55 protein-coding genes (2 of these 55 only partly in view) are annotated in these 57,671 nt (G+C 38.3%); 17 read left to right on the top strand and 38 right to left on the bottom strand.

What is annotated here, in order from left to right; genetic code table 11:
* Together ACFSFW_RS12440 and ACFSFW_RS12435 are read left to right on the top strand one after the other, a co-directional pair.
* Positions 1-643, top strand: the 3' portion of a protein-coding gene (locus ACFSFW_RS12440; RefSeq protein ID WP_388038698.1) for a LytR/AlgR family response regulator transcription factor. It extends 56 nt beyond the left edge of the window; the window shows 643 of its 699 coding nt (coding positions 57-699); the start codon falls outside the window, past its left edge; its stop codon occupies positions 641-643.
* A 173-nt stretch (positions 644-816) separates the two neighbouring features.
* On the top strand, positions 817-1,569 hold the full coding sequence (locus ACFSFW_RS12435; RefSeq protein ID WP_388038891.1) for a sensor histidine kinase: 753 nt from the start codon (positions 817-819) through the stop codon (positions 1,567-1,569).
* 40 nt (positions 1,570-1,609) lie between these two features.
* On the opposite strand, the gene ACFSFW_RS12430 is transcribed toward ACFSFW_RS12435, so the two are convergent.
* The 22 genes from ACFSFW_RS12430 to ACFSFW_RS12330 all read right to left on the bottom strand — a co-directional run bounded on the left by ACFSFW_RS12430 (position 1,610) and on the right by ACFSFW_RS12330 (position 22,634).
* Entirely contained in the window at positions 1,610-3,112 is a 1,503-nt protein-coding gene (locus ACFSFW_RS12430; RefSeq protein WP_388038695.1) for a DHA2 family efflux MFS transporter permease subunit, read from the bottom strand.
* 122 nt (positions 3,113-3,234) lie between these two features.
* Positions 3,235-4,164, bottom strand: a complete 930-nt coding sequence (gene glsA / locus ACFSFW_RS12425) for a glutaminase A (RefSeq protein WP_388038692.1) — start codon at positions 4,162-4,164, stop codon at positions 3,235-3,237.
* Between the two features lie 95 nt (positions 4,165-4,259).
* A complete protein-coding gene (locus ACFSFW_RS12420; RefSeq protein WP_099364063.1) occupies positions 4,260-4,958 on the bottom strand; it encodes an ABC transporter ATP-binding protein in 699 nt (232 codons plus the stop codon).
* A complete protein-coding gene (locus ACFSFW_RS12415; protein WP_388038688.1) occupies positions 4,951-5,715 on the bottom strand; it encodes an ABC transporter ATP-binding protein in 765 nt (254 codons plus the stop codon). Before ACFSFW_RS12415 ends, ACFSFW_RS12420 begins: the two co-directional genes overlap by 8 nt.
* An 11-nt stretch (positions 5,716-5,726) precedes the next feature.
* Positions 5,727-6,740, bottom strand: a complete 1,014-nt coding sequence (locus ACFSFW_RS12410; RefSeq protein WP_304218019.1) for a branched-chain amino acid ABC transporter permease — start codon at positions 6,738-6,740, stop codon at positions 5,727-5,729.
* The gene (locus ACFSFW_RS12405) at positions 6,741-7,604 is read right to left on the bottom strand and encodes a branched-chain amino acid ABC transporter permease (RefSeq protein ID WP_304218021.1); all 864 of its coding nucleotides are present in this window, start codon (positions 7,602-7,604) and stop codon (positions 6,741-6,743) included.
* A 231-nt stretch (positions 7,605-7,835) separates the two neighbouring features.
* Positions 7,836-9,074 (bottom strand): ABC transporter substrate-binding protein, encoded by a 1,239-nt coding sequence (locus tag ACFSFW_RS12400; protein ID WP_304218024.1) that lies wholly within the window; start codon positions 9,072-9,074, stop codon positions 7,836-7,838.
* A gap of 401 nt (positions 9,075-9,475) precedes the next feature.
* Entirely contained in the window at positions 9,476-11,050 is a 1,575-nt protein-coding gene (locus ACFSFW_RS12395; RefSeq protein WP_388038683.1) for a benzoate-CoA ligase family protein, read from the bottom strand.
* Between the two features lie 158 nt (positions 11,051-11,208).
* Positions 11,209-12,003, bottom strand: a complete 795-nt coding sequence (locus tag ACFSFW_RS12390; protein WP_099364058.1) for an enoyl-CoA hydratase/isomerase family protein — start codon at positions 12,001-12,003, stop codon at positions 11,209-11,211.
* Between the two features lie 45 nt (positions 12,004-12,048).
* Positions 12,049-13,533 carry an aldehyde dehydrogenase family protein gene (locus ACFSFW_RS12385; protein ID WP_388038680.1) on the bottom strand — a complete coding sequence of 495 codons (1,485 nt, stop codon included), beginning with the start codon at positions 13,531-13,533 and terminating at the stop codon, positions 12,049-12,051.
* Positions 13,534-13,550: 17 nt separating this feature from the next.
* Positions 13,551-14,750: a thiolase family protein gene (locus tag ACFSFW_RS12380; RefSeq protein ID WP_388038677.1), complete on the bottom strand. Its 1,200-nt coding sequence runs from the start codon at positions 14,748-14,750 to the stop codon at positions 13,551-13,553.
* Positions 14,747-15,496, bottom strand: a complete 750-nt coding sequence (locus ACFSFW_RS12375; RefSeq protein ID WP_388038674.1) for a 3-hydroxyacyl-CoA dehydrogenase family protein — start codon at positions 15,494-15,496, stop codon at positions 14,747-14,749. The genes ACFSFW_RS12380 and ACFSFW_RS12375 overlap by 4 nt, the downstream gene beginning before the upstream one ends.
* A complete protein-coding gene (locus ACFSFW_RS12370) occupies positions 15,486-16,346 on the bottom strand; it encodes a 3-hydroxyacyl-CoA dehydrogenase NAD-binding domain-containing protein (protein ID WP_388038671.1) in 861 nt (286 codons plus the stop codon). The genes ACFSFW_RS12375 and ACFSFW_RS12370 overlap by 11 nt, the downstream gene beginning before the upstream one ends.
* 15 nt (positions 16,347-16,361) lie before the next feature.
* Positions 16,362-16,526 (bottom strand): PaaD-like zinc ribbon domain-containing protein, encoded by a 165-nt coding sequence (locus tag ACFSFW_RS24255; protein ID WP_309101515.1) that lies wholly within the window; start codon positions 16,524-16,526, stop codon positions 16,362-16,364.
* A complete protein-coding gene (locus ACFSFW_RS12365; RefSeq protein ID WP_388038668.1) occupies positions 16,516-17,145 on the bottom strand; it encodes a Phenylacetic acid catabolic protein in 630 nt (209 codons plus the stop codon). Before ACFSFW_RS12365 ends, ACFSFW_RS24255 begins: the two co-directional genes overlap by 11 nt.
* Positions 17,146-17,150: 5 nt before the next feature.
* Complete coding sequence (locus ACFSFW_RS12360; protein ID WP_099352876.1) at positions 17,151-17,375, bottom strand: hypothetical protein; 225 nt, start codon at positions 17,373-17,375, stop codon at positions 17,151-17,153.
* On the bottom strand, positions 17,372-17,704 hold the full coding sequence (locus ACFSFW_RS12355; RefSeq protein WP_304218048.1) for a metal-sulfur cluster assembly factor: 333 nt from the start codon (positions 17,702-17,704) through the stop codon (positions 17,372-17,374). Before ACFSFW_RS12355 ends, ACFSFW_RS12360 begins: the two co-directional genes overlap by 4 nt.
* Positions 17,705-17,706: 2 nt before the next feature.
* Complete coding sequence (locus ACFSFW_RS12350) at positions 17,707-18,648, bottom strand: Phenylacetic acid catabolic protein (protein ID WP_388038663.1); 942 nt, start codon at positions 18,646-18,648, stop codon at positions 17,707-17,709.
* Between the two features lie 697 nt (positions 18,649-19,345).
* Positions 19,346-20,305 (bottom strand): MBL fold metallo-hydrolase, encoded by a 960-nt coding sequence (locus ACFSFW_RS12345; RefSeq protein WP_388038660.1) that lies wholly within the window; start codon positions 20,303-20,305, stop codon positions 19,346-19,348.
* A 12-nt stretch (positions 20,306-20,317) separates the two neighbouring features.
* Positions 20,318-21,190 carry a PaaX family transcriptional regulator gene (locus ACFSFW_RS12340; protein ID WP_099364051.1) on the bottom strand — a complete coding sequence of 291 codons (873 nt, stop codon included), beginning with the start codon at positions 21,188-21,190 and terminating at the stop codon, positions 20,318-20,320.
* A 65-nt stretch (positions 21,191-21,255) separates the two neighbouring features.
* Positions 21,256-21,705: an acyl-CoA thioesterase gene (locus ACFSFW_RS12335; protein ID WP_388038657.1), complete on the bottom strand. Its 450-nt coding sequence runs from the start codon at positions 21,703-21,705 to the stop codon at positions 21,256-21,258.
* Between the two features lie 131 nt (positions 21,706-21,836).
* The gene (locus ACFSFW_RS12330; RefSeq protein WP_099364049.1) at positions 21,837-22,634 is read right to left on the bottom strand and encodes an enoyl-CoA hydratase/isomerase family protein; all 798 of its coding nucleotides are present in this window, start codon (positions 22,632-22,634) and stop codon (positions 21,837-21,839) included.
* Positions 22,635-22,910: 276 nt separating this feature from the next.
* Between ACFSFW_RS12330 and ACFSFW_RS12325 the strand changes: the two genes are divergently transcribed.
* Together ACFSFW_RS12325 and ACFSFW_RS12320 are read left to right on the top strand one after the other, a co-directional pair.
* Complete coding sequence (locus ACFSFW_RS12325) at positions 22,911-24,140, top strand: benzoate/H(+) symporter BenE family transporter (RefSeq protein ID WP_388038654.1); 1,230 nt, start codon at positions 22,911-22,913, stop codon at positions 24,138-24,140.
* A gap of 74 nt (positions 24,141-24,214) precedes the next feature.
* Positions 24,215-24,508: a hypothetical protein gene (locus tag ACFSFW_RS12320; protein WP_304218063.1), complete on the top strand. Its 294-nt coding sequence runs from the start codon at positions 24,215-24,217 to the stop codon at positions 24,506-24,508.
* A gap of 39 nt (positions 24,509-24,547) precedes the next feature.
* On the opposite strand, the gene ACFSFW_RS12315 is transcribed toward ACFSFW_RS12320, so the two are convergent.
* Complete coding sequence (locus tag ACFSFW_RS12315; RefSeq protein ID WP_388038650.1) at positions 24,548-27,166, bottom strand: putative bifunctional diguanylate cyclase/phosphodiesterase; 2,619 nt, start codon at positions 27,164-27,166, stop codon at positions 24,548-24,550.
* Between the two features lie 272 nt (positions 27,167-27,438).
* Between ACFSFW_RS12315 and ACFSFW_RS12310 the strand changes: the two genes are divergently transcribed.
* On the top strand, positions 27,439-28,971 hold the full coding sequence (locus ACFSFW_RS12310) for a glycine betaine uptake BCCT transporter (protein WP_388038647.1): 1,533 nt from the start codon (positions 27,439-27,441) through the stop codon (positions 28,969-28,971).
* Between the two features lie 54 nt (positions 28,972-29,025).
* Here ACFSFW_RS12310 and ACFSFW_RS12305 read toward each other — a convergent pair whose 3' ends face one another.
* The 4 genes from ACFSFW_RS12305 to ACFSFW_RS12290 all read right to left on the bottom strand — a co-directional run bounded on the left by ACFSFW_RS12305 (position 29,026) and on the right by ACFSFW_RS12290 (position 33,032).
* On the bottom strand, positions 29,026-29,994 hold the full coding sequence (locus tag ACFSFW_RS12305; protein WP_388038644.1) for a cation diffusion facilitator family transporter: 969 nt from the start codon (positions 29,992-29,994) through the stop codon (positions 29,026-29,028).
* Between the two features lie 218 nt (positions 29,995-30,212).
* Entirely contained in the window at positions 30,213-31,577 is a 1,365-nt protein-coding gene (rlmD, locus tag ACFSFW_RS12300) for a 23S rRNA (uracil(1939)-C(5))-methyltransferase RlmD (RefSeq protein WP_388038888.1), read from the bottom strand.
* A gap of 326 nt (positions 31,578-31,903) precedes the next feature.
* On the bottom strand, positions 31,904-32,371 hold the full coding sequence (locus ACFSFW_RS12295; RefSeq protein WP_388038641.1) for a hypothetical protein: 468 nt from the start codon (positions 32,369-32,371) through the stop codon (positions 31,904-31,906).
* Positions 32,372-32,378: 7 nt separating this feature from the next.
* Positions 32,379-33,032, bottom strand: a complete 654-nt coding sequence (locus ACFSFW_RS12290) for a hypothetical protein (protein WP_388038638.1) — start codon at positions 33,030-33,032, stop codon at positions 32,379-32,381.
* A gap of 342 nt (positions 33,033-33,374) precedes the next feature.
* Between ACFSFW_RS12290 and ACFSFW_RS12285 the strand changes: the two genes are divergently transcribed.
* From ACFSFW_RS12285 to ACFSFW_RS12270, 4 genes are all read left to right on the top strand, one after another.
* The gene (locus ACFSFW_RS12285) at positions 33,375-34,898 is read left to right on the top strand and encodes a spore germination protein (protein ID WP_388038635.1); all 1,524 of its coding nucleotides are present in this window, start codon (positions 33,375-33,377) and stop codon (positions 34,896-34,898) included.
* A 29-nt stretch (positions 34,899-34,927) separates the two neighbouring features.
* Complete coding sequence (locus ACFSFW_RS12280) at positions 34,928-36,016, top strand: Ger(x)C family spore germination protein (protein WP_388038633.1); 1,089 nt, start codon at positions 34,928-34,930, stop codon at positions 36,014-36,016.
* Between the two features lie 21 nt (positions 36,017-36,037).
* A complete protein-coding gene (locus ACFSFW_RS12275; RefSeq protein ID WP_388038631.1) occupies positions 36,038-37,141 on the top strand; it encodes a GerAB/ArcD/ProY family transporter in 1,104 nt (367 codons plus the stop codon).
* A gap of 254 nt (positions 37,142-37,395) precedes the next feature.
* Positions 37,396-38,010, top strand: coding sequence for a PH domain-containing protein (locus ACFSFW_RS12270; protein ID WP_388038628.1), 615 nt, complete (start codon positions 37,396-37,398; stop codon positions 38,008-38,010).
* A gap of 1,189 nt (positions 38,011-39,199) precedes the next feature.
* Here the strand turns inward: ACFSFW_RS12270 and ACFSFW_RS12265 are convergent.
* A complete protein-coding gene (locus ACFSFW_RS12265) occupies positions 39,200-39,736 on the bottom strand; it encodes a ribonuclease H-like YkuK family protein (RefSeq protein ID WP_388038626.1) in 537 nt (178 codons plus the stop codon).
* A 221-nt stretch (positions 39,737-39,957) separates the two neighbouring features.
* On the opposite strand from ACFSFW_RS12265, the gene ACFSFW_RS12260 reads away from it, so the two are divergent.
* Genes ACFSFW_RS12260 through ACFSFW_RS12250 form a run of 3 tightly spaced genes read left to right on the top strand, consistent with a single transcriptional unit; the run spans position 39,958 to position 42,170 of the window.
* Complete coding sequence (locus ACFSFW_RS12260; protein ID WP_388038624.1) at positions 39,958-40,728, top strand: enhanced serine sensitivity protein SseB C-terminal domain-containing protein; 771 nt, start codon at positions 39,958-39,960, stop codon at positions 40,726-40,728.
* A gap of 23 nt (positions 40,729-40,751) precedes the next feature.
* Positions 40,752-41,948: a hypothetical protein gene (locus tag ACFSFW_RS12255; protein ID WP_388038622.1), complete on the top strand. Its 1,197-nt coding sequence runs from the start codon at positions 40,752-40,754 to the stop codon at positions 41,946-41,948.
* Positions 41,949-41,963: 15 nt separating this feature from the next.
* Positions 41,964-42,170, top strand: coding sequence for a hypothetical protein (locus ACFSFW_RS12250; protein WP_341332767.1), 207 nt, complete (start codon positions 41,964-41,966; stop codon positions 42,168-42,170).
* 81 nt (positions 42,171-42,251) lie between these two features.
* Here ACFSFW_RS12250 and mnhG read toward each other — a convergent pair whose 3' ends face one another.
* From mnhG to ACFSFW_RS12215, 7 genes are all read right to left on the bottom strand, one after another.
* Complete coding sequence (gene mnhG / locus ACFSFW_RS12245) at positions 42,252-42,629, bottom strand: monovalent cation/H(+) antiporter subunit G (RefSeq protein WP_304218098.1); 378 nt, start codon at positions 42,627-42,629, stop codon at positions 42,252-42,254.
* Positions 42,604-42,891, bottom strand: coding sequence for a Na(+)/H(+) antiporter subunit F1 (locus ACFSFW_RS12240; RefSeq protein ID WP_304218101.1), 288 nt, complete (start codon positions 42,889-42,891; stop codon positions 42,604-42,606). Before ACFSFW_RS12240 ends, mnhG begins: the two co-directional genes overlap by 26 nt.
* Entirely contained in the window at positions 42,891-43,367 is a 477-nt protein-coding gene (locus ACFSFW_RS12235) for a Na+/H+ antiporter subunit E (protein ID WP_099364025.1), read from the bottom strand. The genes ACFSFW_RS12240 and ACFSFW_RS12235 overlap by 1 nt, the downstream gene beginning before the upstream one ends.
* Before the next feature lie 74 nt (positions 43,368-43,441).
* On the bottom strand, positions 43,442-44,932 hold the full coding sequence (locus ACFSFW_RS12230; RefSeq protein ID WP_304218106.1) for a Na+/H+ antiporter subunit D: 1,491 nt from the start codon (positions 44,930-44,932) through the stop codon (positions 43,442-43,444).
* Positions 44,925-45,263, bottom strand: coding sequence for a Na(+)/H(+) antiporter subunit C (locus ACFSFW_RS12225; RefSeq protein ID WP_304218109.1), 339 nt, complete (start codon positions 45,261-45,263; stop codon positions 44,925-44,927). Before ACFSFW_RS12225 ends, ACFSFW_RS12230 begins: the two co-directional genes overlap by 8 nt.
* Positions 45,263-45,688, bottom strand: a complete 426-nt coding sequence (locus ACFSFW_RS12220; protein ID WP_099354326.1) for a Na(+)/H(+) antiporter subunit B — start codon at positions 45,686-45,688, stop codon at positions 45,263-45,265. Before ACFSFW_RS12220 ends, ACFSFW_RS12225 begins: the two co-directional genes overlap by 1 nt.
* Complete coding sequence (locus ACFSFW_RS12215) at positions 45,672-48,086, bottom strand: Na+/H+ antiporter subunit A (RefSeq protein ID WP_388038615.1); 2,415 nt, start codon at positions 48,084-48,086, stop codon at positions 45,672-45,674. The genes ACFSFW_RS12220 and ACFSFW_RS12215 overlap by 17 nt, the downstream gene beginning before the upstream one ends.
* A gap of 344 nt (positions 48,087-48,430) precedes the next feature.
* On the opposite strand from ACFSFW_RS12215, the gene ACFSFW_RS12210 reads away from it, so the two are divergent.
* Positions 48,431-49,123: a universal stress protein gene (locus ACFSFW_RS12210; protein WP_304218115.1), complete on the top strand. Its 693-nt coding sequence runs from the start codon at positions 48,431-48,433 to the stop codon at positions 49,121-49,123.
* Between the two features lie 41 nt (positions 49,124-49,164).
* Here the strand turns inward: ACFSFW_RS12210 and ACFSFW_RS12205 are convergent, their stop codons facing one another.
* The gene (locus ACFSFW_RS12205) at positions 49,165-49,728 is read right to left on the bottom strand and encodes a tyrosine-type recombinase/integrase (protein ID WP_304218118.1); all 564 of its coding nucleotides are present in this window, start codon (positions 49,726-49,728) and stop codon (positions 49,165-49,167) included.
* A 239-nt stretch (positions 49,729-49,967) separates the two neighbouring features.
* Here ACFSFW_RS12205 and ACFSFW_RS12200 point away from each other — a divergent pair, with 239 nt between their 5' ends.
* The 4 genes from ACFSFW_RS12200 (at position 49,968) to ACFSFW_RS12185 (ending at position 55,630) form a co-directional block, all read left to right on the top strand.
* Positions 49,968-52,184, top strand: a complete 2,217-nt coding sequence (locus tag ACFSFW_RS12200) for an outer membrane protein assembly factor BamB family protein (protein ID WP_388038611.1) — start codon at positions 49,968-49,970, stop codon at positions 52,182-52,184.
* 596 nt (positions 52,185-52,780) lie between these two features.
* Entirely contained in the window at positions 52,781-53,818 is a 1,038-nt protein-coding gene (locus ACFSFW_RS12195) for a TRAP transporter substrate-binding protein (RefSeq protein ID WP_304218123.1), read from the top strand.
* Positions 53,819-53,885: 67 nt separating this feature from the next.
* Entirely contained in the window at positions 53,886-54,362 is a 477-nt protein-coding gene (locus ACFSFW_RS12190; RefSeq protein ID WP_245864199.1) for a TRAP transporter small permease, read from the top strand.
* Positions 54,362-55,630, top strand: coding sequence for a TRAP transporter large permease (locus tag ACFSFW_RS12185; protein WP_304218195.1), 1,269 nt, complete (start codon positions 54,362-54,364; stop codon positions 55,628-55,630). Before ACFSFW_RS12190 ends, ACFSFW_RS12185 begins: the two co-directional genes overlap by 1 nt.
* Before the next feature lie 91 nt (positions 55,631-55,721).
* Here the strand turns inward: ACFSFW_RS12185 and ACFSFW_RS12180 are convergent, their stop codons facing one another.
* On the bottom strand, positions 55,722-57,059 hold the full coding sequence (locus tag ACFSFW_RS12180; protein ID WP_099354333.1) for a Na+/H+ antiporter family protein: 1,338 nt from the start codon (positions 57,057-57,059) through the stop codon (positions 55,722-55,724).
* A gap of 111 nt (positions 57,060-57,170) precedes the next feature.
* Positions 57,171-57,671 carry the end of a histidine ammonia-lyase gene (gene hutH / locus ACFSFW_RS12175; RefSeq protein WP_388038605.1) on the bottom strand. The gene runs 1,005 nt beyond the window's last position, so 501 of the gene's 1,506 nt are visible here — the last part of the coding sequence; the start codon falls outside the window, past its right edge; its stop codon occupies positions 57,171-57,173.

Here is a 57,671-nt window from a genome sequence, read left to right as displayed (position 1 = left end):
TGTAAGTGGCATTTCAGATATTGAGGTTATCTTCTCTACATTATCCGCCGAGGAAGCCTATGAACAAATCAAAAAAGAGGAAATCGATTTGTTGATTGCTGACATTGAGATGCCAAATTTATCTGGCTATGAACTTGCCGATATTATTCACACGCATGCACTGAATATTTCGGTGATTTTTGTAACAGGAAATAGTGGCTATGCTGTTCATGCATTTGAACTAAATGTTCATGATTATATAATGAAGCCCTACCCGAAGGAACGGTTAGTGAAATCAATTGAACGTTTACTCGAAAAAACAAAATCGGCTGAAATTCATGGAAGACTTTATTTAAAACAAAAAAATGAAATACATATTCTCCAAAAAAAGGATATTATTTTTATTGAACGTTCAGGGCGTTCGACAACCATTTATACAAAATCAGGGCCGATAAAAACCTATCAAACTCTGGGTGAGTTAGAGGGAGAATTACGAGAAAGAGACTTCATTCGGTCACACCGGTCGTTTATCATCAATATTCACTATGTAAAAAACTTTTCGCTTTATGCAAAGAACTCCTATATTGTCACTTTCGAAGGTATCGAAGAACAGGCAATGATCACAAAAGAAAAAGTAGACTTTTTACAACAAAATTATTTTTAGTGATGTTAAAAAGGAGGGTGAAAAGGACCGAGAAGTTCGAGGCGGAGCAGCTTTGAGTACCGGAGCGTATGCAATTAATACGTGAGGAACGGAAAAGCAAGCCAACGAAGAAATTCGATGTGTCATTTTTACCAGACTTATTAACTTCCTTTAAGGTGGCGTAATGTTTGATCATGCTTTATTGGGGACTCATCGTGGTATTGTCGATTTTATGCATTTATGTATGTTTATCACGACTTTCAATTTCAAGAAAAATGAATACTTTATTAGAAGAGGCCAAACATTTTGATGAACAACGCGCTCAATTCAATGAAACCTTCCGAGTCGTTCGTAGTGAACGGCATGACTTTTTAAAGCATGTTTCCGCCATTCACTTTATGCTTGAAAATGGAAAAGACAAGGAAGCAAAACACTATTTGGATGAATTGGTTGAGGGCTATAAAGAAACAAATCTTTCAATAAAAGGCGAACGCGGTGTGGTAGCAGGTATTCTCCATCAAATGTATCGCAAAGCAAGGGCACTTGATATTTCAATTGTGTATGATTTTGATTTGCCACTTTCATCCTTACCATTGTCGGACCAGCAAATTGTGACCTTAATTGGAAATCTCTTATCCAATAGTATTGATGCGTGTGAAGAATGGCAAAAAGAGCATAAGGGCCATGCCTTCCTTACCTTGCAATGTTATAAGCGAAGTGGATTGTATATTTTAACATGTAAAAATAGTACTCTTCCAATTCCAGCGTCCATCTTAGATCACTTGTTTGAAACCTTTGGAAAAACGACTAAAGGTGATGGTCACGAAGGACTTGGCACAAAGTTAATATATGATGTTGTCGATGAAGCAAATGGATTTTTGGACTTTGTATGTAAAGACGAGGAATTCACAGTCAAAATTAAAATACCTGCCATAAAAGGAAAGTAAAAAGGAGAAATCAATCCAATTGGACGATTTCTCCTTTTTTTTAATTCTTTGCTAATGTAGGCTGAACACCTTGTTTTGTTTTTTTCTTACCCGTAATATCTTCTTCCTGTTTCGCTCGTTTAATAAAGAACGCGAGAATAAACGCAAGAAGTATTAAGAAGGTTGAAACGAAAAAGGTGAAATTAATCCCTTCAAGCATGGCTTGTAACTGAATTTGTAGAGCTTGTGCCTCTGTAGGCTGCCCTTGAATATTCTTAAGTAAATTTGCTGCAGATGACTCTTCTCTTAGTGACATCAATGTAATTAAAAATCCTGTACCAATGGCGGCTGAAACCTGGTTTAATGTATTATTAACAGCTGTACCATGTGGGTATAAGTTACGCGGCAACTGATTTAATCCATTTGTTGAAACAGGCATAAAGACCATGGACATACCAAACATTCTCACCGCATGTAAAATCATAAGATACGTATAGGAAGTTTCAAAGGTCAGCTGGCTGAAAAGATAGGTTGTTACAGTTGTGATGGCCAATCCCAGAGTTGCCAAGATTCGTCCACCAAATTTATCAAATAAACGTCCATTGATCGGTGACATAAAAGCATTTAATACCGCTCCAGGTAAAAGTAAAAGTCCAGTATTCATAGGCGAAATACCTAATATCGTTTGTAAATAAATTGGTAGCAATAAAAACCCTGAAAACATGGCCATATTAACAACCATCGTAATCCCTGAAGCCAATGCAAACATCGGATAACGATAGACACCAAAATTAAGCATTTGGATATCAAGCTTTGATTGACGTACGATAAACCAAGTTAACGAGATTATTCCTATAATAATGGATCCATATACAAATGGACTTCCCCACCCCATATTGCCGGCTGAACTAAATCCATATAATAATCCACCAAATCCTATACTTGATAAAACTAAAGAGAAAAAGTCCAGTTTTAAAATTACTTTTTCTTTTTTATCCTTTAGCATAATAAAGCCAAGTATGAACACGATAGCTGCAATTGGCGTGATGAAGTGGAAGAGCATTCTCCAATCATAGTGTTCAATAATCCAACCCGAAAGTGTGGGTCCAATCGCCGGTGCGAACATGAGGATTAATCCGAAAACCCCCATCGCTGTTCCCCTTTTTTCAACAGGGAAGCTTACCAACATTACATTCATTAGTAGCGGCATCATAATTGCCGAACCTGATGCTTGGATCATCCGACCTGCAAGCAGGACAGAAAATACATGGGCGGTACCCGAAAGTATCGTACCGATTGTAAATAATCCCATTGCAACGATAAATAATCGGCGAACGGTATATTTTTCGATTAAAAAGGCTGTAGTCGGAATCAATATTCCATTGACTAGCATAAAGCCCGTGGTTAACCACTGTACTGTCGATGGGTCAACCTTTAGTTCCGTCATAATAGAAGGTAACGCGACATTTAATAATGTATTATTTAAAAATGAAATAAAGGCACCAACCATCAAGACGGCAAGAATACCGTATTGAGGGCGTACTTGTTTTTCGGAAAAATCCATAAAACTCCCCCCACATTAGACGTTAAGTTCATAATTTTATACCATTGTTTTATTTAGTCATAAGATATATCTTATAACACGCCTTTTTGGATTGCAATGAAAATATCTCAGTTTGAAAACTCTTAGAACATGCTAAGGTTATAGGTTTTAGATAAGAGCTCAAGAAGCCTTATTCCACCTATGCTATTTCCTTTTTCATCTAAGGCCGGACCTAATATCCCTATTCCAAATTTACCTGGAACCGCCCCCATGATTCCACCGGATACACCACTTTTTGCTGGAATCCCGATCTTTATGGCAAATTCACCAGAGGCATTGTACATTCCGCAGGTCACCATGAACGTTTTACAGATACGCGCAACATTTTTCGGCATAATTTGTTTACCTGTTTCCGGATCGACACCATCAAGAGCAAATACAACACCTATCCTTGATAAATCAAGGCAATTCATTTCAATTGCACATTGTTTTGTATAAAGGTCTATGAGTTCTTCGACATTTTCTTCAATGATTTGATGCTGTTTTAGAAAATAACATAAAGCTCGATTAAGATGTGCCGTGTCATATTCAGATTGGGCAATTTCCTCATTGTAATGGATCGTGTCATTGTTTGCTAATTCACGAATGAATGTGAGCAATCGATGAAATCTCTCATCTACTGTGTTCCCTTTAATCATATGGGTAACAGCAAGTGCGCCAGCATTAATCATCGGGTTTAGTGGCTTTGAGGGAACCATTGATTCTAGCTTTGCAATCGAGTTAAACGGGTCACCAGTCGGCTCCATTCCGACACGCTCAAAAACATATTGTTTGCCCCTATCCATCAAAACGAGAGCAAGCGTTACAACTTTGGAGATACTTTGTAACGAGATCTTTTTTTCAATATCCCCTGCGGAAAAGCAACGTCCATCCGGAAAGTTGATTGCGATCGATAGATCATTCGGGTTTGCTTTCCCAAGTGCTGGTATATAATCAGCTACACGCCCATTTTTAGTTATTTTGCGTGCTTCTTTCACTAATTCCTTTAATTCATCATTTGATTTACAAGGCATTTTCATCACCACTAGTAGTCTTTACCAAAGGGGATTTTAGTATTTATAGGAAATGAAATTAAATAGCCCATTCCCGGGAATGGGAAGGGCTATTGTTAGCTGCTTAACGCGAGATGTTGATACGCGATATCCATATTATTTTTTAGTTCTTCCGGGTTGTCGTGGTAGACTACCTTCCCTTTACTTAAAATATAAACATCATCTGCTATTCGTAAAGCAGTTGAGATATTTTGTTCAACTAGAAGCATTGACATTCCTGATTCTTTTAATTTTAAAAGGACGTCCATCACTTCACTGACCATTAAGGGTGACAATCCTTCGGTAGGTTCATCGAGCAATAGGATTTTTGGATTTCTCATCAATGCTCTTCCGATTGATAGCATCGATTGTTCCCCACCACTTAAGGTGCCAGCATGAGACTTTTCACGTTCTTTTAGGCGTGGAAAATAGTGAAAGATCTTCTCTAGATTCCAATCTCCTTTTTTCAGATCAGCGAAAACGGTTAGATTTTCTGTTACGGTCAGGTTCGGAAATATTCTTCTCCCCTGTGGAACGATGCCAATTCCCTTTCTTGCAATTTGGTGACTTTGGAGCGAGGCAATATTTTTACCTTCAAATAGGATTTCACCTTGTACTTTATTAACAAAGCCAATAATTGAATGCATGGTTGTCGTTTTACCCATACCATTTCTTCCTAAAAGGGTCACAACCTGGCCTTCTTTCACTTCAAGGTTCACTCCATGAAGGATGTGACTCGAGCCATAGAAGCTATTAACATCTTTCAGCTTAAGCATGTGCAGCCTCCTCCCGCCCTAAGTAAATTTCTTTAACCTCTTCATTTTCACGAACGGCTTCTGGTGTACCATCCGCAATGAGTTTTCCTGTATGTAGGACAATAACTCGATCCATGTTACCAAACAACACATCAATATCATGCTCAATCATACAAATCGTTACTTCTTTTGGCAGCTTATTAATTAAAGCAATAATTTGGTCAGTTTCAACTTGTGACATACCTGCTGTCGGTTCATCTAACAGTAGAATCTTTGGCTTTCCAGCAATGGCCATGACAATCTCAATTTGTCTTTGCACACCATAAGATAGCTCTTGTACCTTTTTATCGCTATATTGCTCAAGATTCCATTCCTGTAAAAGGGCATCCGTTTCTTCATGCAACGCTTGATAATTTTTGAGACTTACCTTCTTCCACCATTGCGTATGCTCTTTCCTCATTTTCTGTAAAACAAGGAGAACATTCTCTTTCACGGTTAATCCAAACATTAAATTGTTCTTCTGGAACGTTCGAACAATACCATTTTCTGTCCTTTTATAGTTTGGTACCTTTGTAATATCTCGGTCATAATAAGCAATTGTTCCACCTGTTGGGTTCAAGTCTCCAGCGATCATATTGAAAAAGGTTGTCTTACCCGCGCCATTTGGACCAATTAATCCGACACGTTCTCCAACTGATACATCCAACGTAATATCTTCAATTACTTTTAACCCACCAAAATGCTTTGATAGATTTTGAATTGAAAGAATTGTAGTCATCACTTCCCCCCCTATCCATTTATTTTTGATTGCTGTTTAATCGGTTCAATCGGTTGCTCAACATAATTTTCCTCTACAGGTTTGGGCTTTGGTTTAAAAATGCTACCTGTTAGATTAGAGAACAATCCCGCAATTCCTGAAGGAGCAAAGATTGTGAATAAGATGAAGGCAGTACCAATTATCATCATCCAGCTTTCTGTGTAAGAACTAATAATGGTCTCCAACACAACGATAAATGCTGCTCCAATAACGGGTCCCCAAAGTGTTCCTGCTCCTCCAACTAACACCATGATCAGTACAGAGCCAGACACTGTCCAATACACATCTGTCGGGGCCACGAAACCATTAAAAAATACATATAAACTTCCAGCCAGTCCACCTAAAGTACCAGCAATCAAAAAGCTAATGTTTTTATAGAAGGTTGTGTTATAACCAATCGACTTCATTCGATCTTCATTTTCTTTGATACCAATGAAGACGTACCCAAGAGGGGAATGAAGAAGTCTATTAATAACGATCATAACAATAGCAAATACGACTAATACAAAGTAATAGATAAACACTTGATTGGATAGGAGAAAATCTCCAAACAGGCTTGGAGCAGGAATTCCTGACAATCCATTTGATCCACCTGTTACATCTGTCCATTGATAAATGATGGAGTAAACCATCTGGGAACAGGCAAGTGTTAGCATCAAAAAGTAAAAACCGTGTGCCTTAGTCGATACAAAGCCTATTAAAATGGCTAGTAAAAAGGCTAGCAGCATTCCAATTGCAATCGTTAGAAACACATTTGTAGATAAATGACTTGCCGCTAAACCAGTTGCATAAGCACCAGCACCGAAAAATGCAGCATGCCCTAAGGACACCAATCCAGTCTGACCAACTAGGATATTTAAACTTATGGCGAATATCCCAAAGATCAAGATTTCCGTAAAAATGTTTACGTAATAGAGAGAAACAAAAAATGGAGCAGCAACCATTAATAAGAATAATACACTTCCTTTAATCCACTGTTTGCCCATTTATGCCCTCCTTCCTATCAATCCTTGCGGACGGATAATTAATACAGCAGCCATCAATGCAAATGTAATGATTAAGCTTAGTTCCGGGACATAGAAACGACTAAATGTTTCAACCATACCCACTAAAAGGCTCGCAACAATCGTTCCACTTACCGACCCAAGTCCTCCTACAACTAGAACAACAAGAGATAAAATGAGGATATTAAATTCCATTCCAGGGGCTACTCCTAGGATTGGGGAGCCAAGCACCCCACCGATTCCAGCTAAGAAACTTCCAAAGAAAAATACAAGAGTAAAGACGAGGTGGATGTTGATTCCTAGCCCACCAACCATCTCTTTATCAGATAAACCTGCACGGATAACAGCGCCCCATTTTGTTTTTTCCTGTGTATACCAAAGGGCTACAGCGATAATGATTCCGACTACAATTAAAGCTAGACGGTATGAAGGGATCATATTCCCCATCACCTCAACTGATTGGCTTAGGAAAGCTGGTGGGGTTACGGTCATGATGTTTTTCCCCCAAATGATGGAGAAGAGATCATGGAAGATGTATGCTAGACCAAAGGTTAACAATACTTGGGAAAGATGGCCAAGCTTATAGGTAGGCCGAAGTAGGATTACTTCTAAAATCAATCCGATAACGGCAATAACAAAAGGCACAACCAGGAGTGCAACCCAAAATGGTAGTCCTGATTTTACAACGATTGAATAACCCATGTACGATCCTAATAAATATAGGGAACCATGCGCTAAATTTAATACCCCTAAAATACCAAAAACGAGACTTATCCCACATGTAATAATGAATAGGAGAAACCCGTAGCTAAGCGCATTCATCAATTGTAAAACTAATGTATCCATTCCTTTCCTCCCAATCCGAAATGTGTAAGCGCCTCGCTCAGCCCCGACAAGCTAATGTTCTGTGCCAAAAAAGTTGCTCTTTGACTTTTCTTGGCACAGGTTATTAGACCTCGAGGGGCTAGGCGCTGGAACTAGACACAGAAAACTTCGTTAAAATAGTAATAATATATTGTTAACTCGAAAAGAAAGAGGCAACACCTGTTACCTTTGCCTCCTTCTTTAATTATTTTCTTATTTTCCTGGGTCGACAACTTCTGGTACTGTGTCGATTACTTTATTTTCCGTCTTGTCACCATCAAGGTATGTTTCTACGATATAAAGGTTTTGGATAATTTGATGAGTTTCTGGGTCAAACTTGATTGGTCCTCTTGGGCTATCCAGTTCAACCTTTGAGATTTCCTCTACTAGTTTATCAGGGTCTGAAACATCCCCGTTTAATGCTTCGATTGCTTTTGCCATAATCGCCGCTGCATCATATCCTTCTGCCGATTCGATACTTGGTCTCGCATCGTACTTCGCTTCATACGCTTCAACGAACTTTTTGTTTTCAGGCGTATCTAGACTATAATCCCAGAAGATAGAAGCAATGATGCCTTCAGGAGCAGTTCCTTGCTGTGGACGAGTATCCTCAGCAGTAAGCCATCCAGAACCAATTAAAGGAATTTTACCTTTTAATCCATATTGCTCGTATTGTTGAACGAAGCGAATTGCATCTGTACCTGCAAAGAATGCATAGATTCCATCAATGTCATCACGATTCATTTTTGCTAGGTAAGAAGAGAAATCGTTATTTCCCAGTGGAGCGAATACTTCCTCAACAATCTCTCCACCCGCTGCCGTATAAGCATCCTTAAATGCTGCCGTAGCTTCATGACCAAATGCATAGTCAGCAGCTGTTAAATAGATTTTTCCACCAATATTGTCATATGCCCATTGGCCCATAGAGTGTCCAATTTGGTAAGAAGAGAAAGACGAACGCCAGATATAATCACTACGCTTTGTTCTTGTTAAATCATTTCCACCAGCATGAGAAACAAGGAATGGTAATTTGTTCTTATCAACCTCGTCACGAATCGCATAAGCTACCGCAGTACTGATTGGACCCGTTAAAATATCAATTTTGTCCTGCTCCATTAATTTACGAAGCTTACGTAAGGAAACTTGTGGGTCTGCCTCTGTATCTTCATGAACAATCTCAATTTTCTTACCGGCGACTTCCCAACCGATTTCTTCAAAATAAAGCTCCATACCGTTCTTAACATTTTCCCCAAGTGATGCATATACACCTGTTGAAGGTAGTAAAGCACCAATTTTAATTGGCTCGTCACTTGAAGAATCAGTTGTCGTTGGTTCCTCATTTTCTTCTTTTTTGTTATTATCCGTAGTTGTACTGATTGCCCCTGAGCTACATGCTGAAAGCAATAGAACAAATGCCAACATGATCAACCAATTTCTTTTTACTAGTTTCATAGGTAACCCTCCCTTTAATGGAAACGCATTCAATATTGACCCTCTCTGGTGAATACACTTTTTACACAACAGGACTTTTGGATTATGTATGGATACCCCCTTTCCAAAATTTATAGTATTTTGAATATTATTATAGTTATAACTATCTAAATATTCAATACATATTTACAACTTCCATAAAAAAAACGTAATAAATTTCTTCAAAGTTTCATGCAAAAAAAATGGAGGAGGGTTGGAATAACGGCTTACATTTTCTGCCTTTAATACCAACACGACCTCTATTAAATCAACACATACTGTAAATTAAGCTTTTTTGTTAAATTAAAATAAATACTTTTTTTGTGAAGTTACCTTCTTTTAATTTATTACGTTAATTTTACTTTCGCACCAAAAACCATTGATTATTGTCTTAATTTAAAACGTTGCATCTTCCCAGAAGCCGTTTTTGGGATTTCATCCATAAACTCTATGATTCTAGGATACTTATAAGGGGCTAAGTTTGATTTTACATAAGCTTTTAATTCTGCTTTCAATTCCTCAGATGGGGCAACCCCTTCTTTAAGCACAATACAAGCTTTTGGAAGATCTAGATTATCCTCTGTCTTGACGCCAATTACCGCGACCTCTAGAACAGAATCATGTTTGAGTAGAGTTGATTCTACTTCGATTGGAGAAACCCAGATTCCGCCTACCTTCAGCATGTCATCTGAACGCCCTGAATACCAAAAATAACCCTCTTCATCCTTGTAATATTTATCCCCGGTATACATCCACTCACCTTTGAGTTTTTTCTGATTTTCAGCGATATTTGCCCAATAACCACCCGTTAGGCTTTCCCCTTTAATAACTAAGTCCCCAACTTCATTTGGTTCTACTTCCACGAAATCGTCGTTGACAATTTTCGCCTCATATCCAGGGACAGGCTTCCCTGTGCTTCCAGGACGAATATCTCCAACCCGATTCGAAATAAAAATATGTAGTGCTTCTGTTAATCCAATACCATCCAAAATATCAAGATTAAAGAGTTGCTTCCATTTGTTCACAAATGTATCAGGGAGCGCCTCCCCAGCAGATACACATACTCTCACTGATGATAAGTCAGGAATTTTTCCTGTACGCTCAACATAGTTAATCAAACTACCATAAAGTGTTGGAACACCAAAAAAGATCGTTGGTTTTGTCTTTTCAAGTGTTTCAAACACTTTATCAGGCGTAGGACGATCCTTTAATAAAACAGTTGTAGCTCCAGCTCCTAATGGGAAATACATCCCATTTCCAAGCCCATACGCAAAAAAGAGCTTTGAAGCGGAGAAGGTAACATCATTTTCACTTATCCCCAAAACTTGTTTTCCATACGTGTTATACGCTGCTTCCATGCTTCGTTGATGGTGAATAACACCTTTTGGATTTCCAGTGCTACCAGAACTGTATAGCCAGAATGCAGGGTCATCCTTCACTGATAAAAATGACTCAAGCTCTGTTGAAGCATTACTTATCAGTTCATGGTAATCAATTTCATTTGCTTCTACTGTTGTGTTTTCTGTGACGACGATAACATGCTGAAGGAAGACAAATCGATCTCTATTTGCCTTAATTTTGCTCCAAAGATCCTCGTGAATAACAAGCACTTTCGAACGACTGTGGTTTAATAGATATTCATAATCCCCGGGCTGAAGCATGGTGTTGGATGGGATTGGAAGTGCACCAATTTTTATCGCCCCATAAAAGGAAACAATATTCTCAACAGTGTCATGCATAACCATCAGCATACGGTTTTCATTTTCCACACCCAACCTTTTGAGAGCGTTACCAAATTGGTTCACACGATTAAGAAGTTCTTGATAAGAAACTTGTTCGTCTCCACTTATTATGGCTGTTTTTTCACCTAGTCCGTTTCGTACATTTTCTTCAATAAATCGATCGGCTGCATTGTACTTCGTTGCAATTCCCTTTAAATCCGAAGCTACCTTTATCACACTTTTCCTCCTTACCTATCTTGTAGATAGAAAAAATTTAAGATAGTGGAGGTAATCGTTACCTCCACCTTTTTCGGAGTAATTCATAGTTGATATTTTGACATTGACACTGTGAATATAGTGTTAATAAACCGAAATGAAGAATAATAAATTATTTCTTACTTACCTGACCAGTTTGGTTCACGCTTTTCAATGAATGCACTTAAACCTTCTTGTGCATCTTGAGAACGGAATAAGAGGTTTTGAAGCTCACCCTCATAACGGATTGCTACGTTAAGTGGCATTTCTTTTCCATTCATGATCGATAGCTTAATATTAGAAGTTGCATAAGTTGCGCTGTTTGCGATTTTTTGTGCATATTCTAATGTTTTCGCCCTTGTTTCTTCTTGTGGATATACACGATCTACTAGTTTAATAGCTAATGCTTCTTGTGGTGTTAATGTTTCACCTGTGATATTTAAATCTAGGGCTTTAGAGTGTCCAACTTGACGAGCTAGACGCTGAGTTCCACCTGTACCTGCTAATACGCCAAGAGATACTTCTGGAAGTCCAATCTTACCTGCTTGGTCTCCCATGAAACGTAAGTCACAAGCTAGAGCCATTTCTAGCCCACCACCAACAGTATGACCTTCTAAGCAAGCGATCCAAATTTGTGGTGAACGTGCAATCTTATCTAATGTTTCGTTACAGAATAAGCAGAACTGTGTTTTAAAACGTGGCTCAGCAGATTTTAAGAAATTGATATTCGCTCCTGCTGAGAAGAATTTTGGCATATCACTCATTAGTACAGCTACTTTAATGTCATTATCAAAACGAATGTCATCAATTGCCGCATTTAACTCTTTGTAATACTCAAGGTCATATGAATTTGTTTTATTTACATGAATGTGAACTTCAGCGATTCCATCGACTTTTTTTACAGTAAGGTTTTTTGTTTCTAAATTAATTGACATGTTTACATTCCTCCATTTGTTTTATTGGAAAATTATTTATATATACTATATTCTGAAAATATTTAGTGGACGCTCTCCATTATAGGAGACCACACTCTTTGTTTCTGAATAAAGATCAAGTGTTTCGATACTCAATTCTCTTCCAAAGCCTGATTGCTTATAGCCGCCAAATGGTGTTCCAGGGAAGGCTGAAATTGGACAATTTATCATGACAATACCTGCACGAATGCCTTCTGCAATTCGATGTGCTTTACCGTGATCCTTTGTCCAGACAGCTGAACCAAGTCCAAAAATTGAATCATTTGATTGCTCTAGCACTTCAGCTTCATCTTTAAACTTCATGATAACTACCACTGGACCGAAGACTTCTTCTTGAGCAATTCTCATGTCGTTTGTGACATTTCCGATAACAGTTGGTAAATACCAGTACCCTTTATCAAATTCGCTGCCTTCTGGTCTTTTTCCTCCATAAAGAACTTCTCCGCCCTCTTCAATTGCAAGTTTTACATAGCCGTCTACAACTTCTTCATGGTCTTTGGAAATCAGGGCCCCCATATGTGTTTCCTTATCGAATGGGTCACCAACCTTTAGTTTTTGGGCCTTTTCAATAAATTTTTCGACAAATTCATCATAAATGTTTTCATGTACAAATAGTCTTGAACGGGCCTCACAGGATTGGCCAGTGTTATAGAAGATTCCATAAATAGAACCCGCTACTGCGCCATCAATATCAGCATCATCGAATACGATATTAGGAGATTTTCCACCTAATTCTAAAGTAACACGTTTTAAAGTAGTTGAAGCTTTCGCCATAATGTCTTTCCCGGTTTCTGTTTCACCTGTGAAGGCTACTTTATCGACACCAGGGTGAGTCGTTAAGTAAGGACCAATTACTGAACCACTTCCTGTGATAACATTTACTACGCCTGCTGGAACCCCTGCTTCATGGCAGATATCTGCAAGCATATAAGCAGTAATCGGTGTATGTGAAGCTGGCTTAAGAATCACAGGACAGCCTGCTGCAATGGCAGGTGCAATTTTCCAAGCAGCCATCATTAATGGATAGTTCCATGGAATAATTTGCGCACAAACTCCTACAGGTTCTTTTACGGTGTAGTTAAAAAATCCATTCGGAACTGGGTTCGTACGTCCGCCAAAGGTTGTAATTGCCCCTGCATAGAATTCAAAGTCTTCAATAGCTTGACCAATTTGCCCCTTGGCAGCAGCAACTGTTTTTCCACTATTTAATACTTCTGCTTCAACAAGATCATTGAAACGTTCGCGCATGATTGCTGCGATATTGTTAAGAACTCTTGCTCTTCTTGCTTGAGGTAATTTCGGCCACTTTCCGTTTTCAAACGCGTTTCTTGCTGCGTCCACTGCACGATCCACATCTTCTTTTGTCGCTTTTGCTACTTTTGCGATAACCTCACCAGTTGCGGGGTTATAAGTCTCGAAAAATTCATTATTGCTACTGTTTGAGTATTCTCCATTAATCAATAGTTGGTACGTTTCTTTTAATTCCACCATAGATGTTGTTTCACTCCCTACATTTTCTCTATAATCGTCGCGATTCCTTGACCGACGCCGATGCACATAGTGGCTAAGCCATAACGTACATCACGTTTTTGCATCTCATGAACAAGAGTAGTAACAATACGCGCACCACTGCATCCTAGTGGATGGCCTAAAGCAATTGCACCACCATTGACATTCACTTTATTCATATCTAGTTCGAGTTCTTTAATACATGCAACAGATTGTGCTGCAAATGCTTCATTAATTTCAATCAAATCAAGGTTATCAACAGTTAAACCTGCTCTTTGTAATGCTTTTCTTGTCGCTGGAACCGGGCCAATTCCCATATAGTCCGGATGGACACCACTAACAGCAGATGTCACTACTCTAGCAATCGGCTTTAACCCAAGTCTTTCTGCAAGTTCCTTTTCCATTACGAGGATGGCACTAGATCCATCATTAATACCAGATGAATTTCCAGCAGTAACCGAACCGTCCTTTCGGAAAACAGGCTTAAGTTTAGACAGCGTTTCCAAAGTGGTTCCAGGACGAACATGTTCATCCTCCCTGAAAAGAAGAGGTTCTCCTTTTCTTTGTGGTATTTCAATGGGCACAATCTCATCATTAAATCTTCCACTTTGAATCGCTGCGGCTGCCTTTTGCTGACTTGAAAGGGCAAGATCATCTTGTTCTGCTCTTGAGATTCCATATTTCTCTGCTACATTTTCAGCCGTTTCTCCTAAACTAATTGGAGGATACATTTCATTCATAGCTGGATTCACAAGACGCCATCCTAGCATTGTGTCATGCAAAGTTTGATTCCCCTTTGCACTTGTAACTTGAGGTTTCATCATTACATACGGAGCACGGGTCATACTTTCCGTTCCTCCTGCAATAAAGACATCTCCTAAGCCTGACTTAATCGCAGCGGATGCCTGATTAACTGCCTCTAATCCTGAACCACAAAGTCTATTAACCGTTACTCCTGGAATCGAAATAGGAAGCCCGGCTAATAACAATCCCATTCTTGCAACATTTCGATTATCTTCACCTGCTTGATTCGCACAACCGAATAACACATCTTCAACTAGAGTCGAATCCAGGTCAACGCGAGCCATTAATTGCTTGATTACATGGGCTGCAAGATCATCAGGTCGTACACTCGTAAGCGAACCGTTAAGTTTTCCTATTGGTGTACGAACTGCATCAATTATGACAGCTTCTCTCATACTGAAAGCTCCTTATTTTTGCGGTTTTGATAATGGTAAAAGCATTTATCGGTTTCTCCACCAATCCAACCTGCATACACAAGCTTTCGAATAAGTGGAGCTGGGCGATAACGCTCCTCCCCTAATTCACGATATAATCCACTCAACACTGCAAAGATATCATCTAGCCCAATTTCTCGTGCCCACTCAAGCGGACCCATTGGATAATTTGTGCCTTTTTTCATCGCAACATCAATTGCCTCAGCCTCTGCCGTTTGCTCTGATAATGCATAGGCCGCTTCATTAATAATCATTGATAAAATCCTTGGGAATACAAATCCTACCTCATCCTCAACAACCTCAATATCCTGATTAATGAATGAAAAAGTATCTGTGGCAGCTTGAAGATAACTTGCATCAGCTTGCAATGGCAATGCCACTTCAATTAAGCTGCCCTTTCTAAAATTAGCGAAAGTCCCAAATCCTATTAATCTTTCAGGTTGAAAAAGCCATGAAGCAACCTCAGTCGCTGTCACGCCAAGGGTAGTTGATAAAATCAATGTAGTAGGTGAAACACTTGCCTCAATTTCCCCGATTCTACGTCTCTTTTCTTTCTTATCCAGATTCATCGTTTCAATGACGACATCCACCTGATCATTCAAAGCTTTCGCATCAACCAAATGAACACGTGGGTTGGCTTGAAAAGAGTTGGAGAGTTCTTTTGCAATAAGGTTATCTCCTATGATAGCGACTGTTTTAATTGTCATAATCAAAGAACCCTCCTTTTGTTTTTCTTCCTAAGCTACCTGATTGGACCATCCGCTCTTGGTAGTAATGAGGGCGGAATCTGCTTTCTCCGTGAAATCCTTCATATACAGATTTTGTCGTCGCAAAATTGATATCGATTCCGATGAGGTCCTGCAATTCAAATGGCCCCATCTTAAAATTGCCGGCATTCTTCATAATTCGGTCGATTTGACTTGGCGTAGCAATCTTATCATTCATAATTCGCAATGCTTCATTATAAAATGGTCGTGCCACTCGATTCACAATAAAACCTGGGGTATCCTTACACATCACAGGACTTTTATTAATGGTTTGGGCAAATTGCACAAGAGTTTCAACAGTTGAGGAAGCTGTTTTTAACCCTTTCACTACTTCAACAAGCGGCATGATTGGTGCCGGATTGAAAAAGTGCAAGCCTGCGATTCGTTCTGGATTTGCGCTTTGACCTGAAATTTCTGTAATCGAAAGTGAGGAAGTATTCGACGCCAATATCGAATCTTTCGAACAGATGTCTTCCAGTTGTGAAAAGATGGACCGTTTAATTTCCAACCTTTCTGGCGCTGCCTCAATGACCAATTGGCAATCGGCAAATGAGTTCATATCCGTTGTAATCCCTAAGTTCTCTTTTGCTTGTTCTGATGTGGCATGGGTAATTTTTTCTTTGACTACTAATCTATTTAACTTTGATTCTATTGCCTCTTTCGCACGTGTTACAGTTGCTTCATCGATATCAAAAAGAATGACAGGGTATCCGTTTAGGACGAGTAATTGAGCAATCCCTGCCCCCATTGTTCCGGAACCTATTACACCTACTGTTTTTATTTGCTGCATAATATTCGATCCTTTCTACTTAGCCGCGTCTTCCTTTTGCCATCGAATGTATTCGAATACACTTTTACACTCATTACAATAGTATTGTCGAACTAATTGGGCTGTACCAAAGGATGAAATCTTCTTTACATCTTCAGATGAGCAAAATGAACATTGAGCGTTCTCTTTTTTAGCCGACATGTTGCTTTGCCACATCCTTTAAGACTTCCCCGAGCGTTGCATCGAATTGCTCTACCAATCTAGCATCCTTTGGAATGATATTTTCAGTGACGAAATACATATCATTTTCTACTTTAATTAACCATTCCTTCGCTTCTTGCGCTGTTTTTGTAATAGCCTCTTTCGTTCTTCTCGGGATTGACCCTTTATCGAGTAGAAGCTGCTCACACCAGCTCTGTGAATAAATGAGATGTTCTTGCTGCTCCTTTAGCATTTTGGTAAAAGGAGGATTCACATTTGGATTATTCGCTTCAATCATGGCTTTCATAACGAGGTCAACTGCTACGTTTGTTACGTAAATTCCAGCGATAAGTTCAATCCAATTCCCAATTTCAACATTCTGTTGAAATGCTTTTCCGGTTTGATGTTTTACTTCCGACTTAACACCTGATAAATCTGCCACCCAGCGATAAAGCAGTCTTGAATGTCCTAGTTCCTGCTGTGCCATTGCAATCGATGAAAGCGTTCCTTCTAAAGTTGGTCCGCTGATACCAATTTCAACTAATCGGTCACCTAAAATAAATTTATTATCAGCAATTGTTTCACCAAGTTCTACTAACGAAATATGTTCCTTAGACATCAGTCTCACTCCTTTGCGAATAATGGTTCTGGGCTTCGAACACAAACAAGAGCTTCTTTTTTAACAACATACATTTCTACCCAGTCTTCTTCGTCATAAATATGTTGTGCATAAATCTTTGCTAAATCATCATTAACTGCCTTGAATGTTCCCACATGAATAAGTTCATCTCCACGATTGATTCGAGTGAGAAGAAGGTAATCATGTTTTTTTGCAACGTCTACTGTCATGAACTTACCCCCCAGTGCTTTAATTTTTTCTTTCCTTCTTCGCTTAGGTTAGCTGTTGTCCAAGGTGGATCCCAAACAACCTGAATCTTAACTTCATCCACCTCTTCTTCTTTCAATAAACGTTCTTTGATATCGTTTTCAATCCACTGCATACAAGCGCAACCAGTGGAGGTGTATGTCATTTCAACTTCTAATTCACTTTCGTTTTGGGTAATATTATAAATTAGCCCCATATCCACAACACTGATTGGAAACTCAGGATCCATTACTTCTTTAAGAGCATCCCAATACTTTGTTGTTGTTTGTTCTTTTTGGATAATTCCACTCATGTTTATGCCTCCTCTGCTCTCATTGCTTCTAACTCCCAAACTCCCTTTTGGATGCGAGTAACAAATTCTTGGTTCTGAGGACCTCTTTGCTTAAAGCGCTCGATTGCACCTTCCCATGTATCCGGTTGGTCTGTTAACCATTTCTTATTTTCTGCATCAAATTTACAAGGGAATGGTACTTCAATAACATATTTTCCTTGGTCTTCATCGTAATGAGCTGGAACTTTCACACCGATTGACTCACAGAACGGAACAGCCGTTGATAACCATTTTTGTCTTAGTTCATCATTGGTTCGCCCTTTTAATCGATAATCCAATTGCGCCGAACGGCTCTTAAGATTATCTGCAACACCGAAGAACTCGAGTGCCATTAAGAACATCCAATCCACCGCTTCTTGTACTTGTTTTGCCGTTTCTTGATTCTTCATCGCATTTTTCATAATGATTTCACCATTACGAAGGTGGAATAATTCCTCTTTATCAACCTTTACAAGTGCACGCTTCCAAGGTCCATAGGAAGTGTGTTCGTATGCATCACCTAACAGCGTATATCCTGAACGATCAAATAGTCCGTTAAAGACGCCTAATTCAACCCAGTTGTCTAATTTAAAATCAAACGCGTACGGATTTTTCCATCGGTTGGCTGGTCGACGGTAGAGCATTTCATCAATATCTTCACCAAGGTCTTCCAGCAAACGGTAAGCGATATGAGCATGACCGATTTCATCTTGCATAACTGCTAGAGCGGTAATTTTATAGTTTAAGTTTGGGGCTTGATCGTAGACTGTTAATAATGGTGGGACACTAAGAAGTTCTGTATCTCCTACAATCGCGAGTGTTTGTTTTAGCGCTTTCAAATATTCGTCATTCATATCCTCCATGCGCTCAACAATAAATCCATTTTGAACCTTTTCAAGTAATACCTCAGCCTCTTTTATACTCATCAATGAACACCTCTTTGTATTACGTTTTTTTAACTATCGTTTATAATATGTAATATAGAATATTTTAAATTGTTTGTCAACATTTTTATAATGTTTTTTAGACGTTAAATTTAAATTCGTAATAGATGATGATGTGGATTGTTGTATTTTATGCTCGGGGGTTGGTGCGATAGTAGTGGGTTGTTCTGGGGATGAAGGGGATTTGGGGCTTGGGATTGCGATGGTTTCCTCTTCATTTGGGTTATGAAGGGGATTGGGCATGGGAAGTTACCGGGGTTTCCTCTTCATTGGGGTTATGAAGAGGATTTGGGGCTGAAGGTCGCTGGGGTTTCCTCTTCATACAGGATATGAAAGGGATTTGATGTGGATTATCGAATCGCTTTCCTCTTCATCAAGTCTATGAAGAGGATTTCGTACGTGGATCACCTGCGTTTTCCCCTTCATCGGCGGGGTGAAGGACTTTACTTGCATACACTGGCTCAGTATGGGCCTTCATCAAAGCTATGAAGGACTTTACTTGCACGCACTCACCCCGCACAGTCCTTCATCACGGTTATGAAGGACTTTCTGAACGAGTAACCTTGCCGTTCAGGTCTTCACTCAAAATTCTATCCAAAACAAAAACCCAAGATTGCTATTTTACTAACAATCTTGGGTTTCCTACCTAATCTATATTTGATATTTTACTAGTATTGTTTCAACTTTGAACATAAATTATAGGATCTTGCTTAATTTTCGCAACTCGGCCTTCGCGTTCTAGATAGTTTAAGTGCGCAATTGTTTCTGCAATTGCAAAACGCCATTGGTGAGGGTTGAGTTCTCTGTGGGAGAACAAAACCTTGGCAATCTCATATGTCGTTTTATTGTCGGCCAAACTTTCAATATAATCGAGACGCTCTTCGTGATGTTGGATGAGCTCGTCAATTCTTTCAGTTACGTTTAGAACCGGTGAATGATGGGCAGAGTATATTTTTTTTATCGGATATTTCCTAACTTTACGTAATGAATCAATATATTCATGTAATGGATGCTGGCTAGCACCGGGCCATACACTAATATTTGGTGTGATTCTTTCGAGAATATGATCGCCGCCAATTAAGACACCTTCTTTTTCATGAAAAAAACAAACATGACCCTCACTATGTCCAGGCGTGTGGATCACAGACCATTGTTGATCACCAAATTCAATTGTAACTCCAATCGGTTTTACAACAGGTAGTGGGAGAACATTCTTATGTAATTTATCCATATGGTCAGCGATTCCATCAGCTAAATCTTCAGGAACTCCATGCTGCAAAACCATTTCTTTCATTCTTGCAACTTGTTCGCTACCGTCACCCCATACACGCTCAATCATAGCTGCATCCACTTCATTCATAAAAAGATCAGCACCGGTTTGTTCTTGCATCCAGCCGGAAAGACCAGAGTGATCTGGATGGAAGTGTGTTAGAAAAATTGTATGAACATCACCAAAAGTAATTCCTAAGTGATCAAAAACCTCTTGCCAAGCATCTCGTGCAGCAGAGTAATTTAACCCTACATCAATCAGACAATAGCCATCATTTTGTTTAAAAAGATAACAGTAAACATACTTCATCGGAAACGGAACTGGAATCCCAATCCGATAGCCGCCAAATTCAATTTTTTCAATATTCATGGCTCACCCCTGTTAAATGTAGATTTCTCCAAAAGGATTAATTGCTTTATCGCGTTCAATATGGATTTCACGATCTGGAGCTCCCTCAAAGACAGACTCAAAATAACGGATTGATGGAATAGATAAAAGCTGATGTATATTCCAGAATAACTCTCGAGCCTTTATGCCAATCCATCCTTCTGGTAGTAAATCTCTTGGGAAACCTGGATCCTGGAAGAGGAATTTCCGATACTCATGCACCAACACCGTTTTCTCAATAAAACATTCCTCATCCTTTAAAGTGTTGTTTAATGCCTTTTCACGAAGTTCCTCAAATTTAGGTGTAAACTTATCAATAAAAGTTTGATATTCATCTTTCACCAAATTTAAATCCCAACCGATATCGATGATACTTTGGTTATCATGGGAAACAATTGAGGATGACGTAAATAAAAACACATATTCCTCAATTCCGTTTGCCTTAATCATTTCTGTCACTTGGTCCTCAACTGGATTAGGCGTCACCAATGTACTATTCGTAAGGTTGCCAAATCCGGTCCAAATCAGTTCTTTGCGAATTTTATTTCGAATCTCTCGCTTTTCCTCAGGAAACGAATATGTAAGTATTCTCCACTGCTGATCCCAAATGTGGTTTTGAGTGGCATATACCCTATTTACCCCCTCATCAACTCGACCTTTTGATGTTGCGGAATAATAGCTTTTCTTTCCTACTTTTCGTACTTCCAGTAAATTATTTTGGACCATCCGAAATAACGCGCCTCTTACAGACGATTCGGAGATCCCAAACTGTTTCATTAATTCAATTAAGCTACCTACCCAAATTTCTCCTCCATAATATTTAATATATTCACCATATAATGTAAACATTAAGGACCTTGGTTTCATCGAACGTCACCACTCTTATTATTATTTTTCAATATTTTTACTTTCATTATAGAGGATTTTGGAGATTATGCATTAAAAAGTGGTCTTTTTCCTGATTCATTTGTGTGGAGGCCTTCTTTAAGAATGGCTAATACGTCATCTGGTATTGGAACCGCTTTAATTTCAGTAGGCGTTTGTTTTACCCACCCTCTAATTTCATATCCATGTCCAGTACGTGTTTCCCCTCTATATACCTCATGCCGTAGCTTGATTGTCTTTGTTTTAATCTCTTCAACCTGCGTTTTAATGGTAATAATATCATCATATAATAATGTTTTTTCAAAGCTACATCTTGCATCAAGCATTGGCAGGATAATTTGACGTTCTTCTTCTAAAGTGTTTGGTGACAAGCCACAGCTTCTAAAAAATTGGTGACCCGCGATGTCAAACCATTTAAAGTAATTTGGGTAGTATACAATACCCGCTTTATCTGTGTCTCCCCAGTTAACAATAACTTGAAATTCATTCGATCTCACATTTCATCCCCCTAGTGTTAAAAAAGGCTCGCGAAGGTCGCCGAGCCTTAAAGGTAATTAATTTGAAGTTAGTAGGCTATTTTAAAAGAGCGATACCGGAATTTCCGGCATCGCTATGGATTCAGTTGATCTTATTTTCCACTCCAGTTCGCTTCACGCTTTTCGATGAACGCACTTAAGCCTTCCTGAGCATCTTGTGAACGGAATAATAAGTTTTGAAGCTCACCTTCATAGCGGATGGCTACGTTAAGTGGCATTTCTTTTCCATTCATGATTGATAGCTTAATGTTAGAAGTTGCATAACTTGCGCTGTTCGCGATCTTTTCTGCATATTCTAACGTTTTCGCTCTTGTTTCTTCTTGTGGAAACACACGATCTACTAATTTAATATCTAGTGCTTCTTGTGGTGTTAACGTTTCACCTGTGATATTCAGGTCAAGAGCTTTAGAGTGTCCAACTTGACGAGCTAGACGCTGAGTTCCACCTGTACCTGCTAATACACCTAGAGAAACTTCTGGTAGTCCAATTTTACCTGCTTGATCTCCCATGAAACGAAGGTCACAAGCTAGAGCCATTTCTAAACCACCACCAACTGTGTGGCCCTCTAAACAAGCAATCCAGATTTGCGGAGAGCGTGCAATTTTATCTAATGTTTCGTTACAGAATAAGCAGAACTGTGTTTTAAAACGTGGTTCAGCTGATTTTAAGAAATTAATGTTAGCTCCTGCTGAGAAGAATTTTGGCATATCACTCATTAGTACAGCTACTTTAATGTCATTGTCAAAACGGATGTCATCAATCGCAGCATTTAATTCTTTGTAATAGTCGAGGTCATAAGAGTTTGTTTTGTTTACATGAATGTGAACTTCAGCGATCCCATTAGCTTTCTTTACTGTTAATGTTTTTGTTTCATTTACTGTAGTTGTCATTCTTCATTACCTCCCAGAATTATGTATTACGTTTTTTAATCTTTCGTAATTAATTTAAAATATACTGAATCTTTTTTAAATTATCAAACCTGTAAATCACGCATTTTCGCGGGAAAATAATACCTTTTCTCTTAAATACTCTTCCATTCTATTTTTTTGAAGGTTTTTAAAACGTTCGTAAAAAATACGTAATTTTTATTTCAGATTGTGGTATTATGGTACTAAATACATAAGCTCTATTAGAAACGTGGATATCTTAAAATTAAGGAGGTTAAAATGAAAGGCAATAGTAGAGTCAAGGATCTATACGGTAATCTAAACATTAATACGATTAGTTCAGGGGTTGTTGCAGCTATTTTCGGGTGTACAGGTCCTGCACTGATTATTATTGGAGGTGCATCAAGCGGTGGTTTAACCCACGAACAAACGATCAGCTGGTTATTTGCCGTTTATTTTTTCGGAGGTTTATTGGGACTATTTTTATCTCTAAAATATAAACAACCGATTGCAGGAGCATATTCAATTGCAGGGGCTGTGCTAGTGGCAGGTGCTTTGACGCATTTTTCATTACAAGAAGCAATTGGCGCCTATCTTGTAGCAAACCTCATTGTTCTTATACTAGGTGTAACAGGATTAATCGATAAAGTGATGAATTGGATACCTGTTCCGATCGTTATGGGAATGATTGTTGGTGTCATGATGCGATTTGCGATCGAGATGATTTCTTCTGTTGAAGTGTCCCCTCTGTTAGCAGGTTCGGCCATCTTAGTCTATTTGTTATCCTCACGATACATCAAAAAAATACCGCCTGTTTTATCAGCATTAGTCGTCTCGGTACTCCTTGCCGTTGTCATGAATGAGTTTAATTTTTCAAATGTACAAAGTTCGTTTGTGCTTCCTCAACTAGAACTTCCAACCTTTAGTTTTAACGCCATTATTTCTCTTTCTATCCCCCTTGCAATCTTGATTATTTGTACAGAGAATGCACAAACAACCGGAATCCTAATGGCAAAGGGATACAAACCTCCAATTAGTGCGATGGCTATCTTTGGGGCAATTTTTGGTTTTATTGCCTCTTTTTTCGGAGCTCACGCTATCAACACTGCGGGGCCAATGACTGCGATTTGTGCATCTGACGAATCGGGTAAAAAAGAAGGCCGATATGCTGCTTCTGCATCAAATGGAGTTTTATTTGCAAGCTTCGGTGTGTTTGCAGCGTTTGTTGTTCCTTTTGTAATTGCGATGCCAGGTGTAATTGTGAGTACCATTGCCGGCTTAGCGATGATAGGAGTACTCTTATCGTCTCTTAAGATTGCTTTTTCCGATACAAAATTTCAAATGGGGGCCTTTTTTGCATTCATTATTGGAATGTCTGGAGTGAATTTCTTTCATATCGGTGCGCCATTATGGGCGATTGTAGGTAGTGTTCTTGTCTCCCTTTTAATCGAAAAAAATGACTTTGAAAGAAACATAAAAGTAGAAAAAAATCTCAAGCATGGTGCATAGCTATCATGATGGATGTGTTGTAAATAGATGGACATACTAATCACATCCGAAAATCTCATGAGAGGTGAATCAACATGAACATTGATATAACATCTATTTATGACAACATGCCAGATTTTTCGAATCATATGGAAGCTAGAGAGTGGTTTAAAAATGAGTTTAAGGACAGATTTTTCTTAAGGACACATAGTGATAGCGACGGAAAGATGACGTATTTCTATCACATTGTCAAGGATCCAGAAACGTATCAAAGATATATGGAAAGCTTTGCAAGTAATGAGCAACGTGAAATCACGGATATGTCAACATTCGAAAGCTATACAACCGTTGAAATTACAGAAGACGGGGATGTAAATATTACACTATAAGAAAAAAGGAGGTTTCCAGATACGGAACCTCCTTTCTCTTTATTCAACTTCTCCTATGACAGCCTCTTTAAATTTTATTGATTTTTTATTATGGATAAATTCAACCATATCCACTTTATTGATTGGTCGACTGAATAAATAGCCTTGTATCTCGTCACAGCCCATGTTTACAAGGATTTCACATTCTTCCCAAGTTTCTACACCCTCTGCCACCACGTTCAACTGGAGTCCATGTGCAATATCAAAAATCGATTTTACTAATAACGCTTTTTTCTCATCTTTATCGATATTATGGATAAATTGTCTGTCGATTTTAATTTCGTCAATTGGAAGTTTCAATAATTGATAAAGAGAGGAATATCCCTTTCCAAAATCATCAATAGATATTTGGACACCTAGCTCTTTCAGTTTATGAATCCGATCCGCGACATGCTGTTGATCCTTAATAAACACACTTTCTGTAATTTCAAGCTTTAAATATTTCGGCTCTAATCCCGAATCATGTAATGCCTTTTGAACCATTGAAACAAGATAATCTTGTTGAAAATGCTTGGCCGATAGGTTTACAGAAATCGGAACATGTAGAAGGTTTTCAAGTTGCCATTGTTTGTTTTGTCTACAAGCCTGGACGAGAGACCACTCATCTATCTTTGAAATGAGGCCGATTTCCTCAGCTACATCAATAAAGACTCCAGGAGAGACCATCCCTAATATGGGATCATTCCAACGAATCAAGGCTTCAATACTTGTAATTTTACCAGCCATCGTTTTCGGCTGATAATATTGTTCAAACCGATCTTTATCCACTGCTGTACGCAGAGCATTTTCAATTTCTAATCGCTCTTGAAATTTATTTTTCATAGATTCATTGAAAAACTGAACAGTATTGCCACCTTTCTCCTTCGAGATGTACATCGCAATGTCTGCATATTTTACTAATGTATCTAAATCTTCACCATCTTGTGGGAACACGCTGACCCCAATACTTGCCGTTATATAGTGATTTTGACCGGATATTGTATAATAGGATGAAAACTCTTTAACAATCATGTCTAGTGTTTTATGTATCTCATCCCTGTTATCAACAGAATGGACAACAACAAACTCGTCCCCTCCAAGTCTGAAAACCTGTCTGGTGTCCTCTTGTAACTTCTTAAGCTTATTACCAGTCGCTTTTAGAAGTGTATCCCCTGCATCATGACCTAATGTATCATTGATTTGTTTAAACTGATTAAGGTCGATAAAAATGATCGCAATCTTTTGGTCATGGTTATTTCGAATCAACTCACGTACATATTTTTGGAAGAAATAACGATTGGGTAAGTATGTCAAACTATCGTAAAATGCAAGTTTATGAAGCTTGTCCTCGGATTCCTTTAATCTTGAAGTTTGTTCTCTTAGAATCCGGTTCATCTCGATACTCTCCTGAAATAACTCCTTGAGCTTATCTGCCATCTTCTTTAAATTTTTACTCAAAATGCGAAGTTCTGATATTGTACCTTGTGGCCATTCAATATTTTCTAAAGAACGGAGCTTTTGTGGTAATCCTGTTGTAATGGTTGTCAGTTGCCTTAGGTTATTCGTGAGCATTCTACTGACCGCCATGACAAATAAAATGGCTGAAACAGCTAGAATTAGTAAATACTTTAGCTGATCGAGTGAAATATTAAAAATTTGCTGTTGATACCCAGCGATTGGGTATTGCAACATAATTCGGTAGGAACCTGTATCCCTTGTATAAAAATAAAAAGCATTGTCCCATCTCTTAATTGGCTGCATATCATCGTTAGCAACCGGTAAAGCCTCAAAAACATTAGGGGAAATCTCCCGAATCTCATACTTGTTCGGATTAAAATCCATCAAGGCTGTCGTTGAAATGACATGATTTTTATTGTCAAATAAAATAATATCGATGTCTTCGTTCTTATTCCGCCATATAATTTCTTCAATTTGATTGACGTCGCCACTCCCGTTTAGTTGAATCAGGTCATTTTCAATGCGATTTACTCTCGTTTCACTATTTTGAACTAAGTCCTTTTTAATGACTTCAAATGTGTTCATCGTATTTGTAAATACACTAATAAAAAACGGAACCAGAATGGTTAGAATCGTAATTTGCGATAAAAACTGGTGCACCGATACATTATTTTTACTGATTCGATTGTTTTTAACAAACTTGTAGAATGGGAAATATGCCAGTAGCATATCTGCTACTAATACATTGAAAAGTCCATTTGCAACATCTTTACAGATTTGAAAATAGAGCGCACTTCCTGACAGTGATTCTCGACAGAATAAAAAGAGTAGTGCTATTCCAATAAAAATCCAGAAAAAAAAGTCTACGAAAAACATTTTTGCTTTTCGCCCTCGTAAGAAAAAAGCTCCAACAAAGACGACTTCAACAAGCATGATAATTGCATAATAAGGACTGTTTGAAAAGAATAAGGCAATAAAGAAAGTAATTAGACCAGTTACAATTGCGGTGGTATACCCAAAAATACGGAGTATTAAGAACATCGAAATACTCGCAAATGTAAAAGAAATTCCATATAACAGCGTTAATTTGAATTGAGAGGCTAATAATACGAATCCTACCAGGGTTACTAATAGGATTACATCAGTATTTATTTTGCCTTTTATCTGCGAAAATCCTATCATAAAGTCTCCCCTGATATTTATATATATGTAAATCGATATTTTCACTATGGATATGTTAATAATATCATAAATTCTACATCTTTTTTTCTGTTTTTGCTTAACCAAATCATACCGTTTTAGCTATATCGAACACTCTACTTCCTTTTCCCTATAGACAATAATAAGTTAGGGTTATTGGCAAAAAGTGATAAATTCTGCTAACCTAATATTGGCAAACTTTTATGGGAAAACTATTTGTACATAAAAGTTAATGTAAAAGAAAGGGTTTTATGATGAAGCAAATATCAAACGTTTTTTGGATTTCGGTTGCTATCGTTCTTGCAGCTGTCATATTTGGTGTTGCAGCACCAAAAAGTTTCGAAGAAGTAACAGGTAATATTCAATCATTTATTACATCAGCCTTTGGATGGTATTACCTAATTTTAGTTACAATCATTGTGATATTCTGCATTTTCCTTATTTTTAGCCCGGTTGGGGCGATTCGATTAGGAAAACCTGATGAAAAACCTGAGTACTCAAATATATCGTGGTTTGCGATGTTATTTAGTGCAGGGATGGGGATTGGACTTGTCTTCTGGGGGGCTGCAGAACCACTATCCCATTATATGTCGCCACCTTTAGCAGAGGGTGCTACTAATGCTTCCCAAAAGGAAGCCATGCGCTATACATTTTTCCATTGGGGGATTCATGCATGGGGGATATATGCGCTCGTTGCACTTGCCTTAGCCTATTTTAACTTTCGAAAAGGTGAACCAGGTTTAATTTCCGCTACATTAAAGCCTGTTTTGGGCAAAAAAGCAATGGAAGGAAAACTAGGTACCTTGGTTGATGTACTAGCCGTATTTGCAACGGTTGTAGGTGTTGCAACAACACTAGGGTTTGGTGCGGCACAAATTAATGGAGGTTTAGCCTATTTACTTGATATACCGATTAGTTTCTTCATTCAACTAATCATTATTGCTATTGTTACCGTCTTATTTATGATTTCCGCATGGTCCGGATTAAGTAAAGGGATAAAATATTTAAGTAATGCAAATATGATTTTAGCACTTGCCCTACTGATATTAATGTTCGTAGCAGGTCCTACAGTTCTAATTCTTGATATGTTTACAGATACACTTGGTGGATATATACAAAATATTGTACAGATGAGTTTTAGAATTGCTCCACTTAATGAAGAACACCGTTCTTGGATTAACGGTTGGACTATTTTCTACTGGGCTTGGTGGATTTCATGGTCACCATTTGTAGGTATTTTTATTGCACGTGTATCCAGAGGAAGAACGATTCGTCAATTTATTATCGGTGTATTATTGCTTCCTGCACTAGTAAGCTTTATCTGGTTTTCAGTATTTGGTACTTCCGCAATAGAAGTACAAAAGCAAGGAAATGTAGATCTATCACAATTTGCTACAGAAGAAGTTCTATTTGCTATCTTTAATGAATCTTCCTTAGCAGTTGTTTTATCGGTGGTTGCCATTACACTGGTTGCTACATTCTTTATTACATCTGCGGACTCAGCTACATTTGTACTTGGCATGCAAACCACCTATGGTTCACTTACCCCATCAAACTCTGTAAAACTAACGTGGGGAATTCTACAATCAACAGTTGCAGCCATTTTATTATATAGCGGTGGTCTACAGGCATTACAAAATGCCCTCATCGCAGCAGCTTTTCCGTTTTCAATTATAATGGTGCTGATGATGATTTCACTCTATCGTTCACTAACCAAAGAGAAAAAAGAACTTGGTTTATATTTGAAACCAAAACCAAAGAAAAAATCTACTGCTCCTCAACAGTAAAAGCAAAAAACCGGCATATGCCGGTTTTTTTGCTTCGTGAAATCTTTTCAGAATCTACTTAGTAGCTAACCCTTGCGACCATGATTTAACTCCATCATCTTCTACAAATTCAATGATGACATCAGTCACACCATTCATTGCTTGGATTTTTTCCTCAATGCGTTCTTTTATTTTAATCGCATCTTGAACAGTTATACTACAGTCAATTTCCAGCTTCATTTCGATATGGAAATCTTCTCCTTCTTTCATTGCAAACAATGCGTTAATATCTTTTATTTCTGGATTTGCATAAATGAGCTCAGCAATTTTGTTTTCTAGTTCTTCATCCGCTTCACCAAGTACTCCTTTGGCATTATCCAAGAATACTCTACCCACTACGTAAAACATCATCAATCCAATTATGATTGATGCAATTCCTTCAGCAGCATGCCAACCTCCATAATAGGAGAGTAATATTCCAATGATTGCAATGACTCCACCAAGGGTTGCAACCAAATCTTCCATGAATACAAGTTTTGTTGCAGGTGTGGCTCTTCCTAAATGACTAAAGCTTTTACCGATTGCACCGAATCCTTTAGCTTCCACCTGTGCTTCATGAAGGACTTCTTTCATTGCCTTAAAAAGAACATAACACTCCAAAATGACAGCTAAGCCTAAAACAGAAAGATTAATGGCAATCCCACTTGATTCTGTTGGGTGCTTAATATGATGATATCCCTCTTTTATTGTTTCATAACTCATAATTCCAACGATAATAACCGCACCGAGTAAAACCAAGTTTACAAGTCGTCCAAACCCGTTCGGATATTTTTCAGAAGGCCTTTTTTTACTTAATGCACTTCCGATGAACACGAAAAATTGATTAGCTGCATCGCCTAAAGAATGCATCGTTTCAGCAAACATCGCAACATTACCCGTGAAGAAGTACGCGACTCCTTTAATAATCGCAATAATGGTATTTACAATTGAAGCAATTAAAGATGACTTATTTCCATTCTTTAATAAACCTTGTTTTTTTGACATAGAGACCTCCAAAGGATGATTCGTTTGGTAATACTTGTAGTATTTATTACTTTTGAAAAATTTATCAGAAGAATTGAGGTAAAAAAGTGGCTGTATTTTTGGTTCGTTGCATTTTTAGTGAGAAATCGGACAAACCCTAGTTCAGAGCATATTAAAAGCCTTCCGGTTCACCCGGAAGGCCGACTAACATATCTTCAATTTGGTTGACAGGCAACACATTATTCCTTCACAAGCAGTGCAACAGCTTCAACGTGCACGGTATGAGGAAATAGGTCTACTGGTTGAACGCCTTTTAGGGTATATCCAAATGGTTCAAGTTCTTTAATATCCGTTGCAAATGTTTCTGGATTACAAGAAACATAGACAATTCTTTCTGGCTGAGAGCGACCAATTCTTCTCATTACTTTACCACCAGCACCTGAACGTGGAGGATCAAGTAAAAGTAACTCTGGTCTTCCAAAGCTCTCTAGCACTTCATCAATTCCTTTTCTTGCATCCTTTGCTAAGAAGTACGTGTTTGATAATCCATTATCTTTTGCATTACGTTTTGCAGATTCAATTGAGCTTTCAACAATTTCAATTCCTGCAAGCTTTTCAACACGACTTGCAAAAGGAAGGGAGAATGTTCCTACACCACAGAAAAGATCAATCATTTTTTCTGATTTCTTCGGTTCCCCCATTTCAACAGCTAAGTCGACTAGTTTTTGAGCTTGAGTTGGGTTGGTCTGAAAGAATGTATCAAACCAAACACGGAAACGGTATCCGTCCATTTCATCATATATGAAATCGCGTCCCGCTAATAAATGTGTTTTTTCAGATTGAGTGCGGTCAGCCCAGTCTGTATTTTCAAGCCATAATAAGCTTTTTACCTCTGGGAATTTTTCCTCAATGCGCTTTACGAGATCATCAGCGGCATTTTTAAGTTTTCCTTCTGGTGCTTCAGTTGCAAAAAGAGCCAGCATGACTTCACCAGTTACAAAGGATTGTCTCACCATAAGATGACGAAGAAGACCTTCATGCTGATCTTTGTTATAGCCAGGTAGCTCATGGTCTTTAGCCCACTGGGCTACTTCCATTGCACCTTCCACCATTTTTTCTCCTGCTATTAGACATGTTTCAAGCGAAATGATTTTTCGGAAGTTTCCTTGTTCATGTAAACCAAGGGACCCTTCAGGCGAGAAGGTAAATTCCATCTTATTACGGTAATGCCATGGCTCGTCCATTCCGATTGTATCTTTTACAAGTTCCGGATTGAAACCTTGTGATTCAACTTGGCGCTTCACATAATCCGTTTTGTACTGAAGCTGTCCTTTATAATCCCAGTGCTGCCATACACAGCCACCGCATTTTTCAAAATGAGGGCATGGTGGTGCAAGACGTTGGTCATTTTCTGTTAGGATTTCCTCAGCCATTGCTTTTCTTCGTTTACGGTCAGGCTGGTCTACGGTTACACGAACCTGCTCACCAATTAAGGTTTGCGGAATCGTGAGTTTTAGCTTCTTTTTATTGCCGTGCTCATTTTCACGCCATACTGCTCCACGTCCTGATCCTTTTTCATCTAAACTTTTTATCTCTACAATCATTGATTCTGGTCTTGTTACAGCCAATCTATGTTCCTCCCTCAGTAAAAACAAGTTATCTATTATTAGAATAAGTTTATTTATCGATTTTCAAAGAATATAAGTATAGTCCATTTCTACCCTATTTTACAACATACTAACCAAGTATAAAGCACAGCGCACAAATTTGGAATTCCTAACACCCTAGAAAGTATTAACATTCTACCAAATATGCATTTTCAAAAGGAAGAACCCTCCTATTAAAAATAGCCAAAAAGCCTCTGGCTTTCTTTTCAAAAGCAAAATAACCTGTTCTTCAAAAGGACAGGTTTTCGTTTATAAAGTGGCATTTATGGATTAACTTTAACTTTTGCGACTCCCAATGCAAGATGGTCCCAGAGGATAAGTTCAACTTGCTTTGCTTGTGATTCTTCACAATCGATGATTAGAATGATTTCAGCAATTTTACCTTTTTGTGACCTCTTTTTCTTTTTATATACAAGCTCCACAGATAATCTAATCGCAAAACCGATAATGAATCCAAGTGCTGCACCAATTAATCCCCAATAGATTGGCCCCCATGTCAGGTTAAATCCGAGGCTTGCTCCAATTACAGCAAATGCCGTAGCAAGTGCAGCCCCAATATCAATAAGAGTAGTGCCATCTGATCGATATAAAGTATCAAATAGTCTCACGTCTTCAGTTCGATTATCAAGCGGAACTGCAAAAATATTTTCGCTCTTTATCCCCTTTTTTTCTATCTCCGCAATGGCTATTTCCACATAATCATTACTTTCAAACGTTGCAAATACCTGCATACATTAATCACTTCACTTTTTGTCCCTTTAGAATTTGAAATTGGCTTGACTGGTAATTTCCCCTTAAGTAATTACGTTGGTCCCGTTCAAATAGCTTGTTATTTTCAACTGTATTAATGTAAGAATCATAAATAGCAAAACCAAAAACTGACGGCAAAAACAAGAACCACTCTGGATCCAAAACTTCTGTAGCTTCGCCTAAATTTCCTAAAAACAATAGAGAGACAGCCTCTAGAGCATGTGAGAAGTAGAAAAACACTACACAGCAAATGATGAGAAAGAAAGCCGTAATCGTCTTATGATTATAGAGGTGTCCCAGCCCCGGAATGAACAATGACCATATAATGGTCAAAATTGGATTTCTTTTATCCAAATAGTTCATACCAGCAGCACCCATGCTAAAAGTGTTTAATCGATGGTTTTCATGGTCAGCAAGTATATACATCTTATTAAGATCAATTGTTGATCGGTAGCTGTCCCAAATCGAAAATATATAGACAGGGATGTACATAATAAGCCATCTCGTGTCCAATACGTTCTTGGCCATCTCTATGTTGCCATGAAATGAGTGAATCATTGCAAGATTTACGTTAGCATTTATATTTACAATAACTTCCCAAATGATTAGCAGATATCCCCGGTGATATTTGTCTAATAGCAAATGGCCAAACCCCGGAAAAGCTGCAGACCACCATCCAATAATATATGGGTTCTCAAATGAATGATAGATGTACCAAACATACTGACATTGGCTATATAACGTCTTGCCGTATTATCATTCGTGTAATTGATCATGATATATAGGCCTGCCCCCATCCACTTGTTCCACTTAATAAAAAAACAAACTGGTATAAGAGGTAATCTTCCCGAACCTGATTCGAAATATCAAAAATGTAAATAGATACCTTTTGTGAAAGTCCTCAGCAAAAGGCGAATATTTCCTTCTTTGTCGTTAAATACTAACTGAAAGATTTCGCAACTTTGGATGGGGTTAGGTGGAGGTATGTTTTGGAAAAAGAAGGATATCCAAAAGACTGTTAAAAGTTATGAAACAGCGGAAAAAACAATTGAAGAGGTATTTGAAAAGGCAAAAAAATCGAGTGATTTTACAACAATCACCCCTAGTGAGAAAAATGATAACATCCTATTAAGTTTTTATAAAACGTTAATAGATACCCTGATTCTTCAAGAGTCTTTATTACCAAGTTTAAAAGAAAATATTAAAGACATAGAAAAACTATCTGATATTAAAAATCTTATCCCTATCGAGGAAATAATAATTTCAAAGGATTCTAAGGAAATTGAGAAGGCCTTTCATCAAGGGGCAATTGCCATATATTTCAAAGACCAAATGGATGAATTCGTTCTAGTTAGGATCGGAAAATCAAGATTAGGCCAACGGGAAACAAATGATACACAAAATGAATTTAGTGTGATTGGGCCTAAGGTAGGATTCATAGAAGATATTGGGACAAATCTTCATATGCTAAGAGAACATCTTGATACGCCAGACCTTATATATGAAGAAATGACAGTTGGGACAAGGTCCCAGACAAAGGTTGTCATTGCATACTTAGACGGTGTCACGAATCCCGAGTATGTAAAGACTGCAAAACAAAGGATAAATGATCTTGATGTAGATGCTGTGTTTGACAATACTCAGTTGGAGCAAATGATTTCCGATCATTCGTCATCTCCATTTCCTTTATTTGTAACTACAGAAAGATTAGATCGGACAGTTGGGTCACTTTTATTTGGACAAATTGTACTGATTACTGATAAATCCTCCTATGCTGTAATAGGACCGGTGAATCTCATGGACTTTTTTTCAAACCCAGAGGACTTTTATCTTCCATCTATGGTTGCATCCTTTTTTAAATTAATTCGGATTTTTGGAATGTTGTTTTCTATCTTTGCAACTTCCTTTTATGTAGCGATACTAACTTTCCACTTTGAGGTTATACCAAAGGATCTGCTTGGTCCTCTCATTAATTCAAGAGCCAATGTTCCCTTTCCTCCTGTTCTTGAAGTTCTATTCTTAGAAGTGACCATTGATTTACTCAGGGAAGCAGGAGCACGTCTACCCACAAAAATTGGACAGACATTAGGTATAGTTGGAGGAATTGTAATAGGACAGGCAACAGTTGAAGCAGCACTTACTAGTAATATTTTATTGATCATTGTTGCACTAGCGGCCTTAGCTTCTTTTACAACGCCTATTTATAAGATGTCTAATGCTGTTAGGATGTTAAGATATCCCTTCATCATACTTGCTGCTATTTGGGGTGGATTAGGTATTTATGTAGGAGTTCTTTTAATAATCGGACATTTGACTCGACTGAAATCATTAGGAGTTCCTTATATGATTCCGCTTTATCCCTACCGAAAAGGGTGGGCACTTAGCTCCTTCATAAGGCCGAATTTCGCAAATCTAAACAAGCGTCCATCTTTCTTTAGACCTTTAAGTGACAGACGATATGCACCATCTTCACCTCAAGATTCAGAAGATGGACTGAACTCAGACTAAAATTTTCTTAAATAGAAAGCGGAGATTATATGGGTAAATGGAGAAAGGTTAATATAGTTATCATTGTATTCATATGTTTCGTAAGCCTAGTTGGATGTGCAAGAACTAAGATTGTCGATAAGTTGAGCATCATACATGTGTTTGGTTTTGATTTAGACGATAACGGGAATGTGATCGGATCTGCCTTGTTCCCCGAATATACCAAAAGCAAGGGGAGTGATAAAAGCCAATATTTAGAAGAGACAACAGATGCAGTTGCACTATTAAGACCTAAAATGTCAACACATACGAGTACCCCAGTTGCTTTATCAAAAATAAGGGTTTTAGTATTTGGAAATGAATTTGCAAAAACTGGTGTTAACGATGTAGTAGAGCGGCTTCTTTTGACACCAGAAATTGCGACCCATATACAGATTGCCGTTTCTTCCAACAGTGCTAAGGAAACCCTTAACTCCCTAAAAAAAGGGGACCTGACGCTAGCCGACCAAATCAAACAAAATATGACGGGACAACAACTCCCAAAGATGAACCTGCATGTTTTTTTAAACCATTTCTATGGTGAAGGTATGGATCCGTATGTACCGATGATAACCATTGACGAAAACGATAAGATACAGGTCGAAAGAGTTGGGATTTTTAAAGATGATAAACTCAAACTTCACTTGAATGAGAAAGAAACCTTTATTTTCTCGACATTAGAAAACTATCGGACACAAGCCATATATGAAATTATCCTTGACGGGGAGGATCGAACAGAAGTCCTTCTGATTCAAGCATTTCGAAATAAAAGGAAGTGGGATTGGGTAAAAGATGAGCAGAAATTAAATCTTTCGTTAAAGCTCATATGGACAGTTACACATCATCCAGACCGTTTTAACCTAGAAAATCCACATGATCTTGAAACTATAAAAGGATTAATTAAAAAAGATCTAAAAAAGGATATCGAGGAACTATTAAATACGTTCAAAGAAAAAGGTGTTGATCCGCTCGGAATTGGTAATATTGTTCGTTCACAGGATCGAGATTGGGATGAAACATCCTTTTATGAACAATACCCTGCTTTACCTATAAATGTTGATATACAGTTAAAAATCATACATTCTGGCCTTCAAGGCTAGGCTAGACTAGGATGGTCAATAATGAACAGTCAGATTAACGAAAATAAACAAGTCTCTCCTTATTTTGTGTTCTTTTTAATACATGGCTCTCAAACAGGAATTACTGTATTAAGGTTTCAAGGAAATGTCAGTAAGGGGGCTGGTAGTGAAGCATGGATATCCATACTTGCTTTGGGTTTAAGCTTTCAGCTGTTATTTATGATGATGCTTTATATCTTAAAAAAGTCTACCGCAGGGGATATTCTTTCCTTTCATAAAGACCTCTTGGGAAAGAAACTGGGAGGGGCTTTAAATTTATTATTGGCATGTTATTTTTCACTAGCCGGTGCATCGGTTGTATATGGTTATATTGATCTCCTCCAAGTCTGGGTTTTCGATGGGATTGCTAGTTGGGAGTACGCACTTCTTCTTTCTTGCCTCATTTTTTATCTGGTCTCAGGGGGATTTCGAGTGATAACTGGAGTTGCTTTTTGGGGTGTTGTGATACCCGCTCTCTTGCTAATCCCCTTTCTTTACATCGCTAACTATTTGGAGGTCTCATACCTTCAACCACTTTTCGATCATAGTTTAAAAGACCATTTTATCTCAGCAAAAACAGCTGTCCCTTTATTTTTAGGGTTTGAAACAGCTCTTGTTTATTTTCCTTTCATTAAAAATGGTAAAAAGGCAAGCAAATGGGGGTATTTCGCTCTATTGTTTACCACACTCTTGTATACGGCAGTAACGCTTGTCACTTTTATGTACTTTGCACAAGGAAAAATACATCACTTAACATGGCCAACATTAACTATGATTAAAATTATACAGTTCCCGTTTTTGGAGCGCTTTGAGTTTATCTTTATCTTTACTTGGCTCTTGGTCATCATGCCTGTCATTTGTTTATATCTTTGGTCAGCGATTCGAGCTATTAAAACTACTCTGCCAAAGATAAAACCAACCTATATTCTGCTTTTTTTACTAGCTGTGTATTTTTTAGTAAATAGCAAACTCACTGACATTTATTACACGCAATTCATTCAAAAAATGGTCCACATAAGTAGTACAGCTTTCTTGTTTGTCTATATCCCTCTTCTATTCATCGTAAGCGTCATTCGTCAGTTTATTAAAAAGCAAAAGGAAGGTTGAGTTTCTTGGCAAGTATTCGTCGTGGAAACTCAACCTGGTTTTGGTCAGTTTTATTTAACAGCTTTAGATTTTATATTTTCAAGAATGTCTAGTAGGGACTCCTATTGAAGTTTATAGGCACTAGGGTCATCAAGTGCTTTGTTGTCTTTATATATTTCGAGTACCATTTTTTAGAAACTTAGGGTTATACTCCTTCCTCAAACGCGATATAATGAGGTTGGAGTCAAAAGTTTTCGTATGGAGGGGATGTTTACATGTTAAAAAAATTCGCAGCCGATGCTTTAGGTTTATCGGATATCGGAAAAATTATTGGCCCTGAGGATTATGATAAAACAGACGCAGATGATTATATTAGACATGAGGATAATGAGAAGATTTACTTCTTAATTAAGACAAAAGCCGATGAGTATTGCTTCACAAACATCGCTTTCATCCATGTTGACGGTGCCAATGCCGTTTCTTCGAAAAGGATGCTAAAACGCTATCCGTACTCACAACATAAAATTACGAATGTTTTTCTCGAAACGGCTGGTAGAGTCGACTTAGATATCGAAATTAAATTCAACTTAGGTAATCAAGCGTTTAGTATTGATGTGGATAAAAGACAGATTGATAAATTAAATGATTTATATAAAGCACTCGTTTATATTTCCGAAGTCATTCATGAAAATAACATTATGTATGATATGGCGATTAATAGCTTGGACAAAGCGGTAACAGTATTGCACAATTCCCGACCAGCAGAAATCCAGCTAGCCGAGGAATACAAGCAACTAACCGAATATGGCTTTTCTTGGCTATCATCCGCTCGTGATCAGTACCTCAGGAAAGACTTTGGTGAGGTTTTTGAAAAGTATATAAATAACTAATAGAAAAGACGGCGTCCAGAATTATTCTGATGCCGTCTTTGTTTATGTGATTTTGGCTAAGGCAGCGATGAAAGACCTTTTCTAGATTCTATCGCTTTTTTGGGAGATTCATTTGGTTTATGAAGGACTTTGGGTGGGGACTGTCGAGGGGTTCGGGACTTCATTTGGTTGGTGAAGGACTTTGAGAGATGGCTGCCGATGCGTTCGGGTCTTCATACCGCCTATGAAGGACTTTGCGCGATGGCTGCCGACGCGGTCGGGACTTCATCCGGCTTATGAAGGACTTTGGGAGACGACGGCCGAGACGTTCGGGACTTCATCAAGCTCATGAAGGACTTTGCGCGTTGGACGTCGACCCGTTCGGGACTTCATACTGCTTATGAAGGACTTTGGACGTTGGACGCCCTGGCGTTCGGGACTTCATCGGGCTTATGAAAGACTTTGCGCGATGGAAGCCGATGTGTTCGGGACTTCATACGCTTATGAAGGACTTTGGGCGACTGACGCCGATGCGTTCGGGACTTCATCCGGCTTATGAAGGACTTTGGGCGATGGACGCCGACGCGTTCGGGACTTCATACTGCTTATGAAGGACTTTGGACGTTGGACGCCGACGCGTTCGGGACTTCACAAGCTTACGAAGAGGATTTAACTCAAAATTCTGATTCCTTTTCCTCTTCATCCAGCTTATGAAGAGGATTCAACTCAAATATCAGATCACTTTTCCTCTTCATACCGTCTATGAAGAGGATTCAACTCAAGATTCTGTCTCCCTTTCCTCTTCATCCCGCCTATGAAGAGGATTTAACTCAAAATTCTGGTTCCTTTTCCTCTTCATCCAGCTTATGAAGAGGATTCAACTCTAAATTCTGGATCCTTTTCCTCTTCATCCCGCTTATGAAGAGGATTCAACTCAAGATTCTGTCTCCCTTTCCCCTTCATCCCAACTATGAAGAGGATTCATTTCAAAATTCAGGTCCCTTTTCCCCTTCATCCCACTTATTAAGAGGATATCGTGCAATATTCTAAAACACTTTTCCCCTTCATCTCGCATATTCTCCAACTCTGCTGAATCCACATAAAAAATCGGTGCCTGATTCCCAGCGAGGTTGCAAGATCACGATACTCACTGGGGGCCAGGCACCGATTCCGTTTTACCCGTGTTAGGTGAAACTCCAACTCTAACACTCTATTTGGTATAACGGTTCGCGTAGCATGAGGCCACGAATGCATTTGGTTTTATTTTCGGTTCCACACCAATTGCTTCCATTCGTGTCACCATTTCTTTCACAAATTCACGTGTTTTGTTTCTCTTCCCTGCCCCGATGTCAATGTGCCCCTCCATTGTAAAAGAGGCACCATCATAAATATGCGGGAGCACAATATCGATGAGTTGATTTTTCTTCTCTTCGGTAAACAATGAAACAACTTCCTCTGATAATGATAATTCATAGGAAATTCGCTCATGCAAATGTTCCATTCTCCTCGGAACAACCACTTTTCGAATACATGCCCACACACCTTTTCCTTCATTAAGTATGACAACACCTGTTATAAAGGTAGTTTGTCTTGGGTGCACTTGAGAATCTGTCCCAATAATGAGCCTGAACTTCCCAGTAGGTTGGGAGCGCATGAACTCAGTAATATGCTCAAAAACCCGCTCAAATGACATCCGCTTTTCTAATAGATTTTTAAATAAGAAGTGATTGTTTGAATTGTTTTTCATAAATTCATATCACAACTTTCCCGGTCTCTATATTGACCTGCTTTTATACATTTTATGACCGGAAACAGAATAATGTGTGCTAAATGATGATTTGGTACAAAAATTGGAGTTCCACAATAAAAATCATGCCATTTATCCTAGTACTTTATTACCTACTTTCACTTACTCTTTGATTGTATAATATTACCATAATCCAAAATTGGAGCGTGCATGTAAAAAAAATGAAAAAACAAACAATTGACCCATTTGATTCTATTCTGTCAGATGCCATAAATCATCCTGAGAAGCGCTACCACTTTTATAAAGCTTTTCTGGATTTAGAGGTGGTTGCAATCGGCACTGTTTCCTCCAGCTCAAATGGAGAGCCGATTCTGAATTTAAAGTATATAGAAATGAATAATGAGCTTGTTCTCCCTGTGTATTCAAGTGTTGAGAAATTCAACTCCATCTATAAGGGAAACTATAAATATGTAAAAATCTCAACAAGTATGCTACTAAAGCTAATTGAACCAGATACCCCGTGGGTTCTTAACCCTGGTTTTGATGTTAGTAAAAAGATTATCCAACAGGAACTCGAAACACTACGTGACGGAAGAATTCTTCATTATTTTTTTGAGGAGTTAGCTTTTGAAGAAAAACAGAGTTTCCTAACAAACCAAATGGAAGAAATCCCTCATTCCGTTCTTAATGCTATTTCCGACAATCTAAAAAGCTTTCCTACTATCAAGAACGCATACTTTACACATATATACAATCCCGCTAGTGCAAGCAAGCCGATTCCCTTCATTGGACTAACGGTAGACAACCAAGACGAGAACAGTTCAAAGCAACTAGTATTGGATGTGTTTAGAACAGTAGATAAACTTTCTAATCAACAAATCGAAATTGTCATTCTACCCGAGACACTACCACTAACAAATTCAATTGTTGATCAGACAAAACCCTTTTATACTCGTACATCAATAGATGATTTAAAATCTATGTTCCGATAAGATTCACGAAAGGAGCTAACGAAATGGCTCAAATAGACATAAAAGTGAATAGTGTCCGCTCCTCTAACAGTCGGTTAAAAGGAATCACTTCCGATTTGACAGATACACAGAGTCGAATCTCTAGCTTGCGCCATGCGATTGACAGTCAAATTACTAGTAGGCAAGGTATTGGTGCAAATTTAAGCAGTATGACTTCTTCAATCCATGAGATAGAAAAACGTCTTAACCAACTGCATAACTTTGTGGATAATAGTGTAGCTCAATATGAACAAGCTGATAAACAAGTAAACTCCCAGTCACAAAAATTAACCGAGCCTCCTAGTAAGTCATTTTGGGAGTCGGTAGGAGATATCCTCGGTGTGGCAGGCCGATCTATAAAAGGATTTGCAACTGGATTATGGGACGCCGTCGTATCCACTGTGGAAGGAATCTGGCATGTAATTACACATCCAATCGAAACGATTAAAGGATTAGTACATGTTATTCAGCACCCAGTTGAAACCGGAAAAGCGATATGGGATGCAATTAAAACATCATGGAACGAAGATGTTGTTAACGGGGATGCTGAAAGTCGAGGGAATTGGTTTGGACGCGCTTTTGGAGAAGTCGCTTTGGCAATTGTTGGTACAAAAGGTATTGATAAAGCGATAAAATTATCAAGAGGTGCAAATATTGTTGATGAGGTTGGTGGGGTTCGGATCGTTGATAATTCAGGAACTAGTAATAAACCTAATACAATAGACCCAACTGACGTGGAATTTACGATTGAACCAAGAATTGTAGATGAAATATTACAATCTAATAAAGGAAATCGTCCTGACCCTTCGACCTATTTACCACAAGAGTATATCGTAAATCATTTAGCCAAATTTGATGATGGTGTTACCAAAATCGCTTGGGCAGCACCAACACGACCATTAGGACCACCTGGAGGAACGTTCGTGATGCCTAAGTCTGTTGCTGACGAATTAATCTCCCAATCAAATGGAAATGTAACAAAGTTAGAGGAATTATTAAGTTTAGAACCAGGCACACTTGGCGAAACGCCAGTTCGAATCGACATATCTCATCCAACAGGACTAAGAATGCCAGATGGTAATGAATTAGGTGCGAATGAACAGTGGATTCCTGGTGGCTATACCGGTGGAGGAATACCTGAGGCTACCATCGATCAAGTACCACTTGATAAATTAGTAGTAACTGATTTATTTTTAGATTAAAGGAGTGAGGAAAAAGTGAAAAAAATATTCTCAGATTATGGAATTGATATTCACGAAAATAATGGTCAGTACTTCCTGACATTTGACCAAGGTGAAATTGCTGTTCAGATGACAACTATTGAAATCTCAAAAGAAGATGCTGAAAAAGCCCAACAAAGTGCGAATGATGCTTATCAGGTTATTATTAAGCACCAGAATAATGCAAGAAATTCTAATGTGTAATCTAGCAAACCTTCATTGGTTATGTTAAAGACAAAAAATGCCTAACCCCATAATGGGCTAGGCATTTTTATGTTGAAGCCTTCACTGCTCCCTCTCCCCTTCAATCTCAATCACGCCCTTCAAATCATCTTGGACACTTTGTTCTGCAAGAGGAACTTTAGAGCGATAAGCAGAACGCACAATGACGTGGGCTGCGACTGGAGCGGTAAGGAATACGAAAAAGATTCCTAGAAATAAGCGAATGCTAAAAGTACCTTCCATGATAAAGAATAGGAACGTTCCGACAAGGATAAACAATACCCCCATCGTTGAGCTTTTTGATGCTGCATGTGCACGGGAATATAAATCAGGTAGTCGAATTAAACCAACTGCACTTAAGAAACTAAAGATCGTTCCCACTAAAATTGATAAAACTGCAAGGATTTCTATAACCTCAATCGGATTGCTTACGCCGCTCAATGACAACACCTCTTTCAATGAATCTCGCGAAGGATATCGTTCCGATGAAGGAAAGAATCCCAATTAATAAAATCACTTCAAAAAAACCAGTATTTCTTAGAATCACAGAAAAAATGGCAACTCCTGAAATGATATTAATCCCTAAAACATCAAGCGCTTGGACTCTATCAGAGGAGGAGGGGCCTTTTACTAACCGATAAATCGTCGCAAAGATAGCGAATGTTAAAAAAACCAATGATATTATTAAAATGATCCTAATCATTACCGCGTCACCCTCTTTATCGCCGCTTCAAATTTTTCCGTTGAACGTATAACTGCATCACTTGATTCTGGGATATCCATCGCATGGATATAAAACTTTTTTTCGTCATGTGATACTTCAACAACTACCGAACCTGGGGTTAACGTCAATAACATCGCAAGCAAGGTTATTTCCAAGTCCCCTTCAAGTTCCGTCTCTAAGGTAAAAATGCCCGGTGTGATATTGATTTTTGGACGCATAACCTGCTTTACAACTAACACACTTGACGTAAATAATTCTTGGATGAATATAAAAAATAATCGTAAAATCGCAAGCAAGGTCACGACATAGAATTGATGAGGAAAATACCTCCGTAGTATAAATAGCACGATTAGACCAAATAAATAACCACTAAAAAAGGTTAACACGGACCAACTATCTTGAAGAAACATCCAAATAAAACCGATTAATAAATTGATTAGAACCTGCATGGGCATTGATACCACCCCTTTCTTAGATAAAGAATAACCATGGGATTTTTCAAAACAAGTCTATTTACGCTCAAAAAAACTTATTCTATAAAGGCACTACCCAAAACCGCCTCAATATAGATAGTTGGATTCATAATCACTTCAACCGCAAGATCAACATACTCACTAATCCCTTGCGTCCCTAATCCAAGCGCAATCGTCAAGCCTGTAAGAATGCCCATCGGTAATAACAATCCTTTTAAAGATTTTGTTTCGCTTTCTTCTGGAACGTCAGTATAACCCCAAAATCCGTTCATAAAAATTTTCATAACTGAGTAAAGAACCATTAAACTCGTGAGTAAGCCAATTCCACCAAGCCAGTAATAGCCTGTTGCGAAGGTACCTTCTGTAATAAATATTTTTCCTAAGAATCCACTAAGGGGTGGTAATCCTCCAAGTGACAAAGCTGCAATGAAGAACATCCAACCGAATTTTGGCTGTAGTCGCATTAGTCCACTGAATTCTCTTAAATTACTAGTTCCTGTCAGATAAATAATTGTTCCGCCTAAAAGAAAGATAAGTGCCTTTACAATCATATCGTGGATTAAGTAATAAATAGATCCTGTAATCCCTTCAGCAGTTAACGATGCAACCCCTGCTAAAATAAAGCCAACTCCCACGACCACATTGTACGTTATGATCCTTTGAATATCCCAATAGGCCACCGCCCCAAAGGCTCCAAGCAACATCGTAATAGCTGCTAAAATACCGATTAATAGATGTGTCACCTCTGGCTCATGGTAAAACACAAGCGTGAATACTCTCATAATCGAATAAATTCCAACCTTTGTTAACAGTGCTGCAAAAATAGCAGCAATTGCTGTCGGTGGTGCACTGTATGAACCCGGTAACCAAAAGAATAGAAACAGGCCGGCCTTTAAACTAAACACAATCAAAAATAAAATCGCGACTGTCGTCATAACACCGTCTTGGCCGACCTCGGCAATGCGAACTGAAAGATGTGCCATATTCAATGTACCTGTCATCGCATATAAGTAGGCAACTGCCACTAAAAATAAGAAGGAAGAAATCAGGTTAACTAATATATATTTGATAGATTCCCTAAGCTGTATTTTCGTGCCACCCAAGGAAATCAAGACATAGGATGAAACAAGCATGACTTCAAAACATACGAATAAGTTAAAAATATCCCCTGTAAGGAAGGAACCATTAACCCCTGTAATTAAAAATAAAAAGAGCGGATAAAAATAAAACAGTTCTCGGTCCTTTCCAATTGTGTAAAAGGCATAAATGAGGCAACAGAATGCCACTATGCTAGTGACCATCACCAAGATTACAGCCAGCATGTCGGCAACCATACTTACACCAAATGGTGCTTCCCATCCACCTAACTGGAGAACCTGAATTCCATCTATTTTTATTTGTTGCATCAGCATCAAAGAAACCACAAATATACTTACGACTGCAACAAGACTGAGCGCCCTCTGCAGCACGATATTTTTTCTAAAAATAACCATGATCATCCCAATAATAATAGGGATGATTATTGGGAAAATGACTAAATTACCCATCGTTTTTACCTCTCAAGCTTCTAGTATCGTCCGTGCCTAAAACTTTATATGCACGGTAACTTAGCACTAAAAATAATGCTGTTGTCGCAAAGTTGATGACGATTGCGGTTAAAAGAAGAGCCTGTGGTAATGAATCTACATAGGATAATCCCTTTATTCCCAGCAACGGAGGTCCACCCTTTTCGAGGCCCCCCATTGTAATAATAAGTAAGTTCACACTATGGCCGATTATAGATGTTCCTAATATGATTCGTAATAAAGTTTTCGTTAAGATGAGATAAACTCCGATTGCAAATAAAATCCCGACAAGAATAGACATTAATGTTTCCATTATCGATCATCACCTATACTCATAATAATTGTGAGTGATGTTCCAATGACCGCCAAGGCGACACCTACATCAAACAAAACCGCTGAAGCAAGCTCCGTTTCTCCGAAAACAGGGAGCTCAATATATCCAAATGTTTGGGTTAAAAACGGCTCATCAAATAGCATGCTACCAACCCCTGTGCCGACTGCAATTAACACACCCACCGCAGCAACCACTTTAAAATCGAGGGGCAAGTTTTTACGAACCGTTTCTATATCAAAGGTCAGGAACAGAAGGACCAAGCCGGCTGAAAAGGTCAAGCCTCCTATGAAACCACCGCCCGGATGGTGATGACCAGAAATAAACAAGTTGATTGCAAATGTAAAAATAATAATAACCGCAATCTTAGTGATACTTCTTATAATGACATCATTCGGCTCTTTCATCTGAACCCTCCTTTGCTAAACGTAGCTTTATTAATGAATAAACTCCTAAACCTGCTATGGTTAACACCAGAATCTCGAGCATTGTATCAATCCCACGGAAATCAACAAGAATTGCATTGACGATATTTTTGGCTCCTGCAAGTTCATAGGCATTTTCATAGTAGCTTGAAATCGAATCAAATAAACGATTTCCGTTCACAGATAATGCCACTATTGTTACGACTACCCCTGACCCAATAGCTATGACCGCATTCGTTACCTTGAACGGGACTCGACTAATTTCTTTTCGCAATTGCGGTAAGTGATAGAAACATAATAGGAAAAGAGCGGTTGTGACGGTTTCCACAACCAGTTGAGTCAAAGCTAGATCTGGTGCGCGGAATAAGACAAAGAAAAATGCCACTAAGTATCCTAGTGCTCCCACTGCAACAATCGATGTAATTCTCGATTTTGAAAATAGAACGGTGACAGCTGAAACGACCGAAACAATCATAATCGCGATTTCAAATAGTGTAGCCGGGTTATCATTTGATGAATCAAAGGAAATCCCATCGAATAACCAGATTGATCCCCCGACAACGATGATCATGAAGCCAAAGATATAAACTAGATAATCTCGAATAAAACCTGTCATATAAAAGTTTGTAATTGAACCATATATCTGTTCCAATTTATTTAAAGCAAGATTATATATATGGTTGATTGTTAATGACTGTGGGTAGAACTTGTAAACCCGGTACCATTTTCTTATATTGAGATAAAGAATAGTTCCAAGAACAACTACCCCGATTGTCATCCAAAGTTCCTGATTCCAACCGTGCCACGCAGTTATTTTTAACTTCACCACATCTGCCTCAGCAAGCATCGGCAATACAGAAGTTAACGACGGCTTTAATAAATACTGTGAAATCAGATTTGGGAAAAAGAAACCGAGAATCACAAGTGACCCTAAAATAATCGGTGATAGTAACATTCCAAGTGGCGCTTCATGAACAACTCGGTCATTGTCGAGCTTATATTTCCCTCTAAATGTTTTAAATACAAGAATCATACAGTAGATAAATGTAAAAACACTGGCGATCCAGGCGATAATAGGAATGAATACTCCAATTGTTCCCATGTTAAAAAAGTCCATTTTTGCCGCATTATTAACCGCTGCAAAAAACATTTCCTTACTTAAGAATCCATTAAAAGGCGGCAGTCCAGCCATTGAAAAGGCACCTATCACCATTAGCGTAAAGGAAATAGGCATGAGATGTATAAGACCACCCAACCTTCGAATATCACGAGTCCCCGTTTCATGGTCGATAATCCCGACTACCATAAAAAGACTCCCTTTAAAAGTCGAGTGATTCAGCAAATGAAACAGAGCTGCAAAGACGGCTGTGCCGTAAATAGCTGTTTCATCCCCCAAACCGAAATACATCGCAGCCGACCCGAGACCAAGAAGACTCATGATCAAGCCTAATTGACTAATCGTTGAGTATGCCAATAATGCTTTTAAATCTGTCTGTCGTACCGCATTAACAGATCCATACAGCAATGTAATTAAACCAACACCCGTAACAAGCCAAAACCATACAGATGAGCCACCAAAAACAGGAGTTAATCGTGCAACTAAATAGATACCTGCTTTAACCATTGTGGCTGAATGTAAATAGGCACTAATGGGGGTCGGAGCTTCCATTGCATCTGGGAGCCAAATACTAAACGGAAATTGAGCGGATTTTGTAAACGCACCTAGTAAAATTAATACCATCGCTGGTACGAATAAGGCGCTCGATGTTATCGCATCAGTATTCAACAACATTTCACGAATGCTATAGGTTCCCGAGCTACTTGAAATCATAACAAGACCCGCAAGCATCGCTAATCCACCAAAAATCGTAATTAGCATAGATTTTTGTGCACCATAGCGTGACTTCTCACGTTCATACCAGTACGCAATTAATAGGAAAGAAGATACACTTGTTAGTTCCCAAAAGACATACAAAACAAAAATATTATCAGAAAATACTAAGCCAAGCATGGCTCCCATGAACATCAGTAAATACACGTAAAAGTTATGAAGTGCTTCACGTTCTTTTGATAAGTAAAAAATGGAATATAAAATAACCAATGCACCAATACCCGTAATTAGTAATCCAAACATTAACCCTAATCCATCGATATAGGTAGTAAAATTAATATCATAGGAAGGTATCCAAGGAAGGCTTGTAATAATGGTATTCCCATTGGCAATATCGGGAATAAATGTAATAAAATAAACAAAAATCAGGAGTGGCACCAAGAACACGAACCAGCCCGTATGAATGCGAGGACAAAACTTCTTATATAATATAGGAACAAACACGGCGAAAATAAATGGTAGCATGATTAAAAAATGGAACCAATACATTGGAATCGCCTCCTTAGTGGATGATTTTTACAAAATGGCTGAATGGATTGACTCATTTTGTAGCATGCGATATAGTCATACATAGTTTATAAATTAAAGAACATTTTTTAATAACTTTTGTAATCAGTAGCTGTTTAAATTCCTACTGGAATATAGCTTAGCCGTTGCCTCAATTTGCTCAAAAATCGGATTCAACTAGCTAAGTGAATTTTAATAGGTGGTGTGATAAATGTAAGCCCAGCTAAATAAAGGGTTTATCCTTTAGTAGTTCCTTATTTACTTGTTATTTATGAAACGGAAGTTGGCTAGGCCAATGATTTCACATCAACTTCGAGGTGAGTAAAATGAAATTGATAAAAGAGCGAATGGACGAGAGTATCCTTGTCTGTGTATATTATGGCCCAAATGGTGAACGTCTCATCCAACGTGGTTGCAAGATTGCAAATATGCTAGATTGTCCACTTTATATCTTAACTGTTGATCCAAAGCCTTTCGATGATCTCGACCCAGAAAAGGTTAGCTACATAGAAAGATGGAAAGAGTTAGCTGACCAACATAGTGCGGATGCGTTTATTATCAAGGACAATGAAAAAAGACCCATCTCAAAAGTAATCGCAGATGTTGCAAGAGAGAAAAATGTTACCCAAATAATTCTTGGCCAAACCGCACAAAGTCGTTGGGAACAAATCGCAAAAGGTTCAATTATCAATTCATTGTTAAGAGAAATTCCTTTTGTAGATCTTCATATCATCTCTGTTGCCCGTTACCTTAAAAACACTGAAGGCCATTTTGACAAAGGTGTTCGTGCATATCTAATCCAAGAGGGTAACGTATACCGCCTCATCTTTAAACATACAAAAGATGTCCTTTTTGAAGGTATCTTCTTTAAAGAATTCGGCACAGACTTTAATAATGGAATTTTTAAATTTATGAAAGACCAGAAGACATTACAGGTCCAAGTGAAAGAGGATATCGTTTCCGATTTTACAAATGTAGAAATGAACACAAACTTAGACGACGATGATGACTTTTTATAACCACTCCGCTATTGAGCGGAGTTTTTTTGTTGTGATAAGACTTATAGGTTTACGTCCACTTTCACTAATTGCTTCTCTTCATTATTGATTCCGATATATTTGAATGTTTCGGAAGGTGAATGATGGTTATAGATATCCATCAATATCGAAATCGCGATTCCTTTTAGGTAGGCATGATAGCCAAATGTTTTCCTGAGAGTATGCGTTCCAATCTTCCCAGAAACCCCCACCTCTTTAGCAGCATGATTAATAATTCGGTAAGCCTGCTGTCTAGAAATTGGAAAATTATCCTTCTTTGATTTAAATAAAAAATCACTGCCTTCATATTCTTGTGAGCGTAAATACTCAGTCAGTTCATTTTTTATCACATTATTTAAATAGAAAGCTTTTACTTCCCCACTTGTTATGTCATTTATATAGAGGAAATCCTTCATTCCAGATTCATCCCATACGTCTGCAACACGTAATGAAAGTAAATCACTAACCTTTAATCCGGTGTTAATTCCAAATACAAAAAATAATAAGTCTCGTTGGGACTGCTTTTTAAGCACTTCCTTAATTTCATTGATTTTATTTACGTCCTTAATTGGATCGACAAATTCCATCGATATCCCCCTGCTAATGTTACATAACTTAAAACTAACATACATTAAGTAACATGACAAGAATCATGCTTACAAAATTTTAAGAGAAATCCCCCTACTATTTTTTGAATAATACCATAAACTGCGAAATTCTCTACTTTTAAGTTAATAAATTGGATTATTTTTTTTGAAGGAGGGCAAATTATAAGAAACTTTTTAGCAATTATCACCATTATCACAATGGAAAGGAGTTTTTCGAGATGAAAAGGTTTGGATGGATTATTGTTGTCCTGCTTGTTGTAATTGCCATCGGGGCTGGTGTCATGATTTCAAATAATATCGGCGAAGAAGAACAAGCTGAGCAAGGAGTCGAAAACCAAGAAAAAGAAAATCAGAAAGTAGACAAAGATAAGCATTTTTCAGTACAACACAAGGATTACCCTGGAAAAATTGCGCCAAAATTCTCAGCAGAGGATTTGACGGCCGCACCTACAGGAGATTGGATTACACATGGTGGGAATATCTTCAATGGCAGGTACTCTCCACTAGACAAAATCAACAAATCCAATATAAAAGGCTTAAAAGCTGAATGGGTCACAAGTCTCGGCTCAGGTTATGAATTTAAATATTCAGGAGAAGCAACTCCCATTGTCTATGATGGGGTTATGTTCACCATTACCGGTGCTGACGATGTTCAAGCAATTGATGCAAGAACTGGTGAATTAATTTGGGAATACCGCCCTGAATTAGCAGCAAACTTAGATACGGTCTGCTGTGGATGGACAAGTCGTGGTGTTGGATTAGGAGATGGAAAAGTCTTTGTTGGACTTTTAGATGCAAGACTAGTTGCATTAGATCAAAAAACAGGCGAACTTGTTTGGGAAACGAAGGTTGAGGATTGGGAAAAAGGATATAACATCACTAGTGCCCCTCTTTATTTTGATGGATTAGTATATACAGGAGTTGCTGGAGGTGAATATGGAATCCGTGGTTTCGTTGCTGCATTTGATGCTGATAAGGGTAAAGAAGTTTGGAAAACCCATACAGTTCCTGGACCAGATGAGGTCGGACATGATACATGGCCACAAGACACTGATGCTTGGAAAAGAGGCGGAGCAGCTGTATGGCAAACCCCTGCTATTGACCCAGAGTTAGGAATTCTCTATCTCTCAACTGGTAATCCATCTGCTGACCTTGACGGAAGTACTCGAGAAGGTGACAATTTATTTGCCGATTCCGTACTTGCACTAGATGCAAAAACCGGTGAATACAAATGGCATTTCCAAGAAGTGCATCATGATATTTGGGATTACGATGCACCAAACCCTGTCGTTTTATTTGATGTGGAAATGGAAGGCAAAATGAGAAAAGGTATTGCACAAGCTGGAAAAACTGGCTGGCTCTACATATTGGACAGAACTAACGGTGAACCACTTGTCGGTATTGAAGAAAAACCGGTACCACAGGATGAAAGACAAAAAACAGCGGCAACTCAGCCGTTCCCGGTTGGAGATAATTTTATTCCACAAGGAGTTACAGAAGAAGATGTTAAAAAGGATTTCCCTAGCGATTGGAAAGGTAAAATCGGTCCAATTTTCACACCGTTCTGGGATGAGTTTGTTACATTAAAACCGTCACCACAAGGTGGAGCAAACTGGCCACCATCAGCTTACAACCCAAATACTGAGCTTTTCTATTTACTAGCGAATGATACGTATTTCTCATACTCACATCGTGAAGGTGATGAGGCGAACAATTACAAAGAAGGCGAAGTTTGGCTTGGTAGTGTATGGCAACCGGTAAACGGGGCTCCTGGCCGTGGTGTCGTAACTGCAATGGATATTAAAACGAACAAAATTGTTTGGCAGAAACATTGGGATACGATTGCTTATAGTGGCCTATTGACTACAAAAGGTGATCTCTTGTTTGCTGGTCATAACGATGGTCGAATAATCGCTTTCGACGCAACGAACGGAAACGAATTATGGGAATTTAAAATGGATGCAGGCGCAAACGCACCTCCTATCACATATGAAATTGATGGTAAGCAATATATTACAATTTTTGCTGCAGGTAACTCACTTGCAGGAACAACACATGGTGATAAAATCTACACCTTCTCACTAGAAGGTGCATATGCATCCCTAGAAGATATACCTGAAGATAAAATCAACGTTTCACCAACAGCAAATGATCCTGCCGCTACCGATAAGAAGCAAGATGCAGAAGAAAGTGATAAATCAACTGCACATGAGGGCGCAGACATTTACAAAAACAACTGCTTGGCATGTCACGGTGACAACGGTGAAGGCGGTCACAATGGACCAAACTTACAGAAGAGTGAAATGCTCCAAGATCGAGAAGCTTTAATTAATCAAATTAAAAATGGTAGTGCCGGAATGCCTCCATTTAAGGACACCTTGGACGATAATCAAATTGATGCATTAGTTGAATATCTACAAAGCCTTGGTAAATAACAGGAAAGGGAATCGTTTGGCGACGATTCCCTTTTTTTGTTGGTGTTTAGAGATGAAGGACTTTTTTCTGGATCCTCCATCCCGTTCGGGCCTTCATAGACCGGATGAAGGACTTTAGCTTGCTTCCTCCTCCTCGCTCGGGCCTTCATCGACCGCTTGAAGGACTTTAGCTTGCTTCCTCCTTCTCGTCCGGGTCCTTCATCCCCCCAACCACCCAATCCACCTACAATCTGCCTTCCCCCAATCAAGCCTTGGAAAAGATATACAAATATAATATCCTGTATTAAAATTTCGATAAATTCAGTATTTTAGTCCTATAATTCTATGCACCCCCATATACCCTAGTCAGCCAAATCAATGGATAGATTATATAGACATAATTACACGTTGTGAAGGTTGTAAAAGTATTAACTATTATTGAAGATAATGAAATTCGTGGAAGCTTCATTGTTAGAAAAAAATGTAGAAATCCTGTCTCCCTTTAACGCTTTCATTAAAAAAATTATCAAAAAACACAAAATATTGTAGAAAAATGTTAAAAAGATGTTATAATGTTCAATATCGTATAAAATTTTCTGAAAATAGGGGGCTTTATCATGAAAGGTAGAAAACTTTCCTGGATGGTACTCTTCCTCGTGTTTGCTTTAGTTTTAGCAGCATGTGGAGGTAATGAATCCAGTAGCGAAGGCGAATCAAAATCTGATGGCGCTAAAGACGAAGGAAAAACATACACAATTAAAGCAGGACACTCTCAAACAGAAGAACATCCTTATCATCTTGCATTACTAGATTTAGCTGAAAATGTGAAAGAACGTACTGATGGAAAAGTTACAATCGAAATTTTTCCACTTAACCAATTAGGTGCAGAGAGAGAACTAACAGAAGCACTGACACTTGGAACTGCTGATATGTCAATTTCATCAACAGCTCCAATTGCAAACTTCTATCCACAAATTGGAATCGTTGATTTACCATTCTTATTTGAATCTAGAGAACATGCATACAGCGTACTTGATGGACAAGTTGGTCAAGATCTATTAGCTGGTATGGAAGATGTTGGACTTGTGGGTCTTGCTTGGGCTGAAAATGGTTTCCGCCACATCACAAATAGCAAACACCCAATCACAAAGCCTGAAGACTTAAAAGGATTAAAGATTCGTACACAAGAAAACCAAATTCACTTAGATGCGTTCAATGCTCTTGGCGCTCAACCAACACCAATGGCATGGAACGAAGCTTTAACGGCTCTACAACAAGGCGTTGTTGATGCACAAGAAAATCCATTAATCATTGCAGATACGTACAAGCTTTATGATGCTAACCAAACATACATGACATTAACAGGACATATTTACTCACCGGCAGTTGTATTGTTCAGTAAATCTGTTTTTGATACACTTCCAGCTGATTACCAAGATATTCTTAAGGAAGAAGCAAAAATTGCGGGTGATAAAGTTCGTGAACTTAGCACAAAAGCTGACACTGATTCTTTACAGGTAGTAAAAGATGCGGGTATGGAAGTTATCGAAGATGTTGATGTACAACCATTCCGTGACGCAATTCAGTCTGTATATGAAAAGTACGAAAAAGACTTTGGTAAAGAAAACATCGAAGCAATCTTAAACGGAAATTAATCTAAATAAAAAAACTTGGTGAGTGCCTAGCACAATCCAAGTTTTTTTACCATAAGGGGAAATACAGGTGATTAAAAAGATAGTAGATTTTATAAACGGATTTTTTAAATGGATACTGATCATCCTATTTTTTTTATTGGTAGTCGTTGTCTTTTTACAAGTGCTCTTCCGTTTCGTTCTTGAACAGCCCTTGGCATGGACAGAAGAATTAGGACGTTACTTACTCGTGTGGACGACGTTCCTGGGAGCAGGTTATGGAATGAGTGTAAAAGCACACCCTGGGGTTGAAATTCTCTATGACGCTTTCGGTCCAACCGTAAAAAAAGTGCTAAATGTAGTTATTTCGATTCTTGTTATCTTTTTCTTTTGGCAGATTATCGTCCACAGTTTCGACTTTATCGGCCGAAGCATGATTCAGAAGTCTCCTGTTCTTCAAATACCGATGGGATATATCTATACAGTAATTCCGATATCAAGTGTTCTTTTTATTATCAATCTACTTTATGTCGTAATTACTGAATGGAAAAAGGAGGCGAAGAACTAATGGCTTGGTTATTATTTGGGATATTAATCGTCCTTTTCTTCATTAATGTACCAATCGCAGTTGCTCTGGGACTCGCTTCTATGATTGTGCTCATGGTTCAAGATAATGTTCCATTAATGGTTGTTGTTCAAAAAATGTTTACATCAACAGACTCGTTTACATTGATGGCAGTTCCCTTCTTTATCCTTGCAGGTAAGTTAATGGAGGTTGGAGGGATTTCTAAAAGACTCGTAGATTTTGCAATGACGATCGTTGGAAGAATGCATGGTGGCTTAGCAATGGTTTCCGTTGTAACATGTATGTTCTTTGCAGCTATTTCAGGATCTGGTGCGGCAACAACAGCAGCAGTTGGAGCTATCATGATTCCAGCAATGGTTCAAAAAGGCTATGATAAAAGCTTCTCTACTGCGATTCAAGCAGCAGGTGGAACAATCGGTGTTATGATTCCTCCAAGCGTACCAATGATCTTATTTGGTGTTATCGCTGGGGCATCAATCAGTGATTTATTCATCGCTGGAATCTTGCCTGGTATTTTTGTTGGTATTTCTTTAATTCTAGTTGCGTACTTTATTTCTAGAAAACGCGGGTACGGTAAAGAAGAAAAAAGTTCAGGTAAAGAGATTTTCACATCCTTTAACAGAGCCATTCTTGCGATTTTGATGCCGGTTATCATTCTTGGCGGTATTTATGGTGGAGTGTTTACTCCAACCGAAGCCTCCGTTGTCGCTGTTGTTTATGGATTAATTGTTGGTCTGTTTATCTACAAGGAAATTAAGTGGAAGGACCTTCCTGAGGTTTTTATTCAATCAGCTGTTACATCGGCGGTTATTATGTTTATCATTTCATGTGCATCGATCTTTGGATTTATTTTAACAAGGGAACAAATCCCACTGTCAATTACAAATGCGTTACTCGCAATCTCTGATAATCCAATTATTGTTTTAATTATCATTAACGTAATCCTTTTAATTGTAGGTACATTCTTGGAAACATCTGCTGCGATTATCATCATGGCCCCAATCTTGCTTCCAGTTACTACAGCTGTTGGCATTGACCCCGTTCATTTCGGGATCATCATGGTTGTAAACCTTGCGATTGGTTTCATTACACCACCAGTTGGTATTAACCTTTTCGTAGCGTCCAATATCGCAAACCTACGATTGGAAAAAATCGTTCGGGCAATTATTCCATTCTTGATTATACTAATTATCGACATCATCATAATTAGTTTCGTACCAGAATTGAGTTTGTTCTTCTTGGATAAATAATAAATTAAGGGTGTCCAGTTTGGACACCCTGTTAATTTAGAGTAATTTTATAATAGAAAGTAGTAAAAGCAAACGAATAAAGTATGAAGTATTATAGTACCACAGCGGCTATCGTTCCGAAAATAAGTAATGGTATATTAAAGTGAATAAATGTAGGCACACACGTATCCCAAATATGATCGTGTTGTCCGTCCGCATTCAGACCCGCTGTTGGTCCAAGAGTACTATCAGATGCAGGAGACCCAGCATCTCCAAGTGCGCCTGCGGTTCCGATAAGGGCTGCTGTTGCAAGCGGACTGAATCCCAGAGCAGCACATAAAGGTACAAATACAGCTGCAATAATTGGTACTGTACCAAATGAAGTTCCTATCCCCATCGTGATGAAAAGTCCCACTAATAGCAACATAAATGCTGCTATCATTTGACTACCTCCATCAAACCATGAACTTACTCCATTTACTAGTTGTTCTACTGAACCAGTTTCTTTTAATACCGTTGCATAGCCTGATGCAATAAGCATTACAAATGCAATTGCCCCCATCATATGCATTCCATCTTGAACTACTTTTTCTCCATCTTTTAATAATACAACACGTGAGATAAACATGATAGCAATACCCGCTATTGCCCCTGCAACCATTGAACCAAATATAAGTTGACATACAAATGCTGCAACAATTGCTAATAAGGTGAAAATATGTTTCTTTTCGAACTTGCTTTCCGATTGCTCTATAGTTGCTGCACTTTCTTCAGTTTTATGTTCTTCCTTCTCCACAATTACTGCATCCTTATAATTCCGTTGTTTTCTATAGCTAAATAAAATTGCGATAATGACACCAACAACCATACCTAATGCAGGTATTAACATTGCTATAGGTATTTGTCCTACAGAAATTGGCATACCATTATTCGTCATTTCAGTTGCTATTATACCGTGAAAAATAAGCCCATATCCTGCTGGAATAATTAAATAATTAAATTTCAATCCAAATGTTAATGCAGATGCTACAGCACGACGGTCAATCTTAAGTCGATTAAATAGAATCAAAAGAGGTGGAATTAAAATTGGAATAAATGCTATGTGTACAGGAATTAAATTACCTGAGATGTTAGTTAAACCAGCAATTAAGAACAATAGCAACAGTGTTTTTCCTTTAATCTTGGTAAGAATTAACTTTACCAACTTTTCCAATATACCTGAAAGCGCTATCATTACAGCGAATACTCCAAGTAAAATATAACTAAGCGCCGTCTCGGATTGTCCGCCCATACCTCCAATCAGTGTACTAACCGTTTCAGTTATTGAGAGTTTTCCCAATAACCCAGCAACAATTGCAGAAATGATTAAAGCAAAAATAACATGGACTCTGAATAGACATAAAACTGCTAATACTAAAACGGAAACAACAACAGGATTTAAGAGAATCATATATTCACCCACCTTTTAGTTTTAAAAACTAAACCCTCCTCTTAAGTGAAGTATTTCAGGTTGAGTTTGAAGGGGGAAGTATGGAAAATCCCATACTTCATTCATAAAAACCTACTGAAAACTCTGGTCCGTTAAAATAAATGTAGCCAGTTCTTGAATTTGGTCTGAAATGTCACGGTCACTTTCAAGTGGCGGACAAATCTGACGGATCTTCTCAAGGTATTCTTTAGTTGTAGGAGCTAATTGATCTTCAACCTTTTGTAAATATATAGCTTGGGAAGCACAAATCATTTCAATTGCGATGACCCTAGCTGAATTATGAATCATTTCACGTGCCTGTCTTGAACCAATTGTACCCATGCTGACGTGGTCTTCTTGGTTTGCAGATGTAGGAATTGAATCAACACTAGAAGGGTGTGCTAAAACTTTATTTTCAGATACTAGGGCTGCTGCGGCATATTGAGCTACCATCAATCCACATTCTAAACCTGGATCATTTGCTAGAAACGGTGAGATACCACTTAATTGTGGATTTACAAGTCTCTCTATTCTTCGTTCAGCTATGTTTGCCCACTCAGCGGCAGCAATTTTCAAATGGTCCATTGCTAGAGC

The sequence above is a fragment of the Ferdinandcohnia salidurans genome (assembly GCF_042680725.1).
In the GTDB taxonomy this organism is placed as follows: Bacteria; Bacillota; Bacilli; order Bacillales; family Bacillaceae_L; genus Ferdinandcohnia; species Ferdinandcohnia salidurans.
Note: the sequence above shows the minus strand (reverse complement) of the source record. Positions and strands in the feature narration are given on the sequence as shown.

Excerpts from the sequence above, each read along its gene's own strand:
- ACFSFW_RS12400 (WP_304218024.1), bottom strand. The coding sequence starts at position 9,074 with ATGAAACTAGTAAAAAGAAATTGGTTGATCATGTTGGCATTTGTTCTA.
- ACFSFW_RS12180 (WP_099354333.1), bottom strand. The coding sequence starts at position 57,059 with ATGATTCTCTTAAATCCTGTTGTTGTTTCCGTTTTAGTATTAGCAGTT.
- ACFSFW_RS12280 (WP_388038633.1), top strand. The coding sequence starts at position 34,928 with ATGGGTAAATGGAGAAAGGTTAATATAGTTATCATTGTATTCATATGT.
- ACFSFW_RS12415 (WP_388038688.1), bottom strand. The coding sequence starts at position 5,715 with ATGACTACAATTCTTTCAATTCAAAATCTATCAAAGCATTTTGGTGGG.
- ACFSFW_RS12205 (WP_304218118.1), bottom strand. The coding sequence starts at position 49,728 with ATGGAATTTGTCGATCCAATTAAGGACGTAAATAAAATCAATGAAATT.
- ACFSFW_RS12225 (WP_304218109.1), bottom strand. The coding sequence starts at position 45,263 with ATGGAAACATTAATGTCTATTCTTGTCGGGATTTTATTTGCAATCGGA.
- ACFSFW_RS12375 (WP_388038674.1), bottom strand. The coding sequence starts at position 15,496 with ATGACAATTAAAACAGTCGCTATCATAGGAGATAACCTTATTGCAAAA.
- ACFSFW_RS12200 (WP_388038611.1), top strand. The coding sequence starts at position 49,968 with ATGAAAAGGTTTGGATGGATTATTGTTGTCCTGCTTGTTGTAATTGCC.
- ACFSFW_RS12230 (WP_304218106.1), bottom strand. The coding sequence starts at position 44,932 with ATGGGTAATTTAGTCATTTTCCCAATAATCATCCCTATTATTATTGGG.
- ACFSFW_RS12380 (WP_388038677.1), bottom strand. The coding sequence starts at position 14,750 with ATGAGAGAAGCTGTCATAATTGATGCAGTTCGTACACCAATAGGAAAA.
- ACFSFW_RS12340 (WP_099364051.1), bottom strand. The coding sequence starts at position 21,190 with ATGAAACCAAGGTCCTTAATGTTTACATTATATGGTGAATATATTAAA.
- ACFSFW_RS12295 (WP_388038641.1), bottom strand. The coding sequence starts at position 32,371 with ATGCAGGTATTTGCAACGTTTGAAAGTAATGATTATGTGGAAATAGCC.
- ACFSFW_RS12315 (WP_388038650.1), bottom strand. The coding sequence starts at position 27,166 with ATGATAGGATTTTCGCAGATAAAAGGCAAAATAAATACTGATGTAATC.
- ACFSFW_RS12420 (WP_099364063.1), bottom strand. The coding sequence starts at position 4,958 with ATGCTTAAGCTGAAAGATGTTAATAGCTTCTATGGCTCGAGTCACATC.
- ACFSFW_RS12410 (WP_304218019.1), bottom strand. The coding sequence starts at position 6,740 with ATGGGCAAACAGTGGATTAAAGGAAGTGTATTATTCTTATTAATGGTT.
- ACFSFW_RS12185 (WP_304218195.1), top strand. The coding sequence starts at position 54,362 with ATGGCTTGGTTATTATTTGGGATATTAATCGTCCTTTTCTTCATTAAT.
- ACFSFW_RS12355 (WP_304218048.1), bottom strand. The coding sequence starts at position 17,704 with ATGAGTGGAATTATCCAAAAAGAACAAACAACAACAAAGTATTGGGAT.
- ACFSFW_RS12235 (WP_099364025.1), bottom strand. The coding sequence starts at position 43,367 with ATGCCCATGCAGGTTCTAATCAATTTATTAATCGGTTTTATTTGGATG.
- ACFSFW_RS12255 (WP_388038622.1), top strand. The coding sequence starts at position 40,752 with ATGGCTCAAATAGACATAAAAGTGAATAGTGTCCGCTCCTCTAACAGT.
- ACFSFW_RS12265 (WP_388038626.1), bottom strand. The coding sequence starts at position 39,736 with ATGAAAAACAATTCAAACAATCACTTCTTATTTAAAAATCTATTAGAA.
- ACFSFW_RS12365 (WP_388038668.1), bottom strand. The coding sequence starts at position 17,145 with ATGTCTAAGGAACATATTTCGTTAGTAGAACTTGGTGAAACAATTGCT.
- ACFSFW_RS12390 (WP_099364058.1), bottom strand. The coding sequence starts at position 12,003 with ATGTCAATTAATTTAGAAACAAAAAACCTTACTGTAAAAAAAGTCGAT.
- ACFSFW_RS12370 (WP_388038671.1), bottom strand. The coding sequence starts at position 16,346 with ATGCAGCAAATAAAAACAGTAGGTGTAATAGGTTCCGGAACAATGGGG.
- rlmD (WP_388038888.1), bottom strand. The coding sequence starts at position 31,577 with ATGATTGTAGAGATAAAAAGTTTAGATGAAAAAGGATCAGGACGTGGA.
- ACFSFW_RS12330 (WP_099364049.1), bottom strand. The coding sequence starts at position 22,634 with ATGACAACTACAGTAAATGAAACAAAAACATTAACAGTAAAGAAAGCT.
- ACFSFW_RS12305 (WP_388038644.1), bottom strand. The coding sequence starts at position 29,994 with ATGTCAAAAAAACAAGGTTTATTAAAGAATGGAAATAAGTCATCTTTA.
- ACFSFW_RS12285 (WP_388038635.1), top strand. The coding sequence starts at position 33,375 with ATGTTTTGGAAAAAGAAGGATATCCAAAAGACTGTTAAAAGTTATGAA.
- ACFSFW_RS12430 (WP_388038695.1), bottom strand. The coding sequence starts at position 3,112 with ATGGATTTTTCCGAAAAACAAGTACGCCCTCAATACGGTATTCTTGCC.
- ACFSFW_RS12320 (WP_304218063.1), top strand. The coding sequence starts at position 24,215 with ATGAACATTGATATAACATCTATTTATGACAACATGCCAGATTTTTCG.
- ACFSFW_RS24255 (WP_309101515.1), bottom strand. The coding sequence starts at position 16,526 with ATGTCGGCTAAAAAAGAGAACGCTCAATGTTCATTTTGCTCATCTGAA.
- ACFSFW_RS12270 (WP_388038628.1), top strand. The coding sequence starts at position 37,396 with ATGTTAAAAAAATTCGCAGCCGATGCTTTAGGTTTATCGGATATCGGA.
- ACFSFW_RS12260 (WP_388038624.1), top strand. The coding sequence starts at position 39,958 with ATGAAAAAACAAACAATTGACCCATTTGATTCTATTCTGTCAGATGCC.
- ACFSFW_RS12310 (WP_388038647.1), top strand. The coding sequence starts at position 27,439 with ATGAAGCAAATATCAAACGTTTTTTGGATTTCGGTTGCTATCGTTCTT.
- ACFSFW_RS12215 (WP_388038615.1), bottom strand. The coding sequence starts at position 48,086 with ATGTATTGGTTCCATTTTTTAATCATGCTACCATTTATTTTCGCCGTG.
- ACFSFW_RS12195 (WP_304218123.1), top strand. The coding sequence starts at position 52,781 with ATGAAAGGTAGAAAACTTTCCTGGATGGTACTCTTCCTCGTGTTTGCT.
- ACFSFW_RS12210 (WP_304218115.1), top strand. The coding sequence starts at position 48,431 with ATGAAATTGATAAAAGAGCGAATGGACGAGAGTATCCTTGTCTGTGTA.
- ACFSFW_RS12405 (WP_304218021.1), bottom strand. The coding sequence starts at position 7,604 with ATGGATACATTAGTTTTACAATTGATGAATGCGCTTAGCTACGGGTTT.
- ACFSFW_RS12350 (WP_388038663.1), bottom strand. The coding sequence starts at position 18,648 with ATGAGTATAAAAGAGGCTGAGGTATTACTTGAAAAGGTTCAAAATGGA.
- ACFSFW_RS12435 (WP_388038891.1), top strand. The coding sequence starts at position 817 with ATGCTTTATTGGGGACTCATCGTGGTATTGTCGATTTTATGCATTTAT.
- ACFSFW_RS12275 (WP_388038631.1), top strand. The coding sequence starts at position 36,038 with ATGAACAGTCAGATTAACGAAAATAAACAAGTCTCTCCTTATTTTGTG.
- ACFSFW_RS12345 (WP_388038660.1), bottom strand. The coding sequence starts at position 20,305 with ATGAATATTGAAAAAATTGAATTTGGCGGCTATCGGATTGGGATTCCA.
- ACFSFW_RS12240 (WP_304218101.1), bottom strand. The coding sequence starts at position 42,891 with ATGATTAGGATCATTTTAATAATATCATTGGTTTTTTTAACATTCGCT.
- ACFSFW_RS12385 (WP_388038680.1), bottom strand. The coding sequence starts at position 13,533 with ATGGTGGAATTAAAAGAAACGTACCAACTATTGATTAATGGAGAATAC.
- ACFSFW_RS12325 (WP_388038654.1), top strand. The coding sequence starts at position 22,911 with ATGAAAGGCAATAGTAGAGTCAAGGATCTATACGGTAATCTAAACATT.
- glsA (WP_388038692.1), bottom strand. The coding sequence starts at position 4,164 with ATGCCTTGTAAATCAAATGATGAATTAAAGGAATTAGTGAAAGAAGCA.
- ACFSFW_RS12220 (WP_099354326.1), bottom strand. The coding sequence starts at position 45,688 with ATGAAAGAGCCGAATGATGTCATTATAAGAAGTATCACTAAGATTGCG.
- ACFSFW_RS12360 (WP_099352876.1), bottom strand. The coding sequence starts at position 17,375 with ATGACAGTAGACGTTGCAAAAAAACATGATTACCTTCTTCTCACTCGA.